At 60.8% G+C, this 43,675-nt stretch carries 42 protein-coding genes; 27 read left to right on the top strand and 15 right to left on the bottom strand.

Annotated features, from left to right (window positions below; translation table 11 throughout):
- From VE23_RS09755 to VE23_RS09725, 7 genes are all read left to right on the top strand, one after another.
- The coding region (locus VE23_RS09755; RefSeq protein WP_198156152.1) for a hypothetical protein at positions 1-2,514 on the top strand (2,514 nt) is incomplete at its 5' end.
- A gap of 26 nt (positions 2,515-2,540) precedes the next feature.
- A complete protein-coding gene (locus tag VE23_RS09750) occupies positions 2,541-2,900 on the top strand; it encodes a hypothetical protein (RefSeq protein WP_049867875.1) in 360 nt (119 codons plus the stop codon).
- Between the two features lie 174 nt (positions 2,901-3,074).
- The gene (locus VE23_RS09745) at positions 3,075-3,302 is read left to right on the top strand and encodes a hypothetical protein (protein WP_021881141.1); all 228 of its coding nucleotides are present in this window, start codon (positions 3,075-3,077) and stop codon (positions 3,300-3,302) included.
- 5 nt (positions 3,303-3,307) lie between these two features.
- Positions 3,308-3,598 (top strand): phage holin family protein, encoded by a 291-nt coding sequence (locus tag VE23_RS09740; RefSeq protein WP_048748546.1) that lies wholly within the window; start codon positions 3,308-3,310, stop codon positions 3,596-3,598.
- Positions 3,585-4,511 (top strand): peptidoglycan recognition protein family protein, encoded by a 927-nt coding sequence (locus VE23_RS09735; protein WP_049867873.1) that lies wholly within the window; start codon positions 3,585-3,587, stop codon positions 4,509-4,511. The genes VE23_RS09740 and VE23_RS09735 overlap by 14 nt, the downstream gene beginning before the upstream one ends.
- A 178-nt stretch (positions 4,512-4,689) precedes the next feature.
- Positions 4,690-4,926, top strand: coding sequence for a DUF3977 family protein (locus VE23_RS09730; protein WP_048748548.1), 237 nt, complete (start codon positions 4,690-4,692; stop codon positions 4,924-4,926).
- Positions 4,914-5,123 (top strand): hypothetical protein, encoded by a 210-nt coding sequence (locus VE23_RS09725; RefSeq protein ID WP_049867872.1) that lies wholly within the window; start codon positions 4,914-4,916, stop codon positions 5,121-5,123. The genes VE23_RS09730 and VE23_RS09725 overlap by 13 nt, the downstream gene beginning before the upstream one ends.
- Positions 5,124-5,231: 108 nt before the next feature.
- Here the strand turns inward: VE23_RS09725 and VE23_RS09720 are convergent, their stop codons facing one another.
- The 3 genes from VE23_RS09720 to VE23_RS09710 form a co-directional block, all read right to left on the bottom strand.
- On the bottom strand, positions 5,232-6,296 hold the full coding sequence (locus VE23_RS09720) for an HD-GYP domain-containing protein (RefSeq protein ID WP_048748549.1): 1,065 nt from the start codon (positions 6,294-6,296) through the stop codon (positions 5,232-5,234).
- Positions 6,297-6,381: 85 nt separating this feature from the next.
- A complete protein-coding gene (locus VE23_RS09715) occupies positions 6,382-7,458 on the bottom strand; it encodes a ThiF family adenylyltransferase (protein WP_049867871.1) in 1,077 nt (358 codons plus the stop codon).
- Positions 7,459-7,460: 2 nt separating this feature from the next.
- Positions 7,461-8,213: a molybdenum cofactor biosynthesis protein MoaE gene (locus VE23_RS09710; protein WP_048749475.1), complete on the bottom strand. Its 753-nt coding sequence runs from the start codon at positions 8,211-8,213 to the stop codon at positions 7,461-7,463.
- Positions 8,214-8,315: 102 nt separating this feature from the next.
- Between VE23_RS09710 and moaA the strand changes: the two genes are divergently transcribed.
- The 6 genes from moaA (at position 8,316) to ytvI (ending at position 15,960) form a co-directional block, all read left to right on the top strand.
- A complete protein-coding gene (moaA, locus tag VE23_RS09705; RefSeq protein WP_048749473.1) occupies positions 8,316-9,311 on the top strand; it encodes a GTP 3',8-cyclase MoaA in 996 nt (331 codons plus the stop codon).
- A gap of 85 nt (positions 9,312-9,396) precedes the next feature.
- The gene (locus tag VE23_RS09700) at positions 9,397-10,845 is read left to right on the top strand and encodes a bifunctional metallophosphatase/5'-nucleotidase (protein ID WP_069202452.1); all 1,449 of its coding nucleotides are present in this window, start codon (positions 9,397-9,399) and stop codon (positions 10,843-10,845) included.
- 112 nt (positions 10,846-10,957) lie between these two features.
- Complete coding sequence (locus tag VE23_RS09695) at positions 10,958-12,076, top strand: HD-GYP domain-containing protein (protein ID WP_048749470.1); 1,119 nt, start codon at positions 10,958-10,960, stop codon at positions 12,074-12,076.
- A 190-nt stretch (positions 12,077-12,266) separates the two neighbouring features.
- A complete protein-coding gene (yfkAB, locus tag VE23_RS09690; protein ID WP_049867869.1) occupies positions 12,267-13,391 on the top strand; it encodes a radical SAM/CxCxxxxC motif protein YfkAB in 1,125 nt (374 codons plus the stop codon).
- A gap of 101 nt (positions 13,392-13,492) precedes the next feature.
- Complete coding sequence (locus VE23_RS09685) at positions 13,493-14,845, top strand: hemolysin family protein (RefSeq protein ID WP_049867868.1); 1,353 nt, start codon at positions 13,493-13,495, stop codon at positions 14,843-14,845.
- Positions 14,846-14,928: 83 nt separating this feature from the next.
- Positions 14,929-15,960 (top strand): sporulation integral membrane protein YtvI, encoded by a 1,032-nt coding sequence (ytvI, locus tag VE23_RS09680; RefSeq protein ID WP_021879552.1) that lies wholly within the window; start codon positions 14,929-14,931, stop codon positions 15,958-15,960.
- 115 nt (positions 15,961-16,075) lie between these two features.
- On the opposite strand, the gene VE23_RS09675 is transcribed toward ytvI, so the two are convergent.
- A complete protein-coding gene (locus VE23_RS09675; RefSeq protein ID WP_049867867.1) occupies positions 16,076-16,798 on the bottom strand; it encodes a YwaF family protein in 723 nt (240 codons plus the stop codon).
- A gap of 279 nt (positions 16,799-17,077) precedes the next feature.
- Between VE23_RS09675 and VE23_RS09670 the strand changes: the two genes are divergently transcribed.
- The 5 genes from VE23_RS09670 to VE23_RS09650 all read left to right on the top strand — a co-directional run bounded on the left by VE23_RS09670 (position 17,078) and on the right by VE23_RS09650 (position 21,274).
- On the top strand, positions 17,078-17,506 hold the full coding sequence (locus VE23_RS09670) for a hypothetical protein (RefSeq protein WP_049867866.1): 429 nt from the start codon (positions 17,078-17,080) through the stop codon (positions 17,504-17,506).
- A gap of 22 nt (positions 17,507-17,528) precedes the next feature.
- Positions 17,529-19,355: a transglycosylase domain-containing protein gene (locus VE23_RS09665; RefSeq protein ID WP_198156151.1), complete on the top strand. Its 1,827-nt coding sequence runs from the start codon at positions 17,529-17,531 to the stop codon at positions 19,353-19,355.
- Positions 19,356-19,990: 635 nt separating this feature from the next.
- Positions 19,991-20,206, top strand: a complete 216-nt coding sequence (locus VE23_RS27320) for a spore coat associated protein CotJA (protein ID WP_048746933.1) — start codon at positions 19,991-19,993, stop codon at positions 20,204-20,206.
- Positions 20,207-20,215: 9 nt separating this feature from the next.
- Complete coding sequence (locus VE23_RS09655; protein WP_021879557.1) at positions 20,216-20,491, top strand: spore coat protein CotJB; 276 nt, start codon at positions 20,216-20,218, stop codon at positions 20,489-20,491.
- 213 nt (positions 20,492-20,704) lie between these two features.
- Positions 20,705-21,274 carry a manganese catalase family protein gene (locus tag VE23_RS09650; protein ID WP_021879558.1) on the top strand — a complete coding sequence of 190 codons (570 nt, stop codon included), beginning with the start codon at positions 20,705-20,707 and terminating at the stop codon, positions 21,272-21,274.
- 95 nt (positions 21,275-21,369) lie between these two features.
- On the opposite strand, the gene VE23_RS25770 is transcribed toward VE23_RS09650, so the two are convergent.
- The gene (locus tag VE23_RS25770; RefSeq protein ID WP_084781376.1) at positions 21,370-21,651 is read right to left on the bottom strand and encodes a hypothetical protein; all 282 of its coding nucleotides are present in this window, start codon (positions 21,649-21,651) and stop codon (positions 21,370-21,372) included.
- Positions 21,652-21,785: 134 nt separating this feature from the next.
- Between VE23_RS25770 and VE23_RS09640 the strand changes: the two genes are divergently transcribed.
- The 3 genes from VE23_RS09640 (at position 21,786) to VE23_RS09630 (ending at position 24,747) form a co-directional block, all read left to right on the top strand.
- Positions 21,786-22,766 carry a DMT family transporter gene (locus VE23_RS09640; protein WP_049867863.1) on the top strand — a complete coding sequence of 327 codons (981 nt, stop codon included), beginning with the start codon at positions 21,786-21,788 and terminating at the stop codon, positions 22,764-22,766.
- Between the two features lie 102 nt (positions 22,767-22,868).
- Positions 22,869-23,993, top strand: coding sequence for a phosphodiester glycosidase family protein (locus tag VE23_RS09635; RefSeq protein ID WP_048749454.1), 1,125 nt, complete (start codon positions 22,869-22,871; stop codon positions 23,991-23,993).
- 61 nt (positions 23,994-24,054) lie between these two features.
- Positions 24,055-24,747, top strand: coding sequence for an HAD family hydrolase (locus tag VE23_RS09630; protein ID WP_049867862.1), 693 nt, complete (start codon positions 24,055-24,057; stop codon positions 24,745-24,747).
- Between the two features lie 206 nt (positions 24,748-24,953).
- On the opposite strand, the gene VE23_RS09625 is transcribed toward VE23_RS09630, so the two are convergent.
- From VE23_RS09625 to VE23_RS09600, 6 genes are read right to left on the bottom strand one after another with little or no spacing between them, the layout of a single operon-like run.
- A complete protein-coding gene (locus VE23_RS09625; protein WP_084781374.1) occupies positions 24,954-26,495 on the bottom strand; it encodes a YheC/YheD family endospore coat-associated protein in 1,542 nt (513 codons plus the stop codon).
- On the bottom strand, positions 26,452-27,135 hold the full coding sequence (locus VE23_RS09620) for a GNAT family N-acetyltransferase (RefSeq protein WP_049867861.1): 684 nt from the start codon (positions 27,133-27,135) through the stop codon (positions 26,452-26,454). The genes VE23_RS09625 and VE23_RS09620 overlap by 44 nt, the downstream gene beginning before the upstream one ends.
- A gap of 4 nt (positions 27,136-27,139) precedes the next feature.
- Positions 27,140-28,300, bottom strand: a complete 1,161-nt coding sequence (locus VE23_RS09615; protein ID WP_021882153.1) for a YheC/YheD family endospore coat-associated protein — start codon at positions 28,298-28,300, stop codon at positions 27,140-27,142.
- Complete coding sequence (locus VE23_RS09610; RefSeq protein ID WP_049867860.1) at positions 28,300-29,670, bottom strand: YheC/YheD family endospore coat-associated protein; 1,371 nt, start codon at positions 29,668-29,670, stop codon at positions 28,300-28,302. Before VE23_RS09610 ends, VE23_RS09615 begins: the two co-directional genes overlap by 1 nt.
- Positions 29,671-29,729: 59 nt before the next feature.
- Positions 29,730-30,884 carry a YheC/YheD family endospore coat-associated protein gene (locus tag VE23_RS09605; protein ID WP_049867859.1) on the bottom strand — a complete coding sequence of 385 codons (1,155 nt, stop codon included), beginning with the start codon at positions 30,882-30,884 and terminating at the stop codon, positions 29,730-29,732.
- Positions 30,885-30,906: 22 nt separating this feature from the next.
- On the bottom strand, positions 30,907-32,271 hold the full coding sequence (locus VE23_RS09600) for a YheC/YheD family endospore coat-associated protein (protein WP_048749430.1): 1,365 nt from the start codon (positions 32,269-32,271) through the stop codon (positions 30,907-30,909).
- Positions 32,272-32,713: 442 nt separating this feature from the next.
- Between VE23_RS09600 and VE23_RS09590 the strand changes: the two genes are divergently transcribed.
- Positions 32,714-33,052: a YlbF family regulator gene (locus tag VE23_RS09590; protein ID WP_048749428.1), complete on the top strand. Its 339-nt coding sequence runs from the start codon at positions 32,714-32,716 to the stop codon at positions 33,050-33,052.
- Between the two features lie 100 nt (positions 33,053-33,152).
- On the top strand, positions 33,153-33,434 hold the full coding sequence (locus VE23_RS09585) for a hypothetical protein (protein WP_049867858.1): 282 nt from the start codon (positions 33,153-33,155) through the stop codon (positions 33,432-33,434).
- Between the two features lie 112 nt (positions 33,435-33,546).
- Here the strand turns inward: VE23_RS09585 and VE23_RS09580 are convergent, their stop codons facing one another.
- A complete protein-coding gene (locus VE23_RS09580; RefSeq protein ID WP_049867857.1) occupies positions 33,547-35,001 on the bottom strand; it encodes a sensor histidine kinase in 1,455 nt (484 codons plus the stop codon).
- A gap of 115 nt (positions 35,002-35,116) precedes the next feature.
- Between VE23_RS09580 and VE23_RS09575 the strand changes: the two genes are divergently transcribed.
- From VE23_RS09575 to VE23_RS09565, 3 genes are all read left to right on the top strand, one after another.
- Positions 35,117-36,466, top strand: coding sequence for a DRTGG domain-containing protein (locus VE23_RS09575; RefSeq protein WP_232316861.1), 1,350 nt, complete (start codon positions 35,117-35,119; stop codon positions 36,464-36,466).
- Positions 36,467-36,816: 350 nt separating this feature from the next.
- Positions 36,817-37,128, top strand: a complete 312-nt coding sequence (locus VE23_RS09570; protein ID WP_069202450.1) for a ribbon-helix-helix protein, CopG family — start codon at positions 36,817-36,819, stop codon at positions 37,126-37,128.
- 161 nt (positions 37,129-37,289) lie between these two features.
- The gene (locus VE23_RS09565; RefSeq protein WP_198156150.1) at positions 37,290-38,429 is read left to right on the top strand and encodes a DNA polymerase III subunit beta; all 1,140 of its coding nucleotides are present in this window, start codon (positions 37,290-37,292) and stop codon (positions 38,427-38,429) included.
- Positions 38,430-38,595: 166 nt separating this feature from the next.
- Here VE23_RS09565 and VE23_RS09560 read toward each other — a convergent pair whose 3' ends face one another.
- From VE23_RS09560 to VE23_RS09550, 3 genes are all read right to left on the bottom strand, one after another.
- Positions 38,596-38,913 (bottom strand): YtpI family protein, encoded by a 318-nt coding sequence (locus tag VE23_RS09560; protein WP_049867855.1) that lies wholly within the window; start codon positions 38,911-38,913, stop codon positions 38,596-38,598.
- Positions 38,914-39,292: 379 nt separating this feature from the next.
- On the bottom strand, positions 39,293-39,814 hold the full coding sequence (locus VE23_RS09555) for a hypothetical protein (RefSeq protein WP_048748491.1): 522 nt from the start codon (positions 39,812-39,814) through the stop codon (positions 39,293-39,295).
- 15 nt (positions 39,815-39,829) lie between these two features.
- A complete protein-coding gene (locus VE23_RS09550) occupies positions 39,830-40,156 on the bottom strand; it encodes a YtrH family sporulation protein (RefSeq protein ID WP_048748490.1) in 327 nt (108 codons plus the stop codon).
- A gap of 147 nt (positions 40,157-40,303) precedes the next feature.
- On the opposite strand from VE23_RS09550, the gene VE23_RS09545 reads away from it, so the two are divergent.
- Positions 40,304-43,675, top strand: a 3,372-nt coding sequence (locus tag VE23_RS09545; RefSeq protein WP_069202449.1) for a DNA polymerase III subunit alpha, incomplete at its 3' end; no start/stop codon positions are given.

Here is a 43,675-nt window from a genome sequence, read left to right as displayed (position 1 = left end):
GTCGAGACCACAGGACGTGAAATAACTGCCGGAGCTTGGATGGATCTATCGGCCAACAGTACAGGCTATGGCCTCCTTGCCCAAAACTGTTACACCGCGAACAATGACGAGTATCGATTCGCCAACACCCACCCATTTATGGGCGCGCGTGGCATCCGCTTTAACCAAGCCAGTCAGGTTGTGGAGTATTTCGATACAGGTGCGATAGCTACGACTGCCGATGCGGCGTTTACGCCAGTTTGGAACAGCTTACGTCCGGATGTGTCTCCTACAGCCCATCGGACAGTGTTGCGCGACAGTGCTGGTCGTGCCAAGGTCGCTGCGCCTGCAGCATCCGATGATATCGCCCGCAAGGATACTGTAGATGCCGTCGCGAGCGCCGCTCAGATGTATAAGCTGACTCAAGATACCGGGACAGTAAAAAGCATGGATAGCCAGGGCTTAGACGGTCTTACGACAGTGGGACTTTTTTACGTTGGTAGCGCCAACACAGACAAGCCACCTGGATTTACTCTCGGCTTGTGTGAGGTATATAAAATCGTGAGTAGCGGTTATTTTCAGCGGCTTACCGATTACAGCACGATGAAAATCTACACCCGCTATTACAACGGGACGATTTGGAGTTCTTGGAGAATCGCAGAGCAGACAGCTGCAAAAGATCAGCCGTTCGGCTATGCGGGTCTGGACGGCAGCGGGAAAGTCGCGCTTGCAGCCATGTATGCGGATATCGCCGCTACACCGAATACAGCAGTCGTCAGGGATAGCCAGGGGCGGGCTAGTGTCAGCGATCCGGTATTAAGTACCGACATAACGACGAAAAACTATGTCGATACCATTAAATCAAGTATGCCTATTAAGGACGCCGTAAAGGTTGCGACGACTGCGAACATTACCCTGTCCGGTACGCAGATCATAGACGGCATCGCTGTCGTGGCTGGCGACAGGGTACTGGTTAAGAACCAATCGACTTCAAGCCAAAATGGCATATATGTGGCAGCTGGAGGTGCTTGGACGCGTTCCTTAGATTTTGATACCGCTACTGATATTGCAAATGGGGCTCTGATTCGAGTTACTCAAGGTACAACAAACGGCCTGAAGTTATGGGAACTGGCTACAACAGGTGCAATTACGATTGGAACAACGTCACTATCGTTCAGCCAAATTCAAGCAGGGAACGCCACTACGGTAAATGGCTACCAGCTTAACCAAGCCTTGCAGACAAGCAATAGCCCGACATTTAACGCCTTGACTCTTCAGCAAGCCATAACGACAAACTACGGCACTGTTGACGGAGGACAATTACACTATCGGCTTAATCATGCCAATAACCTATACTGGGGAATTGGTTTAACAGGAGCGAGTGCATCAAGCAATGCAGGCGGGAGCCTTGCATTTTGGGCGTATGATAATAATGGAGCTATGCTTGGATCAGCTCTTGACATTAATCGAGCGACACAAAATGTGACTATCTCGAGGCATATCAATTTTGGAAATAGCGCCAGTGCGTTAAATCTCAATGATGCTCCCATCTTTTTCCGATCAAAGGATGGAGCTGACGCAAATCATTGGTTAAGATACGAGGACTCAGCCCACTTGTACACTGGAAATACTATCTTAAGCACATCTTCAATTGATGGAGTAAGCATCAAAGGTAATAGATCGATTCGTATGGGCGTGACATCTCCTGGTGCTGTGGTTGAACCGCTTATTACGATGATGAGCCGCACGTCTTCCGGGATCACGACACTCATAGAAAAAGGGATGTTATCGACAAGCGCTAACACAGTAAGCCCGGCAAGTTTGGGATTAGCTGCTGCATTGTCCGTTGCCAACTATATTGATGCTCCCAATGAGATGGGCCTGCTAGTTACAAATCGATATGCGTCTTCGAATACTTCCGTGTTTGAGGTCGGCAATTTGCTTGGGCCAGGCTACACACCACTTTTCACAGTTAGAGGGGCAGATTTCGCTTCATTCCGAAATAGGCTTTTCGTTGACGGTGGAAAAACAAATATGTTCGCAGTCCCGCCGATTAGTCTAGCAATTGGTGACAATGACACAGGATTGAATTGGGTAAGGGACGGGTTCATCAAAGGATTTTCAAATGGCCAGGAGATTTGGGGCTGGGAGGATAACAGTCTTTCGGTTTACAAAAACTTTTCCGTCGGGGGCACCAAGTCCGCCATTGTAACAACGCCGTCATTTGGCGATCAGCTTTTGTTTGCAATCGAGTCACCTGAAAACCGTTTTGAAGATTTTGGGGAAGCAGTTTTGGACGAAACTGGGGAAGTTGTTATCCATATGGACCCGGTATTCCTAGAGACGGTTGAAATTTACGGCGAAGATTACAACGTCAATATCACAGGTATTGACGAAGGTAGCTTCAGGGTACCGGTTCGAGGACTCGAAAGCTTCACGGTCAAGGGTATGCCAGGTGCCCGCTTTATGTATCGTGTTGCCGCTTGGCGTTACGGGTACCATTCCATGCGTTTTAATTATGCTCAAGGCTATTAATATCAAAACATACGGGAGGTCTTTAAATGGCTAAGGCAGCAATCAAACTCATGGGAATTACGCAAAACTTCGACCAGTTGGGAAATCCGACGCAGTTCCGAGCAAGCTATCAGGTATTGGACGAAAGAGGAGCGGTAGTAGCCAGTAATGCGTTGTATGTCATCCCCATAACCGACGCGCTGGACTTGACCGAAGAGTTGGAACTCACTAGCGAGCAGGTTGAAGGATTTAAAGAAAGCGGTGGCTATAATATCGGAGAAACTAGTGTGAAGAAGTATAATAGTGTCCTGCTGACGTATTTAAAAGAAAAAATCAAGGAAAAGGAAGGAGTAATGGAGTTTGTATCCTCTCCGATTACAGCAACGGATTCAGATGCTCGCTTGTAATCAAAATCATTTTCAAACAGTTGAAATCACAGGAGCAGAGAGCGCCGCTTAGGCGCTCTTTTTGCTGAAAGGAGAATTCACATAGACATTCCAGCCGCGCAGCTGCAGTCGATCTCCTCTCAGGTCATAAAACTGGAGACTCTCCAGGAAGTAAATACGAAAGCGCTCACGGATATGGCTGGCAGCGTAAGCCGTCTCGTGGAGAGATTGGAAAAGTCGGATGATATGGCCCGCGAGGCTGGCCAGCGAGCCAGAGCCGCGCATCACCGGATCGACGAGCTGCGCGGGCAGCTCGAGGCGATGAAGCAGGGGCAGCGCTGGATCATCACGACCTCGTTTGGACTGATCGGACTGGCCGCGACGCTGCTTGGGCTGGTCCTTAAATTTATCGAAGGGAGCTGAGAGCAATGGACTGGACGATCGCAAGTCAATGGATCTCGCCTAAACTTGGAGGGGTGCTGCTTCTCTGCTGGATATCCGGCTACATTCTTAAGCGCACGCCTAGAATTCCGGGCTGGAGCATCATCTACGCCGTTACCGCCGTCGGAATCGCTATGGCAGGCGCGTCGCTTGGCTGGAGCCCGAATACGGCCGTGCAAGGCGTATTGTGCGCCGCGGTTGCCGTGTACGGCAACCAGATGTACCGGCAGACGGCGGAGGCCGTTGCCGGCGGAGAGGATTCCCATGGACGAAACTAACTATCCGATTGAGCGCCGCTACGTTGCGGTACGCTCGAACACAAGGCCAGGCACCCGGCTCATCACCGGCTGCCCGGCTTTTTTAGTTGCGCATGATACCGGCAATCCGGGCGCAGGCGCCGATGCGCATTTTCGTTACTTCGACACTCTCAGGAATCGAACGGCATCCGCGCATGTCTTCATCGACGACAAACGGATTCTGGAGATCATCCCAACAGGGACGGGCGACCAGGCGGCCGAAAAAGCATGGCATGTCATACGGAATGTGACAACGGACAATGAGAGATTCGGCTACGACGCCAACGACGCCGCGCTCGGAGTCGAGCTCTGCTACGGAGGAGGAATCGACTTTAAAGCCGCGTACGGCCGCTATGTCTGGTATCTGTCCTTCTGCTGCCGCAAGTGGGAACTGGATCCATCCGCTCACATCGTGACCCACCGGCAGCTGGATCCGATGCGGAAGCAGGATTGCGAGCAATCGCTGGCCTGGGGCGGGAAATCGTTCGCCGAGCTCATAGCCGATGTGCGGAAAGCCATGGCGGCATCCAGCTCCTCCCTCCCGGAGCAGCCGGCATCCACGCCGGCACTCCCGCTGCCATCCAAGCCGCAGCCGCAGCAACCGAAGCTGCTGCAAGAAATAGGCGACTTCCTCATCGTCTCCTATATCCAGCCCGCCCGCCGCTTCATGCTGCTCGCAGGGGACAAGGCCGCGGCCGCCCATTATGAGCGGCTGGCCGCCAATGTTCGCGGGGCTGCAGCCGGGCTGTCTCTCCCGAAAAGCAACTGCCAGGAGATCATCTACAACTGGCTGTCGCCGGCCTGGTACAAGGCCAAGGCGGAAGGGCGCGATCCAGCCAAGTACCATGTCATGGCGGAGGCACTCCGCGCTTGCGCCGGAATCCCCGCTTCCTGATCCGGCACCGTGGCCGGAACACTCTTCATGCGGGCATTCGTTTCCTCCTCCAGCGGAGCGGTCCCTCGCGCTCTTCTATGACCTCTAAAGTTTTCATAGAAGAATGCTCTTTTCATTTACAACTCCTCTCCAACTCTCCCATAATGGAAGCTGCAGCAAATTCCAGGGAGGCGTTCCGTTGAAGTATATTGAATTCGGGTACGGCAACCGATGGCTTCTCCGCACGGAAACCGAATTCCCTGACGGTACGGAACAGGAGCAGCGGGGAATCGCGAGACCGATCAAGCCTCAGTCCATCTACGTCAGGCTGTGGCTGGGAAGAACGGTGCTCATTATGGATTCGAGGCAAGGCTTCAAGCGCTCGCGCAAAAACAGGAGAGCCTTCAAAATCATTCTCGGCATATGCAGCCATTAAATCAGGGACCCGGATACGCCAACGCAGCGCTGGAGCTGCTGGCGGAGTTTGTCCATCGGGAGCTTCCCGGCCGCAGCGATGCCGTGCTGGCCGTGAACGGCAAGAACATGGCGGCCCAGCGGCTGTACATCTCAAAACCGGCTTCAAGGATACCGGCCGCTGACGGACGGGCAGTCTGGGACAGCAATTCATCATGAGCCTGGAAATCTGACCTAACGATCCAAGGAATCCGTTGGACGATGACTCCTCTGGATCCCCTTTTCAATAGAAGACCGCCGCCGGAACATCCGGAGGCGGTCTTTTTTTTACATATAAACCTGGGTAATCTCATACTCGCGTTCAAGCGTCAGGTCGACGAACTCTTCCTCCATCTGAACGAGCGGGCGGAAGAACTCCGTAGGATGGGTCATGACGATGATGCCGGATTGCCCGGAGTCGAGGTCGACCCGCTTGCCGATGAAGTTGGGGATCATATGCCGAATGAAGGTATGGGTCGTCATCGGATCGAGCTCATGGAAGCTCATCCGGTACAGCTCCCGCAGCACATAGAGCAGGTCGCGCTTTTCCTGGTAGACGCGGGATGAGATCATGGCGCTGTACACATCTGCGACGGCTACGATCTTGGCGATCGGAGAGATGTCCTCGCTGCTGATTCCATGAGGATATCCGCTTCCGTTCATGCGTTCGTGATGCTGCAGGGCAGCCGTGGAGAGGTAGGGGTCTTCGTAGGAATTAAGGATGATTTCTTCTCCATACAGGGTATGGCGCTTGATTTCCTTGTATTCTTCCGGAGTGAGCTTGCCCGGCTTGTTCAGGATGCTCTTCGGAATCCTGCATTTGCCGATGTCATGGAGAAATCCGGCTTTGCCGATGCGCAGCGATTCCTGCTCCTCATACCCCATCCAGGAGGAAAGGTAATAGGACAGCATTCCGACCTGAACCGAATGCTGATACGTGTAGTCGTCCGACGTATTCAGCAGGAGCAGCATGGAGACGACGTCGCGCTCCATCTGGAATCCGGACAAGAGCGGATGGAAGCTGCTTTCGACATCCTCCTCCGTTACTTTTCCTTCCTCTGCCGCCTGGCGGAACAAATTCTCGCAGCCGGTGATGGCGCTCTCATAAAGCGGCTTCATGGCAGGCAGCCATTTGGGCGACAACCCCGATTCGATCGTCCTGTGCGCGAATTCGGCGATCTCTGCCTCCGGAGGCTCCGCCAAATCCACGTAATCGATTCCGTGCTGCAACAGCTTGCTGATTTCGTATGACCGCAGCATCGTGCCGCTGGACATGACGTTCAGTCCGAACTGGTTGAAGGCGTCGCTGCTGAGCCGATCGCCTTCCTTGATTTCCGATACATGCACCCTCATGCTGCACCTCGACAGTGTTTATATTCTGCTGCCCACCCTTATCTAAATAATCCTAAATACAGGAAGCATAGGGCGAAAGTTGATTCTAATCACCTAATATATCGGTATAAAGGCCCTTTGCTTTAATAGGGTCCTGAGTACCTTGGACTAATGCCCTTCCATCCGGGAAAATAATGACCGTCAATCCGCTCTCGGATCGGTAGCGGAGACTATAGGGACCGAGCTCCGCGCGCCCGCTGGACTCCAGCCTCGAAGCGAGCCGGGAGAGGTCCAGGCCGAGCGGCCGGGAAGGCGTGACCTGCACGGTAGAGCGGCCGCACATGACGGCGGACGACTCTTGCTGCGGCTCCTCGAGAAAAGCGAACCTCCCTTGCCCGCAGCAGGGGCAGTCTTCCCTGCGAGCGTTCCCCGCGGATACCTGCATCCAGGAGTTGCGCCACACATCCAGCTGCAGCAACGATCCGCTCATAGCCTGCCTGTTCCCCGTCAGCCATTTGATGGCTTCCATCGCCTGCAGGGAACCGACGATGTCGACGAGCGGGGAGAGCACTCCGGCCGTCTCGCATGTGTCGGCAATGCCGCCCGCGGGCGGAGCGGGGTACAGGCAGCGGTAGCAAGGAGTCTCTCCAGGGATGACGGTCATCGTCATGCCGCCCGAAGCGACGGCTCCTCCGTATACCCAGGGAATGCCGTGCTTGACGGCATAGTCGTTGATCAGGTAGCGGGCGGAGAAATTATCCGTGCCGTCCACGATGATGTCCGCACCGGCAAGGAGGCTCTCTGCGCTGCCGGGGGTCAGGTCGGCGATTGCGGGGAAGACGCGGACGGAGCTGTTGGCTTCCCGCAGCCGCGCGGCCGCCGCCGCCGCCTTGGGCGTGCCGAGCGCCGCGTCCCGCTCGGAGTAGAGCATCTGCCGCTGCAGGTTGCTCCATTCCACGATATCCCGGTCGATCAGCACGACTTCCCCGACTCCGCTGCGGACGAGATGGGAGGCGATGACGCAGCCGAGAGCGCCCATTCCCGCAACGGCTGCCCGCGAGGAGGCCAGGGAAGTCTGGCCCGCCTCCCCGACGGGAGCGAAGCGGATTTGGCGTGCGTACCGGATGGAGGAAGAGGGAGACTCGTCCCTGAAAAGACTGCGGTCAGCCGCAGCTTCGTCCATGTTCATCCCTCCGCAGGCGGAGACGGAATGTCAGCGAGCGGATTCCAGGGACCTTGCTGATGGCCCTTCCATTCCGACCCGTCCTCCCAGATTTCTTTCTTCCAGATCGGCACGATCTGCTTGAGCCTCTCGATCGCATAGCGGCTCGCTTCATACCCTCCGTCCCGATGCGGCGAGGAGACGGCGATGACGACGCTGGCCTCGCCGACAGCGACGGGGCCGATGCGATGCGAGATGGCGCTGATGGTGCCTGGCCAGCGTTCGGCAAGCTCCGCCCCGATCTGCCGCAGCGTCCGCAGCGCCATCGGCTCGTAGGCTTCGTATTCCAGCAGGACGGTCCGCTTGCCCTGCGTCCACTCCCGCGTCGTGCCGATGAATACGAGCGCAGCTCCGTGATCGGGGTGGAGGACGAGAGAGGAGACTCGGCCCGCGTCGAGAGGGGCGGACGTAATGACGTACCTCATGTCGCTGCTGCTGTCGTCCCGTCCGGCAGCACTGTCCTCCCCTCCGGAAACGGGAGGCAGAAGAGCCAGCCTGTCCCCGCAGTCCAGCATCTGCCCGTCTGGGGCGTAAGCCTCGTTGCAGGCGACAAAGCTGACTCCGATAAGGCTGGCATGAGCCGGATAAGCGGCGGCGACGGCAGCTTTGAGGCTGCCTGCGGACATGCTGCCCTCGGGCAGCTCAAGCGTGATTTCCGGCATGCCGATCCGCTCCGGCAGACCGGCGAATAAGGCGATTTTCCAAGCATATTTCATGGGAGTTAGTCTCACCTGTCTTTAGAGCTAGTTTGCTTCCAGCATATCATATGTCCTGCAAAAATGTTAAACTGATAGAACAATCAGGAGGGGGAGAGCGAGATGCTGAGCGATGTATTCGGCCGGATCCACGACTATTTGCGCATATCGGTCACAGACCGCTGCAACCTGCGCTGCCTCTACTGCATGCCTGAAGAAGGCATGCCGTTCGCAGACTCCGACACGCTGCTGAGCTACGACAATATCGTCGAGGTCGTCCAGTCGGCGGCGGCCCTCGGCTTCCGCAAGCTGCGCATCACCGGGGGAGAGCCGCTCGTCCGTCCGGGGCTGGACGGCCTCATCCGCAGTCTCAAGGCGATCGAGGGCATCCAGGAGATTTCCATGACGACCAACGGAATGCTGCTCTCCAGACATGCGGAGGCGCTCCGCGATGCGGGGCTGGACCGCGTCAACATCAGCCTGGACACGCTGGATCCGGCGCGCTTCCGGTTCATCGCCAGGCGCGGCGGGCTGGAACAGGTCATGGCGGGCATCGAGGCGGCCGCGCGGGCAGGACTGGGCCCGATCAAGCTCAACTGCGTCCTGCTCAAAGGAATCAACGAGGATGAAATCGGATCGTTCCTGCGGATGTCGATCGAGCATCCCCTGCATGTCCGCTTCATCGAATACATGCCGATCGGCCATGACGACGAGCAGTGGAGAAACGCTTATCTTCCTCTCAGCCGGGTCATGGAGGAAGCGGGCGGGCTCGGCATTCCCTATGCGCCGGTGTCGCGGCTTGCCGGCAACGGCCCTTCGGACAACTGGGCGTTCTCGGGAGCTTCCGGCTCGTTCGGGCTGATTCACCCCGTCAGCGACCGCTTCTGCGCCGCCTGCAACCGGCTCCGCCTGACTGCCGACGGAAGTCTGCAGCCATGCCTGTACTGGATGGATGAGCTGAACGTCAAGCAGGCGCTGGGGAATCCGGCTGCCATGCGCGAGCTGTTCTTCCGCGCGGCCAGGCTCAAGCCCGAGAACCACGAGATGGCGGCCAGGCTGCATGGGGAAATGCAGACTCATACCCCTACTTCCCGGCGGATGTCCCAGATCGGCGGCTGAAGGGCTCTCGGGAGCAGCATCATATCGGCGGCGGTAGAAGACGCCATTCATAGATCATAACCTGGAGCCCAGCGGGAGGATGTCCATGGATGAGAGAAGCATAGATCGGGAGCCGCTCGTCGTGCTGCTCCACAGCAACGATATCCACAGCCGTCTGGAAGAGGCGGCTCGAATATCGGATTATATCGCGGATACCCGGCGGATGTTCGGAGCGGATCGGGTGCTCGCCGTCGATATCGGCGACCATCTCGACCGGATGAGGCCGGAGACGGAAGGCAGCGGCGGGAGCGTCAACATCGAGCTGCTCAACGCCGCCGGATACGAAGCCGGCGTTCCGGGCAACAACGAAGGACTGACCTATACGAAGGAAGAGCTGGAGCGGCTGTACGGCAGCGAGGCGAAGTTCCCGGTCCTCTGCTGCAATCTGGAGGACGCCGATGCCGGCGAGCTTCCGGAATGGCTGCTGCCCTCCCTGGTCGTCCCTAAAAACGGTCTGGCCATCGGCTTGATCGGAGCTACCGCGCCGTATCCGAACTTCTACGGCCTGCTCGGATGGACGGTCAAGGAGCCGGTCGAAGCGATCCGGAAGCAGGCCGAGCAACTGCGTCCAACGGTCGATGTCCTGGTCGTCCTGTCCCATCTTGGCCTTCCGGTAGACCGCAGGCTGGCGGAAGAAATACCCGGCATCGACCTCATTCTCGGCGGCCACACGCATCATCAGCTGGACGAGCCGATCGCAGTCGGGACGACCTTGCTCTGCGGCACCGGAAAGTTCGGCGAGCATGTGGGCAGGATCGAGATCGGAAGGGATGCCGCGAGCGGCCGGCTGACCTACGGGGCTCGACTTCTCGCGACGGCATCCATGAGGGAGGAGCCGCGGGCGGCCATGCTTCTGGAGCGCTTCAAGGAGTCCGCACGGGTCAGCATGTCGCGAACCTGCGCGGTGCTGGACCGGGCGCTCCCTCTCGATACGGACCGCGAATCCCCGCTCGCCAACCTGCTGGCGGCCGGAGTGCGCCGCTGGACGGGAGCCGATATCGGCCTCGTCAATTCCGGGCAGCTGCTCGGCGGCCTGGCGGCGGGCGAGATCAGCGACGGACTGCTGCACTCGCTGTGCCCCTCTCCGGTCAACCCTTGCCGCATTCTGCTCAAGGGAGGCCGGATCCGCCTGGCGCTGGAGCAGTCCTTGCTGGAGGAGTACACCCGAATGGAGATTCGCGGCTTCGGCTTCCGCGGCAGGGTGCTCGGTTGCCTGGCCATGGATGGAATCGAGCTGGAATGGGACGAGCGCCGCCCTGCCGGCAGCCGCATCACCAGCCTGAGGGCGGGCGGGAGCGACCTGGACGACGACACCGAATATTCGGTCGGCACGCTGGACATGTTCACGTTCGGCGTCGGTTATCTGTCCCTGAAAGAAGGCCGGGACATCCGGTATTTCCTGCCGGAATTCCTTCGCCACGTGCTGGCCGGAGAGCTGCGGAGCCCTGACGGCCTGGACGGCTGCTTTCTCCGGCGCACCCGGCTGCGTTCTTGACGCGAGCGGCCGGAGCGGCATAACAATCCGGTTCGGACTTGCCGATAAAACGATTACGTATGCTCAGCATCATCGACTCGTGAAATTTATGGACGGCAGGAGCGACCTGGCAATGATTCTGATGCCTCTCAGCATGTGCAGGCCGGGGATGATCCTGGCCAAGAAGATTCTTTCCGAAGAAGGCATCGTACTCCTCGGAGAACGAATGGAGCTGACCGCCCGGATCATCGAGCGGCTCAAGGAATGTCATATCAATTTCCTTTACATACAGGATGAATTCACCGATGACATCGTCATGCCGGAATTGATCAGCGAAGATACGATGAGGGTAGCGATGACCGAGATCCGGAGCAGCTTCCGGCAGATGATGGACGCGCCTCCGCGCAAGCGGGGCGTGGCCTACCCCTTTGTCGGCAAGCAGCTTGCCGATGTGATGAACCGGGTCATCGACGATCTGACCTCCCATAAGGAATCCGTCGTCATGCTGATGAATATGGCCTCGATCGACCATTATCTCTATCAGCACTCGCTCAATGTATGCGTATATACGACGATGCTGGGAATATCCCACGGCTACTCCAGGGATGAGCTCATGATGCTCGGCATGGGAGCGCTGCTACATGACGTGGGCAAGACTCGGATATCCTCGGGAGTGCTGAAGAAGCCGGGCACGCTTACTCGAGAAGAGTACGAGGAAATGAAGCGCCATACGCTGTATGGGCATGAAATGCTGAAGAACGAGCCGAATATCCCTCCTCTCGCCGCTTTATGCGCTCTCCAGCACCACGAACGGCTCGATGGAAGCGGCTATCCCCACGGGCTGGCGGGCAAGGAGATTCACGATTTCTCCAAATGGATCGGAGTGGTGGATTCGTACGACGCCATGACGACCAACAGGATCTACCGGAATCCGATGCTGCCCCATCAGGCGGTAGAGGCGTTGTATGCGGGCACCGGAACCCAGTACGAGCAGTCGATGGTGCAGCTGTTCCGCGACAAGGTCGCGATCTATCCGATCGGCATGACCGTGCGCCTGCAGACCGGAGAGGTCGGAGTCGTCGTCGATGTCCGGGCTTCCTGTCCGCACCGCCCGATCGTCAGGGTGCTGCAGGATGACGTCGGGATGCGGCTGAACGCTCCTTATGAGATCGACATGAGCCTGCAGCTCACCCGCATGATCGCAGGCGTCAATGACGAGCAGCCGGAGGAGCCCGCCGCCGTTGGCGTATAGCTTGGGAATTGGACGTTCCGGCCGCAGGGACGGCCGACACCTTTCACGCCGCATGAAGCGCATCCTGACAAGGCCTCGCCCGAGAGGCCTTTTTTTGCGTCTCAACGGCCGGGAGCCGTTTGATATGTCCAAGCCGTAGAAGTACAATAGACCCAGATGTCTACTACGAAGAAGTAAGGTGCTGTTAGAAATGAATTCCAACCTGCAACAAGCGTTAGCTCCCCTCTCTCCCGCCAACGATCCTTGGGATCCGCTGGAGAGCCTCGTCCGGCATGGCGGCCATGCGCTGACAAGCGTGGAGTTCACGGTGACCAATCTATGCAATATGCGCTGCGAGCATTGCGCGGTCGGCGACACGCTGACGATGCGCGAGCCGGACAAGCTGCCTCTGCAGCTTCTGCTCCGACGCCTCGACGAAGTCGAGCATCTGCGGACGATCAGCATTACCGGGGGCGAGCCGTCCTACTCGGAGCGCACGGTCAAGGACTATATCGTGCCTATTCTGCAGTATGCGCGCAGCCGGGGCATCCGTTCGCAGCTCAATTCCAACGTGACGCTCGATTACGGCCGCTACGCCCTCATCGCTCCATATCTGGACGTGATGCACATCTCCTTCAATTATACTTCTGCGGAAGATTTCCATGAGGTCGGCTTTGCCCGTTCGGGGCATTCCGTACCCAAGACAGCGGCGGTCCGCATGTACGAGAGGATGATGGACAATGCGCGCAGGCTCAGCGAAGACGGCGTGCTCGTATCCGCCGAATCCATGATCAATTACCGCACCCACCGCAAAATGCCCGAAATCCACCAGCTCATCCGGGAGATGGGATGCGCCCGCCACGAGGTGCACCCGATGTACCCGAGCGCATGGGCGAGCGATCTGCCTGCGCTGTCCAAGGAAGAGATGAGGGCGGCCGTGTCGGAGCTGCTGGATTGCCGCGACGAATCGATGTGGATGCTGTTCGGCACGCTCCCGTTCTACTCCTGCAGCGAGGATGAAGAGGACCGCAGGCTGCTTGCCAGGCTGCGCGGCGAATCCCGCGTCACCGTGCGCAACGATCCGGACGGCCGCAACCGGCTCAACGTCAACCTGTTCACAGGCGATGTGTTCGTCACGGACTTCAGCGATATTCCGGCTTTCGGCAATATCGGCCGCGACCGGCTGGACGACGTGTTCGGACGCTGGCTGGAGCATCCGCTGAGCCGCAGCGTGAATTGTCACTGTCCGGCCGCGGCCTGCTGCGGTCCGAATCTGCTCGTGAAGGATATGTATTACCGGGATACCGACTTCTTGTCGAAAAAAGCGATTTTGTAACCCTTCCGCGGCCGCGCCGACTGCTTCGGTCCGGCTGATTTCGGGGAATAGGGGTGAAAAAGGCTCCGCGCCTGCTTACCATTGATGGAGGGGTATCCGAAATGACCAAAGAATTTGTACCTGGCGAAATTATTCTCAACCTTGCCCTTGTCGCCGTTCTCGTGCTGCTCAACGGCTTTTTCGTTGCGGCCGAGTTCGCGCTCGTCAAGGTACGCTCGACGCGGCTGACACAGCTGCGCTCCGAAGGCAACAAAAAAGCCGATTACGCGCTGCGGGTCACGCACCGCCTCGACGCTTACCTCTCGGCGACCCAGCTCGGCATTACGCTGGCTTCGCTTGGACTGGGCTGGGTCGGCGAGCCGGCCGTATCGCATATGATCGTGGAGCCTCTGCTGTTCAAGTTCGGAGTCACGAGCGAAACGGTCATTTCGACGGTGTCCCTGATCATCGGGTTCCTGGTCATCACCTTCCTGCATATCGTGCTCGGCGAGCTCGCTCCCAAGTCGCTGGCCATCCAGAAGGCGGAGGGCGTATCCCTCTGGCTGTCCGGACCGCTCATGTTCTTCTACAAGGTGTTCAAGCCGGCGATCGTCGTGCTGAACGGAGCGGCCAACGGCCTGCTGAAGCTGTTCGGCATCGCTCCGGCCAGCGAGCATGAGACGGCCCATACCGAGGAGGAGATCCGCCTGCTCGTCAACCAGAGCGCCAAGAGCGGGGTCATCGATTCCAACGAAATGAAGCTCGTCGACAACATTTTCGATTTCTCCGACATGGTGGCCCGCGAGGTCATGCTGCCCCGGACGGATATGGATTGCCTGTTCGCCAACCAGTCCTTCGGGGACAACCTGAACATCGTCTACCGCACCAAACATACGCGCTATCCCGTCGGTCTCGAGGACAAGGATCAAATCATCGGGTTCGTCCATATCACCGACCTGCTGACGGCGGATGCGGGACGCAACCATAATGTCCGCGAGCTGATCCGGCCGGTGCTGAACGTGCCGGAATCGATGGAGATCAGCCAGGTGCTGCAGCTCATGCAGCGCCGCCATTCGCAGCTGGCCATCGTCGTGGACGAATACGGCGGCACGGCCGGCATGCTGACGACGGAGATGATCCTTGAGGAGATCGTCGGCGAGATCCATGACGAATTCGACCTGGACCAGCCGAGCGTCGTCGTCAAGGATCAGGTGACGACCGTCGAGGGGCGCATGCTCATCGACGATATCAACGATATGTTCCGCCTGGACATCGAGGATGAGGATGTCGATTCCATCGGAGGATGGCTCTTCATCCGGCTGGAAGGAAATCCTGCAAGAGGCAAGAAAGTCGTTTATGGCGAATATGTATTTGAGATAGCAGATTGCCAGCGACTTCGCGTGCTGCGCGTACATATCTACCGCGATCCCGCAGCCGAAGCCCTGTCCGAAAATGCGGAGCAGGCCGACAGCTGAACCCTGACAGGCTGGATACAGCTCTTGCCGGGGATGCGGCCGGGATCAGCCAGGGGCGCCGCACCCCTTGGGGAGAGAAGCCGATGTCTGTCAAAACCCTTGTTTTCATCGCTGTAGGCCTGCTGCTTCTGTACTTGAGCTTCACCGTCGGGGCTCCGTTCCTGCTTGCTCTCGTCGTCGCGATCTTCCTGGAGCCGCTGAACGGCCTGCTGATGCGCCGGGCGAGGATGAACCGGCTGTCGGCGGCGATCGTCTCCTGCACGCTCTTCACGCTTGCGCTGCTTGCACTGGCGGGAGGCATCGGCTTCAAGCTGATCGCCGAGCTCATCGCCTTCTGGGATCGCGTGCCGGGCATGGTGGCGGATGCCAACCAATACTTCCTGCATACGATCGACAACGCCAAGGATCTGTACACGAACATGCCTCCCGATGCGGCGGCGCAGCTGGAGAAGGTGCTGGGCGGCCTGACCGGAACGCTGATGTCCGTCGTGACGGGCTTCTCCAAGTCCGTCGTCCAGTTCGCCTCGGGGCTGCCGGGAATGTTCATCTTCTTCATCGTGTTCATCGTAGCCGTATACATGTTCAGCTTCAGCCTGAATACGATGCGCAAGTCATTCCTGTCGCAGTTCCACGAGGATTCCCAGGTGCAGGTCGGATCGGTGCTGGACAATCTCAAGTCTTCCATCTTCGGATTTCTGCGTTCCCAGCTGCTGCTCAGCCTCGTCACGTACATCATCACGCTGCTCGGCCTCGTCATTCTCGGAATCAACTATTCCCTCGCCATCGCGCTGCTGATCGTCGTCGTGGATATCCTGCCTATTCTCGGCACCGGGTCCGTGCTCGTCCCTTGGGCGGCCTACCTCATGATGACGGGCCAGGTCGGGACGGGAATCGGCCTTCTGGTGCTGTTCCTCGTCATTACGGTCGTCAGGCGGATCATCGAGCCGAAGATTCTCGGAGATTCCGTCGGCATCGGCTCGATCTCCGCACTGGTCAGCCTGTATGTAGGCTTCAAGCTGGTCGGCGTCATCGGCGTCTTCATCGGACCGCTGGTCGTCATCATCTACATGGCTGCCCGCAAGGCCGGACTGTTCAAGCTCCGGATTCGGCTGTAAAAAAACCAACACGCAACAAAAACAAGCTGCGCCGGCATTGAACCGGAGGCAGCTTGTTTGATTTTATTCCGCAATCATGAAAATAGCAGAAATGGCTGCAAGCCTCCATTCAGGATCAGGAGGCGGCCGGCTGCTTGTTGTCCTCCGTGCGGTTGAAGCGGGCGAAGGGGAGATACAGCAGGAAGAAGAGCAGCAGCGCGACCAGCTCGAGCGAAAGGATGTACCACGGATAAGGACCGAGGACATCGAGCAGCGAGGAGGACGAGGGCTTGCGCGCCAGGAACATGTAGTTGGCTCCCGTCAGCCTGTCGACGGCATACACGAAGACAGCGATGACATTGACGGCTGCCCAGGCGGTGAAGACGGAGCGCAGCGTCGGCCGGAATCCTTCCACCCAGACCATGTAGAGGGCGGAGATAATCAGCAGCCCGTGCGCGATGAAAAACTCCAGGAAACGGAAATGCGGGTAAGCGTAAGCGAGCACAGGCGTGGCCAGCGCCTGGAGAGCTCCGCCGAGCGCCGTGAAGTAGACGATGCCGAACAGAAAACGGCTGCGCAGCAGCAGCATGGGGACGGAAAGGTACAGGGAGATGCTGCAGAGCTCGAGCGGCAGCGTGGAGGAAGGGCTGTACACCTCTCCCCGCACATACCAGACATTGAGCAGAATCTCGCATGCCGCCAGCAGCGCCGCCAGGAGGAAGCGTCCGGGAGCCGGCTTCAGGGCGAGCTTGCGGCGAAGCAGGTAGACGGCCAGCACGACGGCGGCAATGAGCAGCAGGCTGGCCAGATGGGCCGCCCCGAAAGGCGTGAATCTCGCTTCCGCATCCGTTCCGAACATGAGGAACCCCCTGGTAGTATTTTTTTCCACCTATTGTAGCACAGCCCTTCGCGCTGCGGGACTTCGGCTCCCTTCTTCTGGAAGGGGATGGAATTTCGAAGTCCTCCACCTGGCAGGGAAGGAATTTCGGATTCTTCTCCTCGGAACGATGCGGTGAAGATCTTATCTCTCGCGTAAGTAACGATCTCCGGCCGGAAAGTTAAGAATTTCCTAAGCAGCCTCTCCCGCTGTTATTAAGATCTTCTTGATAAGGTCATACGCATAGGGAGGGATTGCGGCATGTCATTTGAAGCTATCCGAAGAAAATTCTATCTCGTCTGCGTTTCATCGGCCGTTCTCAGCGGAGCGTGCGGATACTTGCTGCTGCGGCTGCTGAGATTCATGACCCGGCCAAGCGGGATCGGAGGAGAGAGCCTGCCGGCACGGTCGGCAGCCTGGATCGTCAATCATGTCGGCGCCAAGCCGGCGCTTCTATCGGCATGCGCAGCCCTGTTTCTGGTTTTCTTCCACTGGCGCTCCGGCAAGCTGCGGGAAGAGTATGAAGTCTCCCGGCCGGATGCGGAAGGGCTGCCGGAAGAGGCGCTGATGAGGAGCTGCCTGCGAGCGGAGAAGCAGCTGGCCGACATTCGGGGGCGTCTGCAGCGCTGGGAGCAGCGGAATGGAGAAAGGGCGGATGCGTCCGATGCGCCGGATGAAAAGAAAGTCTAAGAAGCCGCGGCGCCGCCTTCCCTTGGGACAAAGCCGCTTCTGGTTCGATGCGGCGGCGCTTGCGGCAGCCTTATGCATGCTCGGAATCGCCGCGCTGCATTGGGCGGGAGACGTCGTCACGGACGGCGCGAGCGCCCTTGGCGAGCCGGTGTCGCCCTCGCTTCTGATCGACCGCCAGGGCAAGCAGCTGGGCGTGCTGACGAGCCCGCGGCATGGATATCGTGGAGGAGAGCTGGAGCGGCGGCTCCCTCCTTTGTTGAAGGAAGCCTTCGTGGCGACGGAGGACAAAAGGTTCTATTCGCATGGCGGCATCGACTTCCGCGCCTTGCTTAGAGCCGCGGCAGCCAATGTCTCCAGCGGCCGGATCGTCGAGGGAGGCAGCAGCATCACGCAGCAGCTCGCCAGGACGGCCTACCTGTCCAATGAGAAGAGCTTGCTGCGCAAAGCTCTTGAAATGGCCGCCGCGCTGTCCTTGGAACGGCGTTATTCCAAAGAAGAGCTGCTGCGCCAGTATTTGAGCCGGGTCTACATGGGCAAGCAGCTGTACGGCGTGAAAGCGGCGGCCGAGCGGTATTTCGGCGTGTCCAGGCTGGACAGTCTGGAGCTGTGGCAGATCGCGACGCTTGCCGCGATTCCGAAGGGACCGGCGCTGTTCAATCCGATCGACCACCCGGAGCGCAGCAAGGAGCGGCGCCAAGTCGTCCTGCGGCTCATGCTCGAGCAAGGATATATTACGCAGCGGCAAATGGAGGCGGCCGGCGCTGTCGATTACAAGGCGCCTGCGGCGCCGCAAAAGACGGCGAGCGCTTCTCTCGCGGAAGCCGTCTTCCGGGAGGCGGAGGAGAGAGCTTCGCTGACCGAAGAAGAGCTGCTCGGAGGGGGATATACGATCGCCATCGGACTGGATGCCGGCTTGCAGGGCGGCCTTGAGAACCTGTCCTCGCTGGATGCCCGCCTTCCCAAAAGCTCTTCCGGCCGGCCGGTTCAAGCCGCGGCCGTTGTACTGGACAACGGCACCGCGGAAATCATAGCCTTCGCAGGGGGGAGCGGCGGGGCTTCAGGCGGGTTCAACCGGGCTTTCGCCCGCCGGCAGCCCGGCTCGGCATTCAAGCCGATCTCCGTATACGGGCCGGCGCTGGAGACGGGCTTGTACTCGCCGGAGTCCATGCTGCAGGACCGCCAAGCCAGCTACGGCAGCTACGCTCCGAGAAATCCGGGAGGGGTGTACAGGGGAAGCGTCCCGATGCGGCAGGCGGTCCAGAATTCAATCAATGCCCCCGCCGTATGGCTCCTTCAGCAGATCGGCTTGAAAGCCTCAATGAAATTCGCTTCGGGACTCGGAATCCGGCTTGGGAAGGAAGACCGGAATCTCGCGATTGCGCTCGGAGGGCTGTCCACGGGAGTCACGCCGGTCGAGATGGCCCAGGCTTACCGGGCGTTCGCGGCCGGAGGAAGCTTTGAGGAAGCGCATCTCATCCGCAGCATCACGGATCGGCACGGCAAAATCGTCTACGCCTTCCAGCCGGCGGGCAAGAGGGCGATGTCGGCTGCAACGGCGGCCGCCATGACCTCCATGCTGCAAGAAGCCGCCCGGGACGGAACCGGCAGGAAGGCCGGCCTGGGTCCGGGAGTGGCTGGCAAGACCGGTACGACGCAGCTGGAGGGCGGTCCTCCGGGAGCGAGCCGGGATGCCTGGTTCGTCGGGTATACGGCACGTTATACCGCATCCGTATGGATGGGCCTGGACAAAGCCGGAGAGGAGCATATGGCGGCATCCGGAGTCGATGCGGCTCGTTTGTTCGCGGCTATAGCCCGCGTTGCCGATGGCCGTCCTGCTGCGGGAAGATGACGATCGGCGCCCCGTATCGGACATGCTTGCCCGGTTCAAGCATCGGATCTGGACGCCGGGCGCGTGTGCGGGCAACGAGCGGGTCCGAAGGACGGGAAGCTCATGCGAGGCGGCCCGTATGAGCCGCCCTGCCCTTCAAGCCGGACGGCGAGGCTTTTAAAAAGATGGCAAGTTGGAAAAGCCATCCTACATACCTTTTAAACGAGCATAACAGCAGGGCGCCGAATGTCCCGGCTTGACGAGCCGACGCGCCCAGGTCAGTCAGAAGGGATGATGGCATGAACATGCAGGCAGGCAGGCAAGGAGCGGGAGCTCCGGCTTCGTACGGCGCTGCACCGGGTCCATACGGCGGCGTCATCGGGAATCAAGGCTATTCTCCCGGAACTTATCGCAATGAGCCCGAGTTCCAGGCTCCTGTCCAGGGAGGTTATGGAGCTCAAGGAGGATACGGCGGCAACGGAGCCCAAGGAGGGTACGGCGCCGTCCAGCCGGCAGGCTATCAAGGCGGAAATCAAGCCCAAGGAGGGTATGGCGCCGTCCAGCCCGCCGGTTATCAGGGCGGAAATCAAGCCCAAGGAGGGTACGGAGCCGTTCAGCCGGCAGGCTATCAAGGCGGAGAAATTCCTCCTCCGGGAGTGCCCGGGGCCGGCTACCGGGAGTGGTACCCGTTCCATGGCCCGTTCGACCCTTGTCCGCCCATTCAGGTGAAGACGTACGTCATTCCTCCGAACCAGTATATTCCCTATCAGCCGATGGGGCTGCCCCAGTATCCGCTCGAGGAAGCTCTTAGGCTGGGCACGCTGTGGCCGGCGCTCTACAGTCCTTACGAATCCAGATGCGGAAGGAGCTGACCGCGACCTATGAGCGAGGAGAAGCAGGCGTTTGACACGGAAGCTTACTATGCCCAGTTGAAGGAGCTCCAGACGCTGGATTTCGCGCTTGTGGAGCTGAATCTGTATCTCAACACCCATCCGGGAGACATGCAGGCGATCCAGCAGTTCAACCAGCTGGCCCAAAAGCGGCAGGCTTGCGCCCAGCAGTTCGAAATGCAGTTCGGCCCGCTCGTGAACTTCGGCAACAGCTACTCCCGATATCCATGGCAGTGGAGCGAGACTCCATGGCCGTGGCAGGTATGACCGCATGTGTTCGGCGGGGTCGGAAATGCGGAAAGCAGACAAGAGAGCCGGTGCGGGCTGTCAGCGCAGGTGCAGCGGATGCGCATCGGCGGTGAAGGAAGAGCCGCCAAGGCTCTCCCTGTCGCCGCCGCCGGCTGAAGGGACAGCAGGGCATGAAGCGGAGCGGGAGAAGGCAGCGGCGTCTGCCCATTTGAGGGAAAGCGGGGTGGTAGAATGTGGCTCTATGAAAAGAAGCTTCAGTACCCGGTTCGAGTGAGCAAATGCGATCCCATGATGGCGAAATTCCTGACGGAGCAGTACGGGGGAGCGGACGGAGAGCTGGCGGCGGCGCTGCGCTACCTGAACCAGCGCTACACGATTCCCGATAAGGTTATTGGAGTTCTGAACGATATCGGCACGGAGGAGTTCGCCCATCTGGAAATGATCGCGACGATGATTTACAAGCTGACCAAGGACGCTACACCCGACCAGCTGAGAGCGGCGGGGCTGGGGGCCGATTTTGTCAATCATGGCGGGGACTTGTTCTACGAGAACGCAGCCGGGGTTCCTTGGACGGCTACTTACATCGCGGCCAAGGGCGATCCGCTTACGAATCTGTACGAGGATATCGCGGCAGAGGAAAAAGCCCGCGCCACCTATCAATGGCTCATCGATTATACGGACGACGTCGATTTGCAGGACAGCTTGAAGTTCCTTCGCGAACGGGAAATCGTCCATGCGATGAGGTTCAAGGAATCCGTGGAAATCATCAAAGCGGACATGGGCCAGAAGAAGGTGTACTGAACGAAGCCGACATATCGGAAGCCGAGAATGTACAGGAACATAGGAAAAAACGCCGGGGAAGCCTCCGGCGTTTTTTGTTGGGACGGCAAGAGAAATCAGCGGTCGAAAATGGAAGGGGGACGGTGTCCGCCCCCATGGAAGCCGCCCCCATGGAAGCCGCCGCCATGGAAGCCGGGGCCATGGAATCCGGGACCGAAGCCGGGGCCGTGGAAGCCCGGTCCGAATCCAGGGCCGAACCCAGGCCCGAAGCCGGGACCGAACCCGCCGATCGGGAACGGAATAGGGAGAGGAACAACGTCCGGATAGAGCGGATAAGGGTACGGATAAGGGTAGGGGTACGGATACGGGTAGTCGGGACCTGCAGGTACAAATGACATGAGGCATGCCTCCGATGGATTAAGGATGTTACAGCCTATGCCGGAACGGGCGAAACGGGCACTGGCCTACTCGGCCCAAAAGCGGTTTAATAGCAGTAAGGCATTGAGCTCTGCAGAAAGGGAGGAGGGCCGTCATGCGTCCTATCGCGCTCGGCGCCGCATCGGCATTATTGTTCGCGGTCACGTTCGTGCTCAACCGCGGGATGGAGCTTGCGGGGGGCAGCTGGCTCTGGAGCGCATCGCTCCGATATTTCTTCATGGTTCCGCTGCTTCTGCTTCTCGTTGGCGCGAGAGGCAGGCTGCGTCCCCTGTTCCGGGAGATCAGGCTCAGGCCAGGCAGCTGGCTGCTGTGGAGCTTTGTCGGCTTCGGGCTGTTCTACGCCCCGATCTGCTTTGCGGCCGCCTACAGTCCCGGCTGGCTGACGGCCGGGGTGTGGCAGATCACGATCGTATCGGGATCGCTGCTGGTTCCTTTCTTCTATGAGACGGTCATGACTGCGGAAGGAGCCCGCAGAAGGCGCCAGAAGCTTCCGCTGAGAGGATTGGCATTGTCGCTGATCATCCTTGCGGGCGTAGCGCTGATGCAGATCGGATATGCGAGCGCTCTGCACGGCGGAGAAGCATGGCTGGGGGTCTTGGCCGTCGCCGCGGCCTCCTTTGCCTATCCGCTCGGCAACCGCAAGATGATGGAGCTGTGCGGAGGCCGGCTGGACGCCTACCAGCGCGTGCTGGGAATGACGATTGCCAGCCTGCCTTTTTGGCTGCTGCTGGCCGTTCTCGGCTGGACGATGGAAGGACCGCCGTCCGGCGGCCAGCTGCTGCAGACGCTGCTCATCGCCGTGTTTGCCGGAGTGGCGGCTACGGTGCTCTTTTTCCACGCCACCGATCTGGCCCGAGGCAGCACGGAGAAGATGGCTTCCGTCGAGGCCACCCAATCCCTGGAGGTGCTGTTCGCGGCGGGCGGGGAGACGCTGCTGCTCGGGAGCGCCTATCCTTCTCCGGTCTCCTGGATCGGAACAGGCGTCGTCATGGCCGGAATGGTTCTGCACAGCTACGCCTCCCGCCCGCGAAGCGGCTCCTTCCGCACGGATAGAGCCGAAGCCAAGGAGGGCTAGAGGGGAGCCTGCCCGGCTGCAGCGGCGCGGCTTCCATATATTCCTGAAACTTTCGCCCTGCTCCCTTCGTCTGAGTCGTTGACTATGATGGTGGAGAGAGGGATGACGTTGGCTCAATTAGCTCCCCGCACAAAGGCGCGCAAGAAGCGGAGCCGCAAGAAACGGGGATTTTTCGCAAGTCTGTTCCGCCTGTGCCTGATGTTGGGCGCGGCCGGAATCGTCGCAGCCGGTGGTTTGGCCGCATGGCTGTTCTATACTCCCAGCGGAAACGAATACCGTTATCTGGCGGCGGATACGCTGATTACGACGCAGCATCGCATCTGGGCCAAATATCTCATCGGCCAGGAGGAGCTGGACAAGCGCGTCGCCGCTTACCAGCAGTCCTTCGACAAGATGGGCCAGGAGGCCGATCATCATGAGATCGTGCGGCCGGCCGGTTCGTCGACGGCTTCCGACAAGCCGAAGGAGCTGGTCTCCGTCGAGCCGATATCCGGCAAATCCTACAAGGGCTTCGTAATGACGGTCAGCGATCCGACCAAGATCAGGCTCGGCATTCCTGCCGCCAAGGGCAAGGGGGAAAAGGTCACGAGCATGGTGAAGCGCTACGGTGCGATCGCGGGAGTCAACGCCGGCGGCTTCGCGGACCCGAACTGGAAGGGCAACGGCTTCCAGCCGATCGGCGTCGTCATTTCCCGCGGCAAGGTGCTCTACCAGGATCTCGACAAATCCAAGAGCACCCAGATCGTCGGCCTCGACAAGAGCGGCAAGATGATCGCCGGGCATTACACGCTGAAGCAGCTGGAGGACCTGGGCATTCAGGAAGGCGTCACGTTCCAGCCGCGCATCATCGTGAACGGCAAGGGGCTTGTCAAAAATCATGCCGACGGCTGGGGCATCGCTCCCCGCACCGCGATGGGCCAGAAGGCGGACGGATCGATCTTGTTCGTCGTCATCGACGGCCGCCAGCCGGGCTACAGCATCGGCGCTGATCTGTACGACGTGCAGAAGATTTTGCTGGATCGCGGCGCGGTCATTGCGGCCAATCTCGACGGCGGCTCGTCCACCGTGCTGGTGAACGGCGGAGAGATTGTCAACAATCCGTCTTCCCAGCACGGCGAACGGTATTTGCCGACCGCGTTCCTCGTGTTCGACGATCCCGATGCGGCCAGCATTCCCAACGTATGGCAAGGGCTGAAGCCGGGAGACATCGACGCCTCCAAATGGTAGGTTGCCTATTGCGGGTGCTTCCCGTATGATGATGGCAATCAATCAGGCAAAGGGTGGGAGCATGGCGAAGGATATCGGCATCAACAAGCTGTATAGGCCCGAGGCGGTCATTTTCGATATGGACGGCACGCTGTTCCAGACGGAGACGCTGCTGCGGCTCGTGCACGGAAGGCTGTTCGGCACCCTCCGCGACGAAGGCTTGTATACGCAGCCCGAACCGCCCGTCGAGGCGCTGCTCGGCTGTCTGGGCATGCTGCTGGAGGACATCTGGCGCAAGCTGATGCCGGATGCCTCCGAGGCGGCGAGGCGGCGCGCGGATGTGCTGATGCTTCAATACGAGCTGGAAGGCCTGTCGGCCGGAGACGGGCTGTTGTACGAAGGCGTGCCGGAGACGTTGGCGGAGCTGAAGCGGCAGGGCGTGCGGCTGTTCGTCGCCAGCAACGGCCTCCAGGATTATGTGGAGGGAATCGTGCTGCATAAGCGTCTCGGCGGGCTGTTCGACGGACTGTACAGCGCCGGCGGCCGGGGAACGGCTTCCAAGACGGATCTCGTGCGCCTGCTGCTGGAAGAGAACGGCATCGGCAGCGCCTGGATGGTCGGCGACCGCTCCTCCGACGTGCAGGCGGGAGCCGGCAACGGGCTCGCCGTCGTGGGCTGCGCCTACGCAGGCTTCGGCGACAGCGGCGAGCTGGACGGCAGCGACGTGCGCATCACCGGCTTCGCCGAGCTGCTGGAGCTGCTGCCGGAAGCTTGAGCAGCAGCCTGTCGGCGGCATCCCATCGGGATGCCGCTTTTTTGTCTATCGATTCAAGAACGTTCCGAATTGGGCTGCTGCTGTCGGAGCCTGCAATGTCCATCAAGCATGAAGACAAAACAACGCGGCAGGGACAATAAGCGGCACCAAAAAAAAGGAGTCGAGCACGGTTTATCCGTGTCCGATTCCTTTTTTGCACGAGAGGCCTACGACTCGGCCGGACCTTCGGAAGACATGGAGTCCGGATTTTCCGTCTCGGCCGGCGCTCCGGATAGCGGTTCGATTTCCGGCGCTTCGCTTTCCAGCTTCCACCCCTCTTCAAGCTCCGGAATCCGTTGGACGGACCGGACCACCGGCCGGTCGGCGGCCAGAGGCTTGCCGGGCAGGATGGGTCTGCGCTTCAGGAACCCGCCCGGAACCCGGACGCGCGGCTGCATCGTTTTGCCGAATCCTTCTTTTGCCGAAGGCTTCTTCCGGACAGAGAGGCTGCCCGCCTTGCCGCTTTCGACGGGTTCCGTACGGCCTTTCCGCTGGTCTGCCGGACGGCTTCCCTTCGTCCGGCCGCCGCCGTCGCGCTTGCCGGCCTTGCCGGAGCCGACGGGACGGCTGTCCTTGGTGCGGCTGCCGGTCGTGCGGCCGCCCGACTTGCGCTGCGCCCTGCGGTTGTAAAGGTACAGGGCATATTCAAGGGGCTTGACGATCGCCCGGTCGTAGGTATCGATATCTCCGCTCTGCTTGAACACTTCGCGTGCCGGCTTGGGATTGACCTCCAGCAGCCAGATGCCGCCCTGACGGTCGATCGCCAGGTCGAGGGCGAGCTCGCACAGCCTGCCGTACTGCCGTTCCAGGTATTCGGCCACCTCGATCGAGAACTGCTCGGCCTCCAGCCTGACCTCGGATGCCTGGAGCCCTTCGTCGATCCAGGAATCGAGCAGCTCTTCCATTTTAGCCGCCTTGCCGCCGCCGTGAAGGTTGGAGGTGATGCTGCCGGCCGCTCCGATCCGTCCCGCGCAGCCGGTCGGCTCCCATTCGCCGCGTCCGTTCTTCTGCACGAGCATCCGGTAGTCATGGACGCGCCCGCTCGGAAGCTTCAGCTGGATGCCCTGCTGGACGATATAGCGTCCTCCGCCGAGGCTCCAGGAGCTTAGACGGCTCTGAAGCCCGCCTGCGCCGACTTTCTGGGGCCGGATGATTTTCCGCGACTGGTCGCGTCCCTGGATGGAATACATGCCGCCGGCAAGCCTTTCGATCCGCAGAATGCCGCGTCCGCCTGTGCCGTTGATCGGCTTGAGGAAGACGAGCGGATGCTTTTTCAGCATGTCGGCCAGATCCCGGTGGGAGGCGTACAGCACCGTTTGGGGCTGCTTGTTCTGGAAGCGGGGCTGGGACTGAAGCGTTTTGTAGATCGTCCATTTGTTTCTCAGCGGCCGGTTGAGGAAGCCGAGGTGCCCGTAGCGGGAGCGGAATTTCTTCAGCTGCTCGAACCGGGGCGAATTCTGGATGCGGCAGCGGTCGAAGATGAGATGCGGAAAGGAGGACCAGCGCCGCGACCATGCCTTCGACGAAGGATCGTAGTACATGGCGTTGATCCGGTTCCCTTCGTAATCGACATCCGCCGGGGTGAACACCATCACATCCATGCCGAGGCGCTTGCCTGCGACGATCATCCGCTGGTAGATGGGCCTCTCCTCGAGCAGCTTCTGGTCATTGAGGTATAACGTTAAAATGCCGAGTACGGGTCGGGCCACTGTCATCTCTCCTTGGTGCGTCCGGCGGTCGGCTTGTTCCCCCCGGATGTTGGATAAGCGGCGATGCCGGCCGGGAGCCGGCCGTTCCGCTTCGAAGCCGCGGGGAGGCTGAGCTTCCGCGCCGTGCCGCAGACGGAGGATCGGCTGCAAGAGCGGCGGCGGCTTCCGCTGCGGCAGCCGGCGAAGCGCCGCTTTGGAAGATGAGCGTCGCTTTGCCGGTGGGGCCGTCCTGCAGGGAAGTCGCCGCAAAGCCGGCGCGGAAGCACATTTTCATGCTCGCGGTATTGTCCGCGGCAACTCTGCAGGAGAGATGTCCCCATCGCTCCTGCAGCCTCTTCAGGAGCAGGCTGCCGGCTCCGCGCCCGCGCAGGGGAGGAGCAACGGCGACAAGGCAGGCCTCCAGGCCCGCCTCGCGGGCGAAAGCCGCCCCCGCCGTTTTGCCGTCCTCCGTCGTGACCACAGCGATTGCGGCCGCCGGGCTGCTCCCAGGCTGCCTCGGCTCGAGATCGGCCGGCTGCAACGCTTCCAGCGCGGCGAGTCCCGCTCCGGTCAGCCTTCCGCTGCCCCAGGACTTGATGAGCCGAATCAACCGATCCCGGTGACGGCTCCATTGAGCCGGTGTAAGCAGCTGTACATTCATTTGTTTATGCGCCTCCAGCCTTCCCCTGTTTCGGCGAGCGCATCAGGTACGATCCGTATTGGAAAATGCGCTCGAGCGATTTTTTGCGGATGTGGGGCTCGTCGAACTTCATCGGCTTGGCGTTGGCTTCGAAAAACCAGAGGCCGCCTTCCACGTCGACGCCGAGATCCATCGACATTTCGCCATGGCTTTGTCCGCTGGCCGTCTCGATTTGGCGGGCCAGCTGCACACAGGCGCTCCGGGCCTTGCTCATGAGCTCGCGGGCTTCCTGAGGGCCGAAGGCATGCTGAAGCAGCTTCTCCGGATCCTCGATGCTGCCTCCCCGGGGGACATGGGTCGTGATGCTGCGGGAGCCCGCGAGACGGGCGCCGATGCCGGAAACGGCCCATTGGCCGCTTCCGTTTTTCTGCACGAGCGCGCGGAGGTCGAACCTGCGCTCCTGGTACAGCGCGAGGTCGATGCCCTGCTGGGCGATATACGACACGCCGCCGCTCTCTCTTAGAATACGCGACCACAGCTTGCTTATCGTCGCGCAATTATACGTGCTGCTTTTTTTCTTTTGCTGGATGCGCAGACGGTAAGGCAGCGTCTTGCCCTCCATCACCCGGATGGTCATGATTCCCTTGCCTGCCTTGCCGCTGACCGGCTTCAGGTAGAGATAGGGATGCTTGCTGATCATCCGGCCGAGGCCGGTGACCGAAACCATTTTGCGGGTGGACGGAATATACCGATTCGTCGCCTGGGATTTCTTCAGCCACTCGAACAGCTCCCATTTGTTGAAGAAGGAAGGATTGAAGACGCCTTTGATCCGGGGATGCTGCTGGCACAGCCGGAGCTTTTGCTGCACCTTCGGCCGCATTTCGTCCTCGCGCTGGGGAATCCGGTTGTAGACGAGGTCGGGGAAGGGGAAGCGTCCCTTGACCCATTCCCCCGTCTTGTCGTTCAAGCCGTAGCCGCTCAGCATCGGTTCGGTGAAATTCAGGCTTTTGCAGGGTAGGACATAGACGGTGAAGCCCATGTCGCGTCCGGTTTTGGCTACGTCGGCGAAGTTTTCGCGATTGCCTCTGAATCCGAGCAGCCGATCCGACATCGTCAGGATAGCCAGAACCGGCCGCTTGGAAGCCGGGTCGGCCGGAGGATAGCCGGGAATTTGCTCAAGCTCCATCAGCTGTCCCTCCCCCGGAAGCGGCTCAGGTACAGGCAATGCTCCAGAATATATTCCAGGGAGGCGCGGCCTTCCGTCTTCAAGGAGGGATGCTTGAATATGGACCGTCCGGGCTTGGCGTTGGCCTCGAACATCCAGACGTCGCCGTCCTTGTCGATGCCGATATCCAGGCCGAGCTCGCCCAGACGGTGAGGATAGTTGCGCTCGATCGCCTCCGACATCTTCACGGCTACTTTTTTCGCCTTTTCGAGCACTTCGCTCGTCTCGCCGCCGAATGCGCGCGAGAGGGCGCTTGCGGGCGTCATGAGGGAGCCGCCATTCTTGATATGCGTCGTGACGCTGCCGCGTCCCGCTTTTTTGGCGCCGATGCCGGCGGTCACCCATTCATTGCGCCCGTTCTTGTGCATGTGGAAGCGGAAGTCGATCGGGCAGGCGTCGATTTCCACAAGCCGGATGCCCTGCTGCACGACATAACCGCCGAAGGAGCTTCCGATGCGGGCATGCAGCGTCTTCATGAGTCCCTGAAAGGTGCTGAAGCGCAGCAGCACGTTTTTGCCCCCGCTGCGGTAGCGGGCGAAATAGCCTTTTTTCGGCTGGTAGGTGAGGCGGTAGATGCCGGCTCCGAGGCTGCCGCCGGATGGCTTGAAGTAGACGAAGTTGTGCTTGCTCAGCAGCTCCTTGATCTTCTCCTCCGTCGGCGCGGATACCGACTCCGGCAGATGGCGGAGCGCCTCGACATCCTTGTCGAGCAGCTTGTAGACATCGGATTTATTGAAGAAGCTCCAGTTGAAGAAGGGGATTCCCTTGCGCACGAAGCGTTCGCGGAGCGTGGAAATATAGGTGCCGGTCTCGGCCTTGCGGCTCGGCAGGCGGTTGTAGACGACATCCGGAAGAGGCACGGTCTTGCGGTACCAGCTGCCGTCGGAATTCAGGAAGTAGCCGTTCACCGTCTCCTGCTGCCAGTTGATGTCGCGCGGGGCGAACCCGAAGAAGTAGGCTTTCTTGTCTCCGATGCGGATCAGTTCCTTGATGAAGCCGGTGCGGGAGCCGAACGGCAAGGCGGAGGACACATAGCCGTCGCTCAGGATGCCGACGAGCGGCCCGAATTGCACCTCATCCTCGTTCGCATGCAGCATGAATACGTTGCCGGACTTCGGAACGCGGATATGCTGACGGATGGCGGAGCCGAGGTACACATGGTTGCCCTCCCCCTTGACGGATTTCACCGAGGCCGTTACCGTTTCCCTTCCCAGCTTGATCGACAGCTTCTTTTTCCCGGACAGCTTCAGCGACCGGTACAACGGTCCCGACACATAGACGACCCGGTCGTTTTTGTCGGAGAAATGCACATTGCATAAAGTAAGACTCATGAGGAACCTCCTGGGCGTTCTGTCGCTAGGGTAGCGGATCTATGTCAATGGTTGATGGTTTAATTGCGTATGAGGCTGCGTCCGGCAGGCGTAGGACTCGGTCCCTCGCACAGGAGCCGGGCATAGAGCAGCGGCCGTTCCACCGCCGTGCGGGCGGTTCCGCCGGCGAAGCCGGCAAAGGCTTCGCGCCCCGGCCTGGAGTTCATCTCCAGCAGCCACAGCCTTCCATCCGGCTCGACGCCGAAGTCGAGGCCAAGCTCGGCGAAGCGGCCGAAAGAGCTTTCCGCCGCTTCGGCCGCTGCCAGCGCCAGCCTGTCGATGCGGGCAGACACCCTATCTGCGGCAGCCAGCCCGAGCTGCATGGACAGACCGTCCCGGGCCGGAATCGCTTCGCCGCCACCATGGAGATTGGAGGCGACGCCTCCCGGCCTTCCCCGGCGCATCGCTGTTCCCGTCAGCCGCCATTCGCCGCGGCCGTCCTTCTGGACGAGAGCGCGGATGTCGAAGGGCCGGCCTTGGCGGTCGCAGAGCGGCAGGCAGGGCTGGACGACGTAGCGGGTGCGGCCGGCCAGCCGGCAGATCAGCGCTGCGGCCGCGTCCAGATCCGGCTGGAGGCTGCGGAAGGGCCGGCTGCCGCCGTCCCGGCCTCGAACGAGCCAGCCGCCTTCGGCTGCGGGGGCCGCACTGATGACGCCGCGGCCTTGCATGCCTCCATCCGGCTTGAGGAAGAGGGAGCCGAAGCTCTCGGCTGTCTCGCATAACGCCTGCCTGCCGGCCAGCGGACGGCTTGGAGGCACGAGCTCGGCGAGCTCGGCGCCGCTGCGGCGAAGAGCGTCGTACTGGGCGGATTTGCCGGGCAGCCAGCCGTTCAGGACGACATGGGGCTGCAGGGCGGCCAGCCGGCTCAAAGTATCCCTGTAAGGGCGGATGCGGCCGGAGACGAGAGGGCCGCAGCGATCGTAGATGACAGCAGGCCAGGGGACTTCCTTTTCGGACCAGCCGCTGCTCTCCCTTACATAGCCCGTAAGAATGCCGCTGTCCGGATCCAGGCTTCCCGGAGTGAACACGTACAGATCCACTCCGAGCTCTTCGGCCCGGCTGCTGAGGGCGGCGAGAAAGCTGTCTTCCGGAAACGTCCTGCGCTGCTCCCGGCCGTCCTCTCCTTCATGGATATCCGATACCAGGACGCCGACGCTGCTCCGGTTGCCTCTCATATGGACCGCCCCCTTTATCCCGTCAGAATCCCGCCAGATAGCGGGAATACTGGATCATGTTGCGTACCGAAGGACGAATCTTGCCTTCGTTCAGCGGCGTGTTGTCGTTCTTGGAAGGCTTGGAGTTGACCTCCAGCAGCCATACCCTGCCCCCTGTATCGAGGGCCAGATCGATGCCCAGCTCGCCGAAGTGCGCCGGTATCCGGGCGTCGATGCCTTGCGCGATATCGAGCGCGGCTCTTTGCAGCTTGGCGCCGGCGCCGGCCTTGTAGCCGGGAGCCAGATTGCTGCGCGCCACCGCTTCCTTGACCCGGCTGAGCGTTCCGCCGCGGGCGAGGTTCGAGACGAAGTGATTGCTGCCCGCCGTACGGGCAACGATGGAAGTCAGCGCCCAGCTGCCGCTATGGTTTTTCTGCACGAGCGCCCGGAAGTCGACGGGCCGCTTGCCTATATCGATCAGGGTGAGCCCCTGCTGCAGCTGGTAGCGCACGGTTTTCAGCTTGCCGCCCAGCGAGGAATACAGCTTAGCCAGGCTGGGATACGATTGGCGGCGGATGCCGGCCGGCGCCGTATAGGTGGCCAGCACGCTTTCGCCCTCGAGCTTGCTTACCCGGATGATCCCTTTGCCGAGGCTTCCGCGCTCGGGCTTGAGGAACAGGACGGGATGCCGCGCCGCCATCGACTTGAGATCGGCGTAGCTGCGCAGCAGCCTGGAATCCGGGAGGTACTTGGCAAGGCTGCTTTCGTGGCCGAGAGCGCCGAATACCTCGTTTTTATCCAGAAATTTCTCGTTGAATACTTGAGTTCCATATCGTGATTTCGCTTCTTTGAAAAACTGCTGAACCGAAGGGCGGTTCTCCAGCTTGCGCGCGGTAAGCCGGTTGTTGACCACATCCGGTACGGGCATGCTCGTTTTCCGCCAGCCGCCGTTGTAGATCCACCCCTCGATGCGCGAGCCCGATACCGCCGCATCGGGAGTCAGGAAGTAGACGGAGGCGCCTTGAGCGGCGCAGGCATCCACCAGCTCCCGGCAGAACATCGTGATCGCCCCGAACGGCCGGTCCGTCTGCTGCGGATAATCCCGGCTGATGAGGACGCCGATCAGAGGCCCGAGCGACAAAGTGCTTGAGCTCTGCTTGTAGCTCGATCGCAGGACGGCTCCTCCCGGTATGCCCATTTGGCGTGCCAGCGAGGCGCCGATTTTCATGACGTCGCCTTTGCCTCCGGATGAGATGCGCACCGTAGTCCGGAACGACCCGAACTTCAAGGTGACGGGGTGGCCGAGCGACAGTTTGTATTGCTTGACATAAGCATCGCCCAGCAGGATGGTATCCTCGGCCAAGGTGCCTGCCTGCGGCACCTGGACGGTGATTTTGGATTTAAGCATCGACGAATCTCCTTCCAGAGCGAAGGGTAGTGCGGGTTGGCGGTCGGATGGGTATAGGTGAATGAAACGGATTAATTCATCATATGAGGACATCTATACCTTGGTGATAGGCGCCGCCAATAAGGACGGGGCGTTTTGGCCGGATTGGGCGGATGCCCGGAGCGCGGAGGCGATCATTCCCGCCCGCATGGGACATGCTGTGAGGGATGCGGGGCAGGGGCCGGTGAAAAAGAAGCGAAGGGCGCGGAATCGTTCCGGAGAAACGAACGAGCTCGTGGCGACTCCGGCCGCCGGCACGTATCGATGTGCCATGCACCTGCCTCTGTCCCCCAATTTCATCCGCGCGCGCAGCAGGCGGTCCGCCTGCAGGCGCCATGCTTTTTTGCCAGCGGCTCTTCCATGATGGTATGATGGGCGCAGGAAAAACGAGGGAGATGAAGCCATGAACGTATATGATCGTGCTTACGAGCTGGCCCAGGCTCTGCAGGGCAGTCTGGAGGCCAAGCAGGTCATGGAGGCCCGCGCGGCGGCGGACCGGGATCCGGATGCCCGGCGGATGCTGGCCGACTTCCAGCGGCGCCAGCTCGAGCTGCAGCAGCGCATGATGGGCGGCGAGGAGCCGTCCGCCGAAGAGCTGGACGGCCTCGGCAAGCTGTACGAGCTGCTGAGCCTCAATCCGCTCGTTCAGGACTACTTCGAGGCCGAGAAGCGCCTTGGCGTCGTGTATGAGGACGTGAACCGGATCATCGGCAGCTCCATGCAATCCGTGCTGCTTCCTTAACAAATCCCATTCTTTCCCTGGAGGGCATGTTCGCCCGCTCGTCCGCATAGGCTAAGACAGACAAGCAGCCTACTAGGAGAGTTGGGGGGAAGGATTGCGGATGAATTCCGGCAAATGGAAGCATGGAATCTACCTGCTCGCGGCGCTCGGCATGCTCCTCTATGCGCTGCCGCGCCTGGAGCTCGGCAGCCCGTGGAGCTTCGCCACGGTGTTCGGGGTGTTGTGGTCGGCGCTGGCTCTGCTCGTCATCGCGGCCAACCTGCGCGTCCTGCTCAGCGACCGCGAGCGGGAACGCAGGCGCGTAGCCGCCATACGGCGGCAGCGGGCGATGCACAACTGCAAGCTGCCGGAGAAGAAGCCGGAACGCCGCTACCGCGGCTGAGAGGCGGCAATCTTCGGAGGACGGGAAAAAGACCGGATGCAGGAGCTGGAGCCAGCTCTTTCTGCATCCGGTCTTTTTTTGGCGTCTGAGCCGGGAGGAACTTCCTTCCGTTTCATCGGGTCCCTCGGACCGTTTCGGTCCCTGCTCCTGTTCGGTCCATCTCTGCCCGGCCCGTTCCTGCCGGGGCCTCTCCGCCGCCGGACAGCACGGGAGCGCAGGGCAGAACGACGCTGACGCAGAGGATCGAGCCGTCAAGCCGGGCGGAGGCGGATCCCTTGTAGTGCCTGGCGCGCTCCGCCACGATGGAAAGCCCGAGTCCGGAATGGCCCGAGCCGGACGGCTTGGTGCTGTATCCCGCCCGAAACATTTTTTGAAGGATCGCCAGATCCGTTCCGGCCCGGCAGCGGTTGGAGACGGCGATGGTCATGCTGCGCCCGTCCAGGAAGGCTTCGAGCCGGACTTCGCGCTGTCCCGCCGGCAGCTCCGCGGCCTCGTCGAAGGCGTTGTCGAGCAGGTTCGCCGCAATGCGGACGAGATCGATGCTTTTGAGCGGAGGCAGCGCGGCTGCCTCAAGCAGATCTGCGATCTCGTAGTCCAGCGAGATGCCGAGGCTCTTGGCCGCCTCTTCCTTCACGCTGAGAAGGGCAGCGACGGCTGGAAACGGCAAGGCGGCGAGATCGGCGGCGACCCGGTTGACGGCCTCGATCTCCTCCAGCACCTCTCCCATATAAGCCCTCAGCTCTTCCTGCTTGCCCAGCTTCAGCATCAGATGCATGGTCTGGACATGATTGATGAAATCATGACGCTGCCCCCGAATCGTAGCCAGCATCCGGACGAGATCGCCTTCGATTGCCTGTCCGCCCTTGTCTTCTCCTTCGCGGCGTGCTTGGGCGATCAGCCGCAGCGCCATGAAGATGACCGGGGCGATCGTCGAGACGCTCAGAACGAGAAGGAGCGAAGAGCTCTGCCGGACGCCGCTGACGACATAATGCTCGAGAAACAGCAGCGCCAGCAGCATGAACTGCAGGGAGACGAGCAGGATGAAATAGAACATCGACGACCCTGCCGCTTTTGAAAGGCCCTTCTTCAGCATGGTTCCGGGATGGATATTCCGGCGCTCCATCAGCAGCGCCGCCAGCGCGAACAAGGCGAAGGAAGGCCAGCAGACGGCGATCTTCAGCCAGACGGGTCCGCTCAGGACGCTCTCGTAGGCGGTGAATTGAACCGCGGCGCCCATTGTGACCATATCCGACAGGATAATGAAGATGAGCAGCAGCGCTTGCACCACCAGGCGCTGCCGCAGACTCATTTCCCGGAAAAACAGCCAGAGAAAAAATGCGATGGAAACGATCGTATTGCCGAAATGCGCCCAGGCGGGAAGCTCGAAGAAGAAAAGATCCGTATATAGGGAGGACGCCGCGACGAATCCAAGAGTCCGCTTCCAGAAGCCTTCGGTCCGGATGCCGAGAAACTGGAAGGTGAAGCAGGTGAAGATGAGGCTCTGAGGAAAGGATACGAACACATAGAGAGTAGCTGAGCGCATGAGCAGGCTGGAATCGATATTCACACTTGGCTCTCCTTGTCGGACCGTTTCGGTATCGGTTCAGGCGTTCATTTCTACTTTAGCGGCTTTTTGCTAAAATGAACATATCGATTTTCATCGGCGAAAGGCGGCGAAGCAGGTGGCCTCAGACAACGGCGGCAAACCATCCATGGAAGCACTGACGAAGCACGAACAGCTGATCCGCCATATCGAGGAGCTGGAGCCGGGAGTCCGGATATCGGTCCGGGGCATCGCCAAGGAGCATGGAGTCAGCGAAGGGACGGCCTACAAGGCGATCAAGGAAGCCGAGCAGACGGGCCTTGTCGCGACCAAAAAAAGAATCGGAACCGTGCGCGTGCACCGCTCCCGCAGAGGATCGCTTGAAGGGCTTACCTTCGGCGACGTGGCCGAAATCGTGGAGGGACAGCTGCTCGGAGGCGCCGAAGGCCTGCAGCGGACGCTGCATAAGTTCGTCATCGGCGCGATGGAGCTGGAGGCGATGAGCCGTTATATCAACGAAGACAGCCTGCTCATCGTCGGCAACAGGCAGGAAGCCCACAGGACCGCGCTGCAGCAAGGCGCGGGCGTGCTCATTACGGGCGGCTTCGGCACGGGCGAGGAGGTCATCGCCCTGGCCGACGAGCGGGGGCTTCCGATTATCGTCTCCCGCCACGACACCTTCACCGTGGCCTCGATGATCAATCGGGCCATGTACGACCGGCTGATCAAGCAGAAGATCGTGCTGATCGAGGATATCATGAGCTTCGGCCGGCCGGCAGACGTGCTTGGCGCGAAGGATACGGCGGCGGATTTCCACCGGCTTGCAGGCATTACGGGCAGCTTCCGCTTTCCGGTGCTGGACGAGCGGGGCCGTGTCACGGGGATGATGACGGCCAAGGATGCGGCCGGATCGGATCCGCAGACGCCGCTGGAGCGGCTGATGACCCGTCATCCCATCACGGCTGCCCCCAATATCACCGTCACCTCGGCCGCTCATACGATGGCGGCCGAAGGCATCGACCTGCTGCCCGTCGTCGACCGCCACCGCAAGCTGCTCGGCGTCATCACCCGCCAGGAAGTGCTTGAAGCGATGCGGATCACCGGCCGCCAGGGCGAGTCCGGAGAGACGTTCGACGAGCTCATCGGCGCGGGCTTCGAGCGTCGGGAGGACGAGGGCTCGTTCCGGTATTCCGGCGTAGCCGCGGCGCAGATGTCCGGCACGCCGGGAACCGTATCCGAGGGCGTCCTGGCGACGCTCATGATCCAGGCTTCCCGGCGCATGGTCCGGGAGAGCGGGCGGAGCGACCATATGATCGAGAGCGTGACATCGTACTTCATGCGTCCGGTGGCCATCGATTCGCAACTGCATCTGGAGCCTGCGGTGCTGGAGATGAGCCGCAAGTCGGCCAAGCTGGAAATTCAGCTCAGCGATTCCTCCGGCGTGGCGGCCAAGGCGATTCTGTCCATGCAGCTGATGGACGGTTATTGACAGGCTTCCGAGCCTTCTGCATCCGCATGGCATGGATCTGCCGTCAGGCATCATGGATTCCGCTCCGGGCCCGTCAGCAGGACGATTGGGCTCGTCTTGATGCCGTCCCATTTTCACGACAGGCCGTTTTTTTCATGAGCTGCCGCCTTCCCGGCCCTCTTGGAGAAGCGGCTTTTTTTTGCATCCCCGAGACAGCAGAGCTTTGCTGCCGCACAGCCCAGGAGGATTTTTAGATCGGGTTGGATCGCCCCTGTCCGTTTTTCCATTCATTTACAACTATAAGCACGCATGGTACAATGAATAGAGTCATATTGATAATGGTAACTTTATTCAAAAAGGAGGGCCATGCCATGGATCGTAAATTCACGAAAATAGCTCCACGGGAGCCGGACGGCCAGCTGTCCATGATGTTTGCGCGCGGAGGCCATCGTTCCGGCGCAGGCAGGAAAGCGATCGGAATGACGCGCAAGGTATCGCTCACGCTCAGCGAGCCGTTGTGGGCCGAGATCGACAGGCGATGTCGCCGGACGGGCCGGTCCAGATCGGAGGTTCTGCGGGTTCTCCTGGAAGCGGCTGTCGCTGCAGGGGGCGATGAGGCTGAAGAAGCTGAAGAAGCTGAAGAAGCTAAAGCTGAAGAAGAAAATGGAGAACCAAGAAGCTGAAAAAACAAGAAGTTAAAAAACAAGAAGCTGAAAAAACAAGAAGCTGAGGATACAAGAAGTTTAATAACCTGGAAGCGGAAGATAAGGAAGAGAGCGGAAAATAATGGGATGAAGGCGCAGGTGGCGGGAAGATGCGGCTGATGATCAAGAGGGATCTATTGATGGAAGCATGTGACCAGGTTGTTCCGGCGGGAGGCGGGTTCCGGACCGGGGAGCTGCATTTGACCGCGGGCGGAGGTGAACTCGCCGTGAGCGCGGTTGCCGGAAGGATCGTGCATCAAGCCGTAGTGCCGGTTGATGCCGGCTCGCTGAAAATCGAGCATATCGGACGTCTGGCTCTGCCAGCCCGCTATTTCCTTGGCGTCATTCGCCAGGCGGACGGCGAATGGCTTGAGCTTGAAGGACCTTCGGGCGGCATGGCTCGCATCAAGTCCGGGCAGTCGGAGCATCGGCTGGCCGTTGCCGAATTCGGGGAACCGCCGGTTCTGGCCGATGCCGCCGGCCATCCTGCTTTCGTTTTGGATGCCGGCAGCTTCCATTCCAGGCTGAAGCAGGTTCTTTTCGCCGCCGCGGCATCGGGCTCAAGGCTGCCGTTGACCGGCATTCTGATTGAAGCGGGAGGATCGTCCTGGAAGCTGTCGGCGACGGACGGTGTCCGTTATGCCAGCTGCCGCATGGGCGCTTGGGGCGGCGGCGGAGCCGGATGGAGCTGTCTGCTCCCGGCCAAGCCGCTTCACGACTCGCTCAAGGCGCTCGGAATGGAAAAGGGAGCCTCCCTTTCCCTCGCGATCTTTCCTTTCCAGGTCCAGTTGTCGGCAGGAAGGGCCAAGGTTCAGCTCCCGAGGCTGGAAGGCCGCCTGCCGTTCATCAAGGAGGACATATCCGGAGAGGGAGTCCAAGGCATTTCCCTGGACTCGGCTGCTTTTCGCCAAGCGCTCGATCGGGCCTGCCTGGTCGCCGGCCCTTCTGGCGCGGTGAGACTGAGCGTGGATGCGGAAGCCGCTTTTCTGTCCGCGAGGACGGCAGGAGTAGGGGAGACCCGGCAAAGGCTGCTCGGGGTTGAACGGATTGCCGCCGCCGAATCATCCTGGCAGGTGCTGTTTCATGGAGGGGGCATGAGGGAAATCGCGCATGCCATCGACTATCCCCGGCTGTCGCTGGCAATCGGGGGCCGGCAGAAGCCGATCCGGATCACCGTTCCCGAGGACGAAGGGCGGCTGTACATGATAGCCCCCATCTTGGAGGCCGTCTCTCTTCAAGAGGAGGCTGAGCTTCATTCCAAATGGGGAGGAGCCCGCTGATGCCCCGATGTCCGGGATGCCAGGTTTCCCGGCCCGGCGGCGCAACTTCAAGCATCGTGAGCGGGTTCAATCCTCATCGCCGTGTTTGGGGAATGACAAAAGCCGGCCTGCAATGCCGTATACACGGCATTGCAGGCCGGCTTTGCTGTTCCGGAAGCGGCAAGCTTCAGCTGCCGCTGCGTTCCATGGCGGCGCGGATCATGCTGCGGTTGCGCAGGCCGGCAAAGATGTTGAACAGCCCGAGCACCATGAAGAGGGAGCCGATGATGACACGCAGCGTGGAGCCGCTGTACATGAACATCTGGATCAGCGAGATGAACAGGAGCATGCTGCCCATGCTGATATTCATGCGGGCGGCGTGCAGGGCGCGCTGGCGCGGGTCGGAGGAACGGCGGGACTTGAAGCTGTAGACGACGGACATCGCAGAAGTCAGGACGATGCCTGCGATGAGAATCCACTGAAGCCATACGACGGGATCGTTCATGGTCGAGTGCTGCTCCTTTTTTCAACTTGCGGACGCGAAGTCCGGTTTTTGGCCATTGTACCATGAATGCGGATGCAATCGCGAACAGGCTGCGGCGGGGACCAGGCGAAGCAGCGGGCTTGCACGGACGATGGAGACGTGAATGATTTCATAGCGGCCCCGATGCTCGAAGCTTCCGGTCCGCTTCCGGAATCATGCTCCGCAACGAGCGTTGCCCCGCCTGCCGCTCCGACCACGGAGAGGAGTCCGTCGACGGACTCCTTTATCTCCTGGTGGAGTTTTTCGAAATGGGAGCTTCCAGCGGGATCCTTTCCTGAAGGCCTTTATCGAAGCGGCTTTCAGCGGGATCCTTTCCTGAAGGCCTTTATCGAAGCGGCTTTCAGCGGGATCCGTCCTGTTTGGCGCTGCTGTTCATTTCCGGTCCCTTCTGGCTCACGCTGACCCATACCTGCAGCCTGTTTTCAACGACGAGCACCGTTTTGATTTCGAGCAGCAGGTTCTTGTCCTTGTCTTTATAAATTTTGCCGGCAAGCAGCTCGCGAGCGAGCCTCGACTCGCGGTCGATGTCGAAGACGCTATGGCCCTCCAGCACCTTCAGATCGTCGTGAAGCATTTTCCGCAGCCGCGTTTTGGCGGGCTCGTCGAGCGATGCCGTCACGGGACCGTCCTCGAAGCGGATCTGAAGCGATTTGATGATGGAACTCTGTTGGTTGAACTTGGTCAGCTTCTCGATTTCATTATCCCGTTCATTGAGCTGGCCTTCCAGCTCGCTCTTGAGGTTGGCGATCCGGTCGAACTGGGCCTGGAAGAGAGCCTGATAGAGGGCGGCGCCGATGACGATGCCGCAGATGACGAGGCCGAGCGCTTGGGTCAGCCTGGCGAAGCGGTCGAAAGGAGGCATGCGCATGGAGTCTCCTCACACCCCGTCCCGGCAGATCATGCGGATCAGCTCCGTGCCGGCATGCGCCCCGATGAAAGCGCAGAAGATGAACAGCAGCTGCTGGGCCACCGGGGACAGATGGCCTTGGGATATGTTGCTCTCGATGACCCGCATGGGATCGATCGTGCCGCCGACCGCGGCGACCAGCGCCCATATTTTCAGGCGCGATGCCGTATCGACCATCATAAGGGACGGCGGCGAGGAAGCCAGCACGGAGGCGATGCCCGCGAGCAGCGTGCCTCCGACGACGACTCCGAAGGCAATGAAGCAATCGATCAGGGCTTTGGTCAAGATCATGTTCATTCGGCTCATCCGCCTCACCTGTTTCGTCTAATAGTAGGGAGCGCTTGTCTCCCTTCCTCCATTCTATGGGCTTGGCCGGGTTGTTTATGATAAGATAGACGGAAAGAGCGAACAAGTGTGCCCCGCATGGGGAGAGGGAGAGAGCCGATGAGCGGAAGCGAGAGTTTCGTGCACCTGCATGTGCACAGCGAATACAGCCTGCTGGACGGAGCGGCGCGGATCCGCGACCTGACGGCGCGCGCGGCGGAGCTCGGCATGACCTCGCTGGCTCTGACCGATCACGGCGTCATGTACGGGGCGGTTCCCTTCTACAAGTCCTGCCTGAAGCACGGCATCAAGCCGATCATCGGCTGCGAGATGTACATGACGGCCGGCTCCAGGGCGGACAAGGGAACGCGCAAGGACAATCCGATCTACCATCTGATCCTGCTCGCCAAAAACGAAGCCGGCTACCGGAACCTCATGAAGCTGTGCTCGATCGGCCATCTGGAAGGGTTCCACTACAAGCCGCGGATCGACCACGAGGCGCTCGCCCGGCATGCGGAAGGGCTGATCTGCCTCAGCTCCTGCCTGCAGGGCGAGGTGGCGCAGCATCTGCTCTACGACCGTCCGGAGGAAGCGAGGAGGGCGGCGCTCCGTTACCGCAGCGCGTTCGGCGAGGATTTTTTCCTGGAAATCCAGGACCACGGCATGGCGGAGCAAAAAAAAGTAATGGCCGGCATGATGGCGCTGGCGGAAGAGACCGGCATCCCGCTCGTCGCGACCAATGACGCCCACTACCTGCGGCAGGAGGATGCCGCCGTGCAGGATGTGCTCATCTGCATCGGCACCGGCAAAAGCGTCAGCGATCCGGACCGCATGCATATGCATGGCGATCAGAACTACCTCAAGAGCCCGGAGGAGATGGGGCGGCTGTTCCGCCACGTGCCGCAGGCGCTGGAGAACACGGTCCGCATCGCCGAGCGCTGCAATCTGGTGCTGAGGCTCGGCGAGCACGCGCTACCGGAATACAGCCCGCTGCCGAATGGCATGACAGCCGCGTCTTATCTGGAGGAGCTCTGCCGGCGGGGATTGGCGGAACGTTACGCCGCAGAAGCTTGGGGAGCGGCAGGCTCGGCAAGCGCGGTTGGCGTAGCGCCTGGAGACCGGGGAGCGGGATCCGGACCTTCCATGGCGGAGAGCGGCGGAGCGGGCGGGACGGCTTCTCCGGCAGATGGCGGCAGCTTCCTGAGGAAGGCGGGGGAGAGGCTGTCCTACGAGCTGTCCGTCATCGAGCGGATGGGCTTCAGCGACTATTTCCTCATCGTCTGGGATTTCATCCGCTACGCCCATGAGCAGGGCATCCGCACCGGTCCGGGCCGCGGCTCTTCGGCGGGCAGCCTCGTCGCCTACTGCCTGCGGATTACCGATGTGGATCCGCTGAAGCACAGGCTGCTGTTCGAGCGGTTCCTCAATCCCGAGCGGATCAGCATGCCGGATATCGACATCGACTTCAACGACGAGCGGCGCGACGAGGTCATCGCCTACGTAAGCCGCAAGTACGGGGCCGGGCATGTCGCGCAGATCATTACTTTCGGCACGCTGGCCGCCAAGGCGGCCGTCCGCGACGTCGGCAGGGCGCTGGACGTGCCGCTCGGCGACGTCGATCGCGTCGCCAAGCTCATTCCGGGCCAGCCGGGCACGACGCTGGAATCGGCGATGGCTTCCGTGCCGCAGCTGCGCGAAAGCGCGGATCATCCGGCTACCCGCGATCTCATCGCGATGGCGCTGAAGGTGGAAGGCATGCCCCGGCATGCCTCCACGCACGCCGCCGGCGTCGTCATCGCCGGACGTCCGCTGACGGACTACGTGCCGCTGCAGGCCGGCTCCGAAGCGGCTCCGCTCACGCAGTATTCCATGGAGAACGTCGAGGCGGTCGGCCTGCTCAAGATGGACTTCCTCGGCCTGCGCACGCTGTCCATCCTGGAGCGCACGCTGAACTGGATCCGCGAGAGCGAAGGCACGGAGATCGACTTCCGCGCCGTCGCCGACGACGACCCGGCGACGTACGAGATGCTCGGCAGGGGGGATACGACGGGCATCTTCCAGCTGGAGTCCAGCGGCATGCGCCGCGTGCTGAGGGAGCTGAAGCCTTCCTCGTTCGAGGACATCGTCTCGGTGCTGGCTCTGTACAGGCCGGGTCCGATGGAGTTCATTCCGCAGTTCATCCGGGGCAAGCACGGGCTTGCGGAGGTCCAGTATCCTCATCCCTCGCTGGAGCCGATTCTGAAGGACACGCACGGCATCATCGTCTACCAGGAGCAGATCATGCAGATCGCCTCTTCGATGGCCGGCTTCTCGCTCGGAGAGGCCGACCTGCTGCGGCGGGCCGTCTCCAAGAAGAAGCGCGAGATTCTCGACGAGCAGAGAGCGGCCTTCGTCAGAGGCAGCCTCGGCCAAGGCTATCTCGAAGAGGAGGCGGACCGGGTCTACGACATGATCCTGCGCTTCGCCGACTACGGCTTCCCGCGGGCGCATGCGGCGGCTTACGGCGTGCTGGCGTTCCAGACGGCCTGGCTCAAGCGCCATTATCCGGTCGCCTTCATGGCCTCGATGCTGGCTTCCGTGACGGGCAACCAGCGCAAGACCGGAGAGTACATCGACGAATGCCGGCGGATGGGCATCGCCGTGCTGCCGCCGGACGTCAACCATAGCGGAGTCACCTTCGCGCCGGACGGCGGAGCGGTCCGCTTCGGCCTTGCGTCGATCAAGAACGTCGGCACCCAGGCGATCGAGTCCATTCTTCGGGAAAGGAAGGAGCGCCCCTTCGCGAGCCTGATCGATCTGTGCCGGCGCGTCGACCTGCGCGTCGTGAACAAGCGCGTCCTGGAAGGCCTGATCGGCTCCGGCGCTCTGGAATCGATGCCCGGCCACCGGGCGCAGCAGCTCGCGGCGCTCGACGAGTCGGTGGAAACGGCGCAGAAGTGGCGCAAGGAGCGCGAGGAGCTGCAGATCGAGCTGTTCGGCTTCGAGGAAGTGCAGAACTGGGACGTGGAGCTGCCGGCCGTGCAGCCCTATTCCGCCGCGCAGCAGCTGGAGCTGGAGCGGGAGCTGCTCGGCCTGTACTTGACGGGCCATCCGCTCGACGCTGTCGAGCATGTTCTCGACGGGCTGGAGCTCGACCGACTGGTCGACCTGGCCGAGGCGCCGGACGGATTGTCCTGCGTCGCCGCCGTTCGCGTCGTGTCGCTGAAGCAGCTGCGCACCCGCAAGGGCCAGCAGATGGCCTTCGCGGAGGCGGAGGACCGCATCGTGCGCGCCGAGGCGGTGCTGTTCCCTACGGCTTGGTCCCGCTTCGGGGACAAGCTCGAAGCCGGCAGCCTGGTCGTCATCCAGGCCGCCGTGCAGCAGGGAGACGAGGACTTCAAGCTCATCGTCGATGACCTCGTCCCCCTTGACGCCGGCGATCCCGCCTTCGCCGCCGGGGTCGCCCGGCTTCGCCGCCAGGCGCGCGCCCGCAGCGCGCGCGCAGCGGCCGCG

Source organism: Paenibacillus sp. D9, from assembly GCF_001188365.1.
Taxonomy (GTDB): domain Bacteria; phylum Bacillota; class Bacilli; order Paenibacillales; family Paenibacillaceae; genus Paenibacillus_O; species Paenibacillus_O humicus.
Note: the sequence above shows the minus strand (reverse complement) of the source record. Positions and strands in the feature narration are given on the sequence as shown.

Bases quoted from the DNA above. Each gene is read 5' to 3' on its own strand.
- VE23_RS09750 (WP_049867875.1), top strand. From the start codon at position 2,541: ATGGCTAAGGCAGCAATCAAACTCATGGGAATTACGCAAAACTTCGAC.
- VE23_RS09745 (WP_021881141.1), top strand. From the start codon at position 3,075: ATGGCTGGCAGCGTAAGCCGTCTCGTGGAGAGATTGGAAAAGTCGGAT.
- VE23_RS09740 (WP_048748546.1), top strand. From the start codon at position 3,308: ATGGACTGGACGATCGCAAGTCAATGGATCTCGCCTAAACTTGGAGGG.
- VE23_RS09735 (WP_049867873.1), top strand. From the start codon at position 3,585: ATGGACGAAACTAACTATCCGATTGAGCGCCGCTACGTTGCGGTACGC.
- VE23_RS09725 (WP_049867872.1), top strand. From the start codon at position 4,914: ATGCAGCCATTAAATCAGGGACCCGGATACGCCAACGCAGCGCTGGAG.
- VE23_RS09720 (WP_048748549.1), bottom strand. From the start codon at position 6,296: ATGAGGGTGCATGTATCGGAAATCAAGGAAGGCGATCGGCTCAGCAGC.
- VE23_RS09715 (WP_049867871.1), bottom strand. From the start codon at position 7,458: ATGGACGAAGCTGCGGCTGACCGCAGTCTTTTCAGGGACGAGTCTCCC.
- VE23_RS09710 (WP_048749475.1), bottom strand. From the start codon at position 8,213: ATGAAATATGCTTGGAAAATCGCCTTATTCGCCGGTCTGCCGGAGCGG.
- moaA (WP_048749473.1), top strand. From the start codon at position 8,316: ATGCTGAGCGATGTATTCGGCCGGATCCACGACTATTTGCGCATATCG.
- VE23_RS09700 (WP_069202452.1), top strand. From the start codon at position 9,397: ATGGATGAGAGAAGCATAGATCGGGAGCCGCTCGTCGTGCTGCTCCAC.
- VE23_RS09695 (WP_048749470.1), top strand. From the start codon at position 10,958: ATGATTCTGATGCCTCTCAGCATGTGCAGGCCGGGGATGATCCTGGCC.
- yfkAB (WP_049867869.1), top strand. From the start codon at position 12,267: ATGAATTCCAACCTGCAACAAGCGTTAGCTCCCCTCTCTCCCGCCAAC.
- VE23_RS09685 (WP_049867868.1), top strand. From the start codon at position 13,493: ATGACCAAAGAATTTGTACCTGGCGAAATTATTCTCAACCTTGCCCTT.
- ytvI (WP_021879552.1), top strand. From the start codon at position 14,929: ATGTCTGTCAAAACCCTTGTTTTCATCGCTGTAGGCCTGCTGCTTCTG.
- VE23_RS09675 (WP_049867867.1), bottom strand. From the start codon at position 16,798: ATGTTCGGAACGGATGCGGAAGCGAGATTCACGCCTTTCGGGGCGGCC.
- VE23_RS09670 (WP_049867866.1), top strand. From the start codon at position 17,078: ATGTCATTTGAAGCTATCCGAAGAAAATTCTATCTCGTCTGCGTTTCA.
- VE23_RS09655 (WP_021879557.1), top strand. From the start codon at position 20,216: ATGAGCGAGGAGAAGCAGGCGTTTGACACGGAAGCTTACTATGCCCAG.
- VE23_RS09650 (WP_021879558.1), top strand. From the start codon at position 20,705: ATGTGGCTCTATGAAAAGAAGCTTCAGTACCCGGTTCGAGTGAGCAAA.
- VE23_RS25770 (WP_084781376.1), bottom strand. From the start codon at position 21,651: ATGTCATTTGTACCTGCAGGTCCCGACTACCCGTATCCGTACCCCTAC.
- VE23_RS09640 (WP_049867863.1), top strand. From the start codon at position 21,786: ATGCGTCCTATCGCGCTCGGCGCCGCATCGGCATTATTGTTCGCGGTC.
- VE23_RS09635 (WP_048749454.1), top strand. From the start codon at position 22,869: ATGACGTTGGCTCAATTAGCTCCCCGCACAAAGGCGCGCAAGAAGCGG.
- VE23_RS09630 (WP_049867862.1), top strand. From the start codon at position 24,055: ATGGCGAAGGATATCGGCATCAACAAGCTGTATAGGCCCGAGGCGGTC.
- VE23_RS09620 (WP_049867861.1), bottom strand. From the start codon at position 27,135: ATGAATGTACAGCTGCTTACACCGGCTCAATGGAGCCGTCACCGGGAT.
- VE23_RS09615 (WP_021882153.1), bottom strand. From the start codon at position 28,300: ATGGAGCTTGAGCAAATTCCCGGCTATCCTCCGGCCGACCCGGCTTCC.
- VE23_RS09610 (WP_049867860.1), bottom strand. From the start codon at position 29,670: ATGAGTCTTACTTTATGCAATGTGCATTTCTCCGACAAAAACGACCGG.
- VE23_RS09605 (WP_049867859.1), bottom strand. From the start codon at position 30,884: ATGAGAGGCAACCGGAGCAGCGTCGGCGTCCTGGTATCGGATATCCAT.
- VE23_RS09600 (WP_048749430.1), bottom strand. From the start codon at position 32,271: ATGCTTAAATCCAAAATCACCGTCCAGGTGCCGCAGGCAGGCACCTTG.
- VE23_RS09590 (WP_048749428.1), top strand. From the start codon at position 32,714: ATGAACGTATATGATCGTGCTTACGAGCTGGCCCAGGCTCTGCAGGGC.
- VE23_RS09585 (WP_049867858.1), top strand. From the start codon at position 33,153: ATGAATTCCGGCAAATGGAAGCATGGAATCTACCTGCTCGCGGCGCTC.
- VE23_RS09570 (WP_069202450.1), top strand. From the start codon at position 36,817: ATGGATCGTAAATTCACGAAAATAGCTCCACGGGAGCCGGACGGCCAG.
- VE23_RS09565 (WP_198156150.1), top strand. From the start codon at position 37,290: ATGGAAGCATGTGACCAGGTTGTTCCGGCGGGAGGCGGGTTCCGGACC.
- VE23_RS09560 (WP_049867855.1), bottom strand. From the start codon at position 38,913: ATGAACGATCCCGTCGTATGGCTTCAGTGGATTCTCATCGCAGGCATC.
- VE23_RS09555 (WP_048748491.1), bottom strand. From the start codon at position 39,814: ATGCCTCCTTTCGACCGCTTCGCCAGGCTGACCCAAGCGCTCGGCCTC.
- VE23_RS09550 (WP_048748490.1), bottom strand. From the start codon at position 40,156: ATGAACATGATCTTGACCAAAGCCCTGATCGATTGCTTCATTGCCTTC.